Source organism: Alkaliphilus metalliredigens QYMF, assembly GCF_000016985.1.
GTDB classification, from domain to species: domain Bacteria; phylum Bacillota; class Clostridia; order Peptostreptococcales; family Natronincolaceae; genus Alkaliphilus_A; species Alkaliphilus_A metalliredigens.
On the sequence record NC_009633.1, the window covers coordinates 1,153,429 to 1,211,099 of the forward strand.

The window sequence follows — 57,671 nt, forward strand, 5'->3', positions numbered from 1 at the left end:
GTTTACTGATCCTGAGGGAAGTGTATCGGTATCATTAAAGGAAGAAGCAGATAGGATACGCCTAACAGTAGAAGACACTGGTATTGGAATAGAGAGTGAAGACATCCCTTATGTTTTTGAACGATTTTATCGAGGTGATCAATCCAGAAATAGAAGCACTGGTGGGGCTGGAATTGGATTAACCATTACAAGATCCCTAGTAGAGGCACATCAAGGGACGATATTTGTTGAAAGTGAAAAAAAGAAAGGGACAAAGTTTACAGTTATTTTGCCTCGATAAGTAGTTGGAGAAAGGAAATCCATAGAAATTTACTCCCTTCAGCACCAAGTGCTATTCTTTACAGATGATGGGTTTAATGATATGGAAGAAGTTTGATAGATACAAATAAATAAGTTATGATAGTATAGATATAGTTCCTCAATTTTTTTATTCTTTCTAGTATTTTAGTTCTAGAGAGAAACCAAAGATTATTTTACGGATGAGTTGACAGTAAGGGGGTTTTAACATATGAAAAAAATTGCATGGACTTTGATAATGATCTTGTTGTTAGTTACAATGGGTGGGACATTTTCATTTGCAGCAGAATTTGTCGAAGACCCAATCATTGAAAGAGCAAAAATTTTAGAGGTAGAAGAGCTTGAAGAAGGCTATGGAGAAGCGGGCCTTTTCTTCGAAAATATGATTGTGAGGTTAGAAATTACATCAGGGGACTATAAGGGACAAGAATTTGAAATTGTTCATAGTTTGTCTGGAAACTTATCCTATGACATTGATGTGAGCCCCGGCGACCGTGTGCTGATTACAATTGATGAAATAGATGGAGACGTAGCGGTTTATATTTCTGAATATGCAAGAGATACCTATATCTATATCGTGCTTGCTATTTTTATTGTACTACTGCTGCTACTTGGAGGCGTTAAGGGATTAAAAACAATCATCACTTTAATCATAACCATTGGGCTAATCATGAAAGTACTACTTCCTGGCTTATTAGCAGGATATAGTCCAATCTTATTAACAATCCTTATATCCTTTGTTGTAACAGTCCTTACAATTCTAATTGTAGGGGGAAATAATCGAAAAAGCTACGCTGCTATCATAGGGGTGCTTGGAGGCGTCTTCGCCGCTGGCATCATCGCTTATTTCGTAGGCACAAAGGTAAGGCTAACGGGATTATCCTCAGAGGAAGCCATGATGTTAATGTACATTCCCCAAGGAATTGATTTTGACTTTAGTGGGTTATTATTTGCTGGGATCATTATGGGAGCATTGGGAGCAGTAATGGATGTGGGTATGACAATTGCCTCTTCAATGGAAGAAATTAGATTAGCTAATCCTAGTTTATCCACAAAAAAATTGATTGTGGCAGGAATGAATGTAGGAAAGGATGTTATGGGAACCATGGCCAATACACTGATTTTGGCATATACCGGTAGCATGATCCCACTACTTCTATTGTTTACTGCATATGAAGATCCCTTCACAAGGATTATTAATTTAGACTTAATTGCCACAGAAGTGATCAGAGCCTTGGCTGGAAGTATCGGTTTGATCCTATGTATTCCATTGACAGCCCTAGTGGCAGGATTATTAAGGGAAAAGTTTGGTGATGATCAAGTAAAGGATCAAGGAAAGTAGTATATTGTGAAAAAATAGAAGTTGTTAATTGTAAGTAAAATAAAAAAGAAAACTCCCTAAGGAAAGATTAGGGAGTTTTGTTTTTTATTACCTTAATGATATTATCTAATTTTGCTTTTCGTTCCTTGTGTCACATTCCCTCTTTGGGTAGGATCTTGCATTTGACTTTGTTGCATTTCTTGTTGGACATTTTGAAGCTCTTGTTGTCCTACGGATTGAGAGTTTTGTAAATTTGTACTTGTATTAGGAGTTGTGTTTGTCATTCCTTGATTTGTTGTAGATTGCATTGATTGACCATTATTCATTCTTTGTTTGGCTGCTTGAATTTCAGTTTGGTCAATAGACTGAGAGTTATTTAAATTAAATTGATTACCATTGGTTGTTGACATAATGATATCCCTCCAAATTATTATATTATGAGTATTCGACTCATAATATTAGTATGAGCAGAAGTAGTCAGAATATTGCTTGTTATATAAATACTTATATGTAAAAATAAGTTAAAAATAAGTTAAAAAGAGATTTATTACACGAAATATTGTTCTTTGATAACACAGAATATGGATAAGTGCTTATTGAGCCTATATTGCCCAAGGCTTTCCAGTATCCTGTGTTCCAAATATATATTAAGAGTAAAGTGAATCGTAATCATTCTAAGGAAAATTTTTCATCGTATCATTATACGAAAATAATAGTGAGTATTACTGGATATTGGGTATTATTTAAATATATCCAGTTTTTTTCTACAAAAAAAAGAATGATATATGAAACATTATTTGAATTAAAAAATATAAGGAGGTATTATTATGTCAGAAAAAATTATACCAAGATGGGAATGGAGAACTTTTGCAAATGAATTTGGTGAAGCAGAGGAAAGAATAAAGAAACATGAAAGAGGAAATCTCAAATTTAGTGAAGAGAAGTACATCCTATCAAAGGGGAGTAATGAGAATACCAAGTTTAGAGATGATTTAATGGATATTAAATCGCTACAGGAAGTCAATCAGGACTCATTAGAGCAATGGTATCCCACAATGAAAGACACATTTCCAATGACAAAAGAAAAAATAGCAGTATTGTTTACAGATTACTTTAAAGCACCAGTTCCACAGTTTAAAAAAGAAGCCTATACTTTCGAAGCGTTTTTAGAAGAATTGATAAAACCTTGTGATGAATTAGAGGTAGTTGATGTTAAGAAAGAAAGACACATTTATGTGATTAATATGGCAGTTGTTGAAATTGCTGAAGCTCAATTTAATGGGATTCCAATGAGAACCATTTGTGTTGAACATGCTGATCCAGATAATGTAATGAAAATCGTTCGAGAATTAGGTCTAGAAGGTTTTGAAAATATAAACTATATTACAGCAATGAAAAAAGCCGTTGGTCTAGAATAAGAAGATTAAGGAGGATATCATGAATATAAAAGCGATAATTGATGTCGGAACCAATTCAATTAAGTTCCATATAGCAGAACTTACTTCAAATGGGAAAATAAAAACAATTTTAGATGAAAATAACATTGCTAGAATAGGAGAAGGACTGAGAGAAACTGGTGTGTTAAGCCCAGAGGCAATGAAAAGAAATACTGAGGCAATAACAGAATTTGTGAATAAAGCCAAAGAATTAAATGTCGATGAGTTCATAGGCGTAGGAACCATGGCCCTACGTACAGCGAAAAATAGTGATGAATTTGTAAAAATGGTTAAGGATGCTAATGGGGTTGAGATTAAAGTCATAACTGGAGACGAAGAAGCGCGCCTTTCTTATTTGGCAGTTCTATCGGGATTAGATTTACAAGAGGGAGAGTTAGCCATTTTTGACACTGGTGGAGGAAGTACGGAGTTTATATTTGGAAGTGGAAAAGAAATTAGCAAGAAATTTAGTGTTAATTTAGGATCTCTTACCATTAGTGAAAACGTTCTCAAAACAGATCCAGCAACAGAAGAAGAAATAAGTAAAGCTCTTGAAGAAATTCATAAGACATTTGAGGCACATGGTGCCAGTGGTAAAGTGACTCAATTGGTAGGTATGGGTGGTACAGTTACCAGTATTGGAGCTGTAAAACATAAAATGTCTAAGTATGATCCTGATATTATTCAAGGGTCAAAACTTGAATTAAGTGAAGTTGAAGAACAAATTAAAATGTATGGATCTAAAACAAACGAAGAGCGTCAGCAAATTGTAGGATTACAGCCAAAACGAGCAGAAGTTATTTTAGCAGGTGCTTGTATATTAAAAGTAATAATGGAAAGAATGTCCATGGATCATCTGACGATAAGTGATAGAGGGTTAAGGCATGGATTGGCATATGATTTGTTTAAATAACTAAACTCATAAGTACTTTGAGGACAAGATAGCCCTATTCTCTGTTCAGGCATATGAGGTGGCAAAGCATTTAATAAACCACAATATAAAACCTGTAATTTAATTAACTCTACTAAATTATAAGGAGGCGTTAATATGAAAAAGCGTAAACTTATTTGGTTTATAGCCATAGCTCTTGTACTCACTGTGACACTAGTTGCATGTACAGGAAATAATGGAGAAGCCCCAACTGTAAGTGACACATTTCCAGACAAACCAATCACAATCGTTAACTACGTAGCTCCAGGAGGAGCCATGGACGTAACGACAAGGAAATTTGTAGAAATAGCTGGTAAATATACTGATGCAACCTTTGTTGTAGAAAATAGAACCGGTGCAGGTGGCTTGATTGCACAGGATTATGTATTAGGGCAGGCAGCAGATGGATATAGAATTTTTGCTGCTACGACTTCAAATATATCGACAGTTATCTCTGGAGGACATGATGTAGATCGATATATTTGGGGATTTGATTGGATTTCCATGATCATGAGAGATCCAGAAAGCGTTATTACCAACTCACAAAATCCGTTAAATGACTTTATGGATATTGTAGAAGATGCCATTGCTAAAGATGGAGAACAAATTTGGGTAGGGCCATCTGCTGGTGGATTTGACCATGTTATGGCTATGAAGGTATGGGATGCCTTTGGTATCGAGGCTGTTTGGATTCCCTTTGAATCAGGGCCATTAGCTATGAATGCTTTGCTAGGCGGTCAGGGTGTAGCCTATGTAGGAAATCCTAGAGATGTAATGGGTAGACCAGACTTAATCAACGCTGTCATCGCTAGTGATGAAAGGTTACCGCAGCATCCTGATGTAACAACATTTGGAGAGCTTGGACATCCTGAACTAGATGATGAGATTATGTGGAGAGGATTTGCTGTTAAAAAAGGAACCCCCCAAGAGGCTATAGACTGGTTTAGTGATATTGCACAACAAGTTACAGAAGATGAAGAGTGGATACAGTTTTTCTATGAATCATCTATAGAAGCAACCAACTATGGACAAGAACAATTTGAAGAAATCATTCAAAGAGACATTGATGATCATATCTACTATTTAACAAAATTTGGGATACTATAACAATTCTTATTTAACTCTTAAGTGGAGTCTTATCTGAAGTGTAATTGGATTATCATATAGGCTCCACTTAAGATTAATATGAAGGGGGGAGAAGAAATTGCAAAATACCTCATTCTTTGGCAATATGCAATGGTATCATTTTATTATCTTATTGGTTTTAGTTCAGATCATTATTGGTTTGATAACAGCCAAATCTAAGTATCGCAATTATGTTGGACAAATATTGGTTACAACAACTGTTGCAACGATGTCTGTGATTTACTATTTACTATCAACCCAGTTTCCGACTAGGGGTGCCACGTCAAGAGGATCAACAGCAGCTACAGTGCCAAGACTATGGATTATGTTAATTATACCCACATGTATCATTTTTTTAATAGGTATATTTAGAAGAAAAGAAGAACCAGATGAACCATTTGGACGTATGGATATTGTCTTTGGGACTGTTGCCCTACTGGTGATAAGTATATTATCATTTGAGTATATCGGATATTATCTAGCTTCAGCTCTTTTCTTAGGGTTTTGTATGTACTTGTTAGGATATCGAAAATTAAAAGTGGTAGGTATTATTTCTGTCACCTGGGTTATTTTCACTTATTTTGTTTTTCATAGAATTTTGTATGTACCCTTACCAGTTGGAAAATTATTTGAGCTATTTATTTAGTAAGTCAGAGGGGAGTGATTGCATATGGAACTTATTACTAATTTGCTTGAAGGGACTAGGCCACTTATCGCATTACAACCACTGCTTCTGATTGCATTAGGAGTTGTAAGTGGTATTTTAGCAGGCGCAACACCAGGAATCTCACCATCTATGGCTGTTGCATTATTTTTACCATTTACATTCACAATGTCACCTTCACTGGCGCTTATATTGTTAACCTCAATCTATGTTTCTTCAAATTTTGGAGGATCGATTACAGCAATAACAATTAACACCCCAGGAACACCTTCTGCAGTTGTGACAGCCTTTGATGGTTATCCATTGACTCAAAAAGGAGAAGCAGGGAAAGCTTTAGGTGTATCTCTGGTCTCATCAACTGTTGGGGGATTAATCGGAACCGTTATTTTAATTCTTTTCGCTGTTCCATTATCTAGAGTTGCCCTTAACTTCTGGCCATCAGAATATTTTGCTTTAGCCATATTAGGCCTGGCTACAGTAGCTACATTAGGAGGCTCTAACTGGAAAAAGGCTTTGGTTGCTGTTTTATTTGGTCTACTACTCAATACAATAGGACTAGACCCCATAACAGGAGTCAATCGATATACATTTGGTATTGTACGTCTTTTTGATGGATTTACTTTTATTCCAGTATTAATTGGACTATTTGCACTAAGTGAGGTTTTCCATAAGATAGAAGAATATAAATTTGGTAAGGTAAATAACAAGAAAGTTGAGTTTATTTGGCCATCAATTTTAGATTATTGGAAGTTGAAGTATAATATTATCAGATCCTCTTTACTTGGAACAATTATTGGCATTTTTCCAGGGGCAGGGGGTACGATTGCTTCATTCATTGCATACGATGTTGAAAAGCGCCTCAGCAAAAATCCAGAGTTGTTTGGAAAAGGTAGCACTGAAGGTGTTGCTGCAGCGGAAGCTTCTAATAGTAGTTCTGTAGGTGGAGCCCTTGTTCCATTGCTTACATTGGGTATTCCAGGTAGTGCAACTGCTGCTGTGTTAATCAGTGCACTGATGATCCATGATTTACAGCCAGGACCCGAACTTTTCACAAGAAATCCTGAAGTTGTTTACGGTCTTTTCGGAAGTTTATTTATCACTAATTTGTTTATGCTTGTGATCGGTTTAGCTGGAAGCAGACTATGGATTAAGGTAACTTTAATCCCCAAAAATATTCTTTTTCCTATGATATTTGCTTTTTCAATTGTTGGTAGTTATTCAGTCAAGTATTCAACCTTCGATGTTTGGACTTGTATCGCATTTGGCTTGATTGGTTGGGCTTTTAAGAGATATGGATTTCCACTATCTCCTGTTGTATTGGGACTCGTACTTGGAAGAATGGCAGAAATGAACTTCAGACAAGCAGTGATGTATGGGGGCTACTCCATGTTCTTTGTTAGACCTGTTTCTCTAATTATGTTAATAATAGCAGCTCTTTCAGTTTTGATTCCAATTCTTCAAGGGAAGAAAAGGAAACCCCAAAAACCAGAGCCGCTTGAATAAGCTATTTTGACTTAATCAGTGTAGAAATGTAGAAGAAAGTTGTCTCTTGATTTCGTCTTAAGAGAAGAAGGAAAGCTTTCTGTAGGCAATAAAAGTGAATTAAAACAAAGACACGAATATGATATTCATCATTTACGTGTCTTTTTGTTATGCAGAGGTAAGTAACAATGGCATATCCACTGTGAATCTAAAAATAAAATGAACAAAGCTTAATCACCTTATAACAGCTCCTGCATAATATATAGTGCACCTAAGGAAAGGAGGGTCAATAATGATCAGAGTAGCAAAGCAGGGAGTTAGAAGAGAAAGCATCGAAGCTGAAGGGACATGTAGACCACCAGTACCACCCCAAAGACCTTGTCCGCAATTACCAGGGACTTTACTCAGAATTTTTATTCCAGCGGGAGCTGTAATCAATCTATTGAATCTAATCGAAATCACTTCACCCAGTGGCATTTGTCTAATTGTCAGATTGCCGTTTCTAGGAGGTTTATTAGGTGGTAAAAAGCATACTTTAGATAGTTTTGTAAGTGCCATAGAAACAGCTGGAGGAACAGTAGAAGTTGTAGAAGAATAAATAAAACCTGACTTCGGAACATCATTCATAATAAAAAGTGCTGAAGCCATCTGTTTACAGAGGTTTCAGTACTTTTTATTTTTGTTTTGCACTCACTACATCTTTTTAATTATATTGGAGATTTCATTACTCAGTAGAACATTCTTTTCAATTTTAAATATGTCTTGGTTTATTTTGCTCTTAAATAATTTGTCTGAGATCATATATAATTTGTCTACTTTGTAATCAATCTCATCTATAACAAACCCTTCTAGACCATTGATTATTTCATGGGTAGATATTTCAACGTTTTTCTCTTCTAATTTATACTCTAATACTCTCTGGATGACTAAGGCCAAATAACAAATTAAAAAATGTGACCGGATTCTTCGTTCTTTAAAGTGATACACAGGTCTTGCTTTTAAATTTGTTTTTAATATTCTGAAGGACTCTTCAATTTTATACAGGGATTTATAAGCCACCATTATATCTGCTGGATTCATCTCTACTTTATTGGTAACGATGTAAAAATATCCGAAATTCTCTTGTTCTTGTTTAATTTTTTCTTCATCGATCTCAATGTTTATTTTCTCTTTAGGATTATCAACAGCTTTGTAATACTTGCTTTTAGATTTAGTTGTTGAATTAATTGTAAAATCTTTTATATTTTTTTTCGCTCTTTCAAGCATTTTATCTTGTTTAAACATCTCCCGTTCTTTGTAGACATCTGAATATTTTTTTATGATTAATTCATCATAGGTTTCATCATTGTGACTCACTTTTCTTTTACTGGTGATATAGCCGCTTTTATATTTAGCCTCGGCTTTAGAAGTGATGTTCCAAGATGAATTGAATTTCTTCTCTTTTAGATCTTTAGGCACTGCACTGCCCTTAGAACCTACAATGTAGTTAAGCCCTTTGCCACGGATCATTTCTAAGTTAGCCCTTGAATTTAAGCCTCTGTCAGCAACGATAATAATTTCTTTTATGGTGTAATTATTTAATATATCGTCAATGACCTCTTCCATGGTATGTAATTCATGTTTGTTGCCTTTGAAAAGCCTATAGGAAATAGGGATGCCATTTGTGTCTATTAATAAACCCATAACCACTTGTGTTTCATTTCTTTTATTATCCTTACTCATGCCTCTTTCTCTAAAACCGTCTTCATCAAAAGACTCAAAGTAATAGGTTGTGCAGTCATAAAAGGCTAAAGATATATTTCTTTCTGGAACAATCTTTTCCATATGTTTATTGAGATGTTTGAAAAGTTTGTTTTCATTCATTTCAAAATTACTATCATAAGACGTTATTAGTTCTTCTAATTCGTGAGAGGTATTGTTTATGTTAGTTTCTAATATTTTTTTAGCCTCTGAATCAACGGTATCTAAGAGAATCTCCATATCGTTTATGACTTGAATGCCATCTTGTAACGCTTTAGATTTATGTTTATTAAATCCAGAAAAAACATCCAAAGAGGAATAAATATTATCGTTATTTACAAAATTAAAATCATACAGGAAATCATCCTTTCTAGTAGCTACTTCAAGCTTACTAGAAGGATTGAATAATCTACCAAGTACTTGATAGAACATCATATCGCTAAAAGAATAATCAAGTTTAGAGTCTTTGACCATCTTAGAAAAGAAACTTTGTAATTTCAATTGGTTAAAGATTTCTAAGTATGGTAGATAGCCAATATTTTTATGCTTAAGAGAAAGCTTATCTTTTGACATGGATACAATAAAATCTTCAAAGTTTTCAAATCCTCGAGAAGCTTCATCTAGTCTAATCATTTCTTTTAGCTCAGCTTCAGCTTGCACAAGAGCTTTCTTACCTGATTTAGAATCCAAATCATGAGTACCAAAACCTTTAATCTGAATTTTTTTTGATTTCTTAGTTTCAGGATCTCTAATCCCCTTAGCAATTGATATGAAATACTTACCATTTGGTCTTTTAGATTTACTAATATACATGCACAATCCCTCCATAAAATCCCTCTAACTACATTATACATCATATTATTCACCACGACAAGTCGTGGGCGTAAATAAACAAAAAAATAATGAGAAATGTTCAAATTTAAACATTTACTCATCATTTGTTCTGAATTTATGTTCTGAAGTCAGGTTTATTAGGTGGTAAAAAGCATACTTTAGATAGTTTTGTAAGTGCCATAGAAACAGCTGGAGGAACAGTAGAAGTTGTAGAAGAATAAATAAAAGGTGGTTCTTTTTGAACCACCTTTTTAAACGTGTATGGATAATTCTTACTGATTACTCTGAATCAATTTTTGAAATCATTTGATTCACCACTTCTAAAGCATTCCATAGCTCTTTTAAGTCATCTTCATCAAAGATGGTAAGCTTCTGTTTCAATTCTGCTGCAAGCAATTTCTTATACTGATCAAAAAATAACTTCCCCTCTTCCGTTAGCACAATATAGACTACCCTACGATCTTCATGAGAACGGATACGTGTCACCATTTGTTTTATGATTAGGTGATCGATCAAGGTTGTCACATTAGGCTTTGAAATGGACAATCTCTTGCTAATGTCAGACATGGTTAATCTTTTGGCTTCATTTAACATAACAATGACATGAAAGTGAGATGGGGTTAAATCTGTATGTTCCAGATTTAGATTAGGTCGAAATAACTTTTTTCGAAACAATGGAAATAGAGTAAGAAGCTGGTCAACAACATATTCTAGATTGTTCTTGTTCATGGTATTTCACTCCCGTTTAATAAATGGTTTACTCATAAAGACACATCATTGTCAATAAAAAAACTGGGATCAGAGAGGATTTTAGTAATGAATTAAAGACAACATGTAATGAAATGATAAAAAACCATAAATGAATTGACTTTTATTATTAAGGTGCTATAATAGTTATGTTAATATAACTATTATGTTGTTTATTAAACCATAAATTAAACTATGTGTCAATGTGTGTATTGATAGGAATTGGAGGATATTGTAATGAATCAAACAAAACAATTAGGAGAAGGAAGCGTTCTGAAGCTACTATTAAAGTTTTCCATTCCAGCCATCGTTGGTATGTTAGTGAATGCATTATATAATGTAGTTGATAGAATATTTATTGGAAATGCCGTTGGTTCATTAGGACTAGCTGGGCTGACAGTTACTTTTCCCATTATGCTAATGATGATGGCCTTTGGGGTTTTAGTTGCAATGGGTGGAAATGCACTAATGTCAATTAAATTAGGTGAGGATAAAAAAGAGGACGCAGAACAAATTTTGGGAAATGCAACTACCTTATTAATTGGGATGGCTTTAGTGATTACAGTTGTTGGATTGATTTTTATTGATCCCATTTTACAATTTTTAGGGGCAAGTGTAGATGTATTTCCCTACGCAAAGGCGTATATTACAATTATATTATACGGAACTGTCTTCCAAGCGATTGGTTTTGGGTTGAATAACTTTATTAGAGGAGAAGGAAACCCTAAAATAGCCATGCTAACGATGCTAATAGGTGCAATTACAAATATTATTTTGGATTATATTTTTATTATAAGGTTCGGATGGGGTGTAGAGGGTGCGGCCTGGGCAACACTCATCGCAAAACTAGTATCTGCTATTTGGGTATTATACTACTTCTTAGGAGGCACAAGTGTTGTCAAGATTAAAAAGAAAAACCTTAAGCTAGAATTGAATATTGTGAAGGGGATTTTCGCTATTGGATTGGCTCCCTTTGCAATGCAATTTGCTGCTACTTTCTTAAATATTATTTTAAATAATAGTTTGAACTATTATGGAGGAGATTTAGCGATTTCTGGTATGGGAATTATTTATAGTATAATGACATTACTTTTAATGCCTGTTATTGGAATCAGCCAAGGTGTGCAACCAATTATCGGATTTAATTATGGTGCTAAGAAATTTAACCGTGTTAAAGAAGCACTACTATGGGCAATTTTAATGGCTACAATTATTGTAGTTACTGGATTTATTAGTATTAGAGCTTTCCCACATCAGCTGGTTTCTTTGTTTAATCCAGAGGATCTGGAACTCATAGAATTTGCAAGTCATGCATTGAAGATATTCTTATTCTTTCTTCCTATCATTGGATTCCAAATAATAGGAGCCAATTATTTTCAGGCGGTAGGAAAGCCAAAGCAAGCGATGATATTGAGCTTGTCTAGGCAAGTGTTAATTCTAATCCCAGCCCTATTAATTTTACCAAGATTTTATGGGTTGAATGGTGTATTTATGGCAGCCCCGTTGGCTGATTTAGTCGCCTCAATTATAACAGGGCTATGGCTAATGAAGGAACTCCAAGGGTTAGACGCAGCACACTTTCATAATCCGTTAATGGAGAGTTAATGAAGAATGAAATATAGATGAGCAACTCAAAATTACTTATCTATAATAAAATCATATAGATCATTACAAAAGGGTGTCTTCAATTATAGACACCCTTTTGTAATGGTCTTCACTCCTTAAGGATACACTTCATATAATAGTAATAAAGGAGTCTTAACTTGTAGGGAAGTAGGAGGAGGATCATGGGAAAAAAAGCTGGAGTTGGCCTAGATGCAACGACAATTGCTCTTTTTGTGTTTATTATTTCAATATTTGGTGCTAAACTAACGGGACCTAATAAGACTGCATTGATAGGTGCGTGGATTGCGGTTTTAGGAGACGTGCTACAAGCTCTGGGAGAAACAGAGGAATTTTTTGAAGAAAAATCAAAATGCAAAAAAAAGGAAGTTGAGTCAATTAAACAACACATGAATCTTTTGCAAAGACGATTAGATGAGCTTGAATAATATGCCAATAAAATGATGTTGACCGTAAGAAACAGACGGCTAAATTGAGTGGTTTCTATATAAATTCATTCTTTATGGTCACTCACTTAAATATTTTGGTCAGACTCCAGAGAGCAAGCTATTTTAAGCAATAGAGTTGGGTTATTCCTAGCTCTATTTTTATTGGAATAAATATTGCTAATTTCACAAATAATAAACTTGATGTTCATAGTAAATTGTGAGGAGGTGCGATGTATGAAGATTAATAATAGCATAGGATGTACAGTTGATGAATGTAGGTTTCATGCCAAAAAAGAATCATTTTGTAGTTTGGATCATATTAATGTTGTTAAACATGAGAAGAGTGCCAGAAACCAAGAGGCGACTGACTGTGGAAGCTTTAAACTAGAAGGATAAGGATGAGAAAATAACTAGTTGTTAAAAACTTAAAGTGAGCTTACGAAAGGACATCTAAATTATAGATGTCCTTTTCAGTTAAGAAGTTGTTAAAAAATTATTGACAGTTTTAGGAGAGATATGATAATATTTAATTATTGATAACGGTTATCAATCTACTTATTTGATTATTTTTATCCTACATAATAATAGATCATGAAATGGCTTGAATTATATCGTCTAGATTATCAAAGGGGGAGGAACATGATAAACCATTGTTATTGCCAACTTCAGAACAAGGATCAGTTTGTTAAATGGGTAATTCAGCAGCTCGGACCTGTTCTACTGGGAGTGAAACCTGCAGAAATCCTCAGCTTTCCTACAAACATATATGAAACAAATAATCATGTGGAATCAATTAAGCATTTATTTGAGTCTAGCCATAAAATAAGCTGTAAAGAATTTTATACACCCAATGGGTGCATGAAAATCTTTTTTTACAATATCAAGAGTTTGGATAATACATTAATGGAATTAAGGAACCTAAAGTTTTTAAAAGGTCTAGGATATTCACATGACTATCAAATGGATCTATATTTAGATTTAATAATAGAAAAGCTACAAAAGGGAGAAATGCCCCATGAAATTGGCATATTTTTAGGATATCCACTAAAGGATGTACTGGGGTTTATTGGGCATCCGTCATTGAAGCTGACAAAAGTTAATGGATGGCGAATCTATGGGAATCCCCAAGTATCTGATCTAAAATGCCAACAAATATTGGCGGCGAAACAGCAAATTAAGAGGCAACTGGAAACCCTAGAAATAGAAAATGTTGTTGCAGCTGTTTCCTAAAGGGGCTTTGTTAGCCATTAATTGATAATGAGAATCAATTTCATATACAACGAGAAGGGGGATGGGATATAGGATGAAGGAGATCACGGATTCTTTTCAAAAGAATGACGAAGAAAAGACAGAGAAAAGCTGTAGTTGTTCAGAATGCAACTGTTATAAAACAGGGGCTTGTGGTTGTGCAAAAAATTAAATTAGAGGGGGGTTATTAAAATGAAAAAAATCACAGTAATTTATTGGAGTGGAACGGGGAATACAGAAATGATGGCTGAAGCTATTGCAGAAGGAGCAAAAAGTAATGGTGCAGAGGTCAATTTACTTAATGTAGCTAATGCGACCAAGGAAGATGTATTTAATGCTGACGCAGTGGCATTGGGTTGTTCATCTATGGGAGCTGAAGTATTAGAGGAAGAGGAAATGGAACCATTTGTTGAATCTTTAATGGATGAAAGGTTAAAAGGAAAGCCCGTAGCTCTATTTGGCTCCTACGATTGGGGTGATGGAGAGTGGATGAGAGACTGGGATGGCAGAATGAAGGAATATGGAGCAGACTTAGTAAGAGAAGGTCTTATTATTCAGTTAACACCAGAGGACGAAGGGCTTGAAGAATGCAGACAATTGGGAAAAAAATTAGTAGAAGGATAAAACGTAATTTAATATAGATAATTTGAAGGAACAGAGAACGAGCAAATCACTGTTCCTTTTTCTTTTAAGAATAAAAAAATTAATCTTCAGAGCTGAATAGATAAAATATGGATTGACAATTAAAATTGACGCTGATATAATCAAATCAAAATTGAATACTAAATCTATTGGTACAATCGTATGTATAAGATTGCTTAAAAAGGAAGTTCGGTGTAATTCCGACATGGTCCCGCCACTGTAATGGATAAAATTTTGCGAATACCACTGTGTTATAAACATGGGAAGGTGTAAAATTTGTTATTCCTAAGTCAGGAGACTTGCCAATGAAAACAACGCTGTTTATAACTCACGAGGATGAGGAGGTGTTATTTGGAAGTAGAATATAATGTGTTCTACTATACTTAATAATACGCTTTCTATGATTAGAAAGTTTTTTTATTGTGGAGAACTCATGATATAATAACTCAGCAAATTTTTGCTGAGTTATTTTTTATTGCATCCTTTATATTGAGTTTGTGAAATATTTGTTTACATGTTTCTATATAATGGTTATAATATATACAGCAAAAGTAAAAGCAAATGACATGCATTATCAACGAGATTGTTGAACAAATGGATTTAGAGTAAGCTATTATAGATTTTAAAAGGTAAAAGGTGCTGAATTGATAAAGAGGTATGAAATGGATAAGAATTAATCGTTTTGAGATTTTGAAGATTTCAAAGCGTATATAGGAGGTACATGAGGTTGCTTAATTACATAGTAAAACGCTTGTTACAATTAATTCCCATTATGCTGGGGGTAAGCTTTTTAACCTTTGGATTAATGCATATATCTCCTAGTGATCCAGCTACCATGAAGTTATCGGCACAGGGGATCGCTGTTTCACAGGAAATAATAGAAAAAACAAGAATAGATATGGGATTAGATAAACCATTTATTGTACAGTACTTGATTTGGCTCAAAAATTTTTTGTTAGGGGATATGGGAAAATCTTATGTCGATCATTTACCAGTCATAGAAAAATTGATGAAGGCTATGCCATCAACGATTCTTCTATCAGCTAGTGCTATGACTGTTACCTTGGCAATTTCTATTCCTCTGGGGATCATTGCCGCAGCTAGACAGAATAAGCTATCGGACTATATCATACGGTGTATTACTTTTATTGGCATATCGACACCCAATTTTTTGCTATCATTATTCTTAATTTATTTTTTTGCTTTGCGTTTAAACTGGATTTCAGTCTTGCCTCAAGAAACCATGACAGGGTTGATTCTTCCGACTGCTACCCTGTCCATAGCCATGGCATCTAAATATATTCGACAGGTTAGGGCAGTTGTATTGGAGGAATTAAAAAAAGATTACGTGATGGGGGCTCAATCTAGAGGCGTTAAAGGTACGGTTATTTTATATAAAAATGTGTTACATAACTCCATGATTACAATCGTAACATTAATAGGATTATCAATTGGTTCCTTACTTGGTGGAACGGTTGTAGTAGAAACCATATTTCAGTTGCCAGGGCTGGGAAAATTGGCAATAGATGCAATTGGAGTTAGAGATTATCCAGTTGTGCAGGGTTTTGTTGTTTGGATGGCACTGATTTATGTGATGGTGAATTTAATCACAGATATATCATACTGGCTATTAGATCCCAGGACCTATAGCAGTTAGGAGGGAATAGATGCATATAACAGAAAATATGAATGCCTTATGGCTGAGGAAGAGGAAAGCCAAGCTAAATCCAGTGGCTATCAGGTTTTATATATTATTAGGGCTTGCTATCATTATGGTTTTAATCAGTTTGCTGGCACCCTATATTACACCTAATGATCCATATGCAACAGATATAAAGTTTAGGAGACTTCCTCCCTCGGAGCATTTTCTCTTTGGAACAGATGGTCATGGCAGGTGTATTCTTTCTAGGGTTTTGGTAGGAGCTAGAACCTCTATTTTTGCAGCTTTGTCATTGGTGGTCGGTACCTTTGTAGTGGGGACGATGATTGGGTGTTTTTCTGGATACTATGGCGGTGTCATTGATACTATTTTTATGAGATTGGCGGATATTTTGCTAGCCTTTCCAGATATTATTTTGGCCATTGCTGTGGCTGGGATTTTGGGTGGAGGATTAACAAACGCCATGCTGGCTTTAGCTCTGACTGGGTGGACTCAATATGCACGACTAGCAAGAAGCAATGTATTAGCCATTCGAGAAGAGACCTTTGTACAAGCCTCAAGGCTAGGTGGAAATAGTAACATGAGAATTATATTTCGACATATACTGCCAAACATAATGGGCCCCCTAGTGGTAACGGCTTCTTTGCAAATTGGGGGTATGATGATGGGGATTGCTGGCCTTTCATTTTTGGGATTAGGTGTTCAGGTACCCCAAGCAGAGTGGGGGTCAATGATAAGCGAAGGAAGAAGTTATTTGCAAATCGCCCCATGGACAGTCCTTTACCCAGGTGTGGTGATGATGATGACCATTATATTGTTTAATCTTTTGGGAGATGCCCTACGGGATTTATTAGACCCAAAAGGACAAGGAGAAATATTTAATAAAAATCAAGATAGATGAGGAGAATGAAAATGAAGAAGAAATTAGTCGTGTTATTGGTATGTATGTTTTTAGCCTCTCTGCTGACAGCCTGCATAGGAGGAAATGAAACCCAGGGAACAACTACAGATGGCAACAATGGACAAGAATCTTCAACTGAAGAAAAGATTTTGACTTTTGGTAGTACAGAATCAACAACATCCCTAGATCCCCATATGGATTGGAATGGTTGGTATGGTGTTAGGTATGGTATAACTGAAACCTTATTTAAATTAAATGACTCCTTAGTACCTGAACCATGGTTAGCGGAAAGCTATGAGAATATTGACGGGCTAACATGGAAGATCATCTTAAAGGACAATGTTTTTTTCACAAATGGCGAAGCTGTCACTGCCCATAAAGTAGTGGAAAATATGCAACGTTTTGGTGAGGTCAACTATCGTGCTGCTGTTTTTGCAACAGCAAGCTATACAGTAGAAGATGATTTAACAATACTGATTAAAACAGAAGCACCCTATGCTACTTTAATCAACGATCTTTCTGATCCCTATGCATCCATTATTGATTTGGCCACAACAGAGGATAGAGAAACACATCCTATTGGAACAGGACCCTATATATCTGTTGAATTTTTGCCTGACGAATCTGTTACTTTGGAAAAAAATCAAAGTTATTGGGATGGAACACCTAAGTTGGACAAAGTATATGTGAAAAAGATTTCTGACATGGATACATTAGCCATGGCATTACAATCTGGTGAAATTGACGTTGCTCATAATATTACATCGGATACCGTAGAATTATTTAAAGACACATCAAAATATACAGTGTCCCAGGTGGAGACTTCTCGTGCGTACATGCTCTATTACAATTTAGAGACACTTCCAGATGAAGCGGTTCGAAAAGCGATTTCAATGGCAATTGATAAAGAGTCTATCTGCACATATTTATTAAATAATTCAGCAACCCCTGCGGTAGGCGCCTTCCCTGATCGTATGGTCTATGGTGGAAGTAATCTTAAGGGTGTGGCATATGACTCTGAAGGTGCAAAAGCAATATTAGAACAAGCTGGTTATAGAGATTTAAATGGAGATGGGATCAGGGAAAAGGATGGAGAACCTCTTTCAATTAATCTAGTTCTCTATAGAAGATTATCACAAGAGGATATTGCTACTGAAATGCAATCTGCATTAAAGCAAATAGGGATAGATGTTAATGTGACGGTATTTGATAATACAGAGTATTTCAAAACAGGAGAATTTGATATTGGAATGTATTGTATCGTAACGAGTCCAACAGGTGATTCGGATGCATTTTTAAATATGACAATGAGAACTGGAATGGATAATAATTTTGGAGGATATAGTCATTCCAAAGTAGATGATTTACTGGAACAATTACAACAAGAATACGATCCAGATAAACGGGCAGAATTGACTATTGAAATTCAACAGCTGGTTTTAGATGATTACGCTTATGATTTTATTGGATTTAATAATATGACGATGATTATGAAAAAGAATGTAACGGGATTTAAAGCACATCCTACAGATTATTACCAATTAAACGTAAATTCCGATATTCAATAATAGCTTGTATGTTTTATTGAAAATCCTTCAGGGGGAAATGGCATTGGAAAGTTTATTGCAAATTAAGGATTTAACTGTGGGTTATGGAAACATAGAGATTGTAAAGGATATAAATTTTACCCTTAAGAGGGGAGAAATATTAGGAATCGTTGGAGAAAGCGGATGTGGTAAAAGTACCCTTCTTAAAGCGATCATGCAGCTTTCTGGCACGGGTGTGGTGACGAAAAAAGGAAGTATACTATTCGAGGGAACAGACATGTTATCCATTTCAAAGGAAGAATTAAGACGAATTAGAGGAAATAGACTAGGAGTTGTTTTTCAAAATCCTGGTGGATCATTGAATCCTTTACGTAAAATAAAGCATCAGTTTATAGAGACAATGCAAAGTCATCGAAAGATCAATAAGAAGGAGGCATATAAAAGTATATTAAATATACTTAGTAGGCTGGATTTGGAGGATGGAGAACGGATTTTAAATAGTTTTCCATTTGAATTGAGTGGGGGGATGAATCAGAGGGTGGCCATTGCTTTGGCCATGATTATGGAACCGGAATTGATTTTGGCAGATGAACCCACCAGTGCATTGGATGTTACGGTACAGGTACAAGTAGTAGAGGAATTACTAAAACTGCGGGAACGGTTCTTTACTTCAATCATAATGATTACCCACAATATGGGTGTTGTTGCAAAAATAGCAGACAAAATCGGTGTCATGTATGCAGGAGAGATGGTGGAATATGGAGAGAAAAATCAAATTTTGGAGACTCCAATACACCCCTATACCAAGGCATTGCTTGCTGCCATTCCCAAAATTGATGGGAAGATGCCTCAAGGACTTCCAGGAAGACCTTTTGTTTTTGGAGAATCACATAAAGGCTGTCGTTTTCTATCAAGATGCAATTGTTTTTCGAAGGAATGTCAAGAAAAAACAAATCATGTAAGCTTTGTTGAAAAAGAGCACTGGTCAACCTGTATAAAACTAGATGGAGTGAAGTCATATGGATATTCCAGTATTAGAAGTTCGTAATATAAAGAAAACATTCAAAAAAGGGAAATATACAGTAACTGCAGTAGATGGTATTAGTTTTAAAATGATGCCAGGTGAGGTACTTGGTCTTGTTGGGGAAAGTGGCAGTGGCAAAAGCACAATAGCAAAGTTAATCACCCATTTACAGTCTATAGATGAGGGGCAAATCATTTTCAATGGAGAAGATATTTCCCATGTAAGCAGAAAGAAAATGATAAGTATTTATAAAGAGATGCAGATGGTTTTTCAAGATCCAGTGGGTTCCTTTGATCCTCGTATGAAAATTGGAGATTCCATAAGGGAAGTATTATGTCGTCTCTGCTATAGTCAGGGAAAACTTGATAAAATAAAAGTAGAAGAAGTTGTGGAAACCCTATTAAATCAAGTGGGTCTTAAGCCTGAATATGCAGAAAGATATCCCTATGAATTAAGTGGAGGCCAATGTCAAAGAGCTGCCATAGCCAGGGCAATTGCAGTACACCCTAAATTACTCATCTGTGATGAAGTCACCAGTGCATTGGATGTTTCAGCACAGGCACAGATCGTGGAACTCCTTATTTCTTTAGGAAAACAGCTGGATATGGCAATTTTATTTATATCCCATGATTTATCACTTGTCAGCTGTATTTGTGACAAAGTCTGTGTACTATATAAAGGAGAACAAGTTGAATATCGAGAGACAAAGAAAGTAATCAGAACCCCAGATCATCCCTACACAAAAAAACTATTATCCTCTGCTTTGTATATGGATAAGATGAATGTATGAATCCATGATAAATAAAATCAAATATTTCTTAAGAGTAAAACATTTAATAGGAGATGAAGAGATACAGGGGACACTACCATCTAGTAAGTTTGCATATCAATTGTATAACTCATTTGCTTGGCCTGCTGCTGTAGAGGGGTGGTTTATCTATCTGATTTCTTCAATCGATTTGATTATGATAGGTTCATTAGGGGCTGATGCAATTGCTGCCACAGGTATTATCGGTCAGCCGCGTATGATTTTTTTGTCCGCAAGTCGATCACTTGGCGTATCGGTGACTGCTTTGGTAGCTCGAAGAAAAGGAGAAGGCAATATCATTGATTTAAATAAATGTTTAAAGCAATCCCTATTGTTCATTTTTCTATTTTCAATTGTTTCCCTGCTTCTTTCTTTTAAATATATTGAAGATATTCTTTACTTTGCAGGAGCACAGATGGAGTATATAGCTATGGCTACAGACTATGCAAGAATTGTTGTTATAGCTGCTTGTTTTACAGCTATGGCGGTAGTTGTAAATTCTGCGCATATTGGCGTGGGAAATACAAAAATTGTCCTGTGGTCTAACATAACAGGCAACTTGGTGAATATCCTTTTCAATTTTTTCTTAATCTATGGTATTGGATTTTTTCCTAGATTAGGAATTGTAGGAGCTGGTATTTCAACATTATTTGGGAGTATAACCACTTTTCTGATTACAATCATATCTGTATGTAATAGAAGAAATGAATTATCAATTTTGGGAAAAAAAGGGTGGATTTTTGAAAAAAAGACAATGGAACCATTGACAATAATTGGAAGTAATGTTTTTGCAGAAAATATTTTTGAGCGGATCGGTATGTTCTTATATTCAAAAATGGTAGCGGAACTTGGAACAATTGCCTTTGCAACCCATCATATCTGTATGAATCTTTGTGATATGTTTTATTGTTTTGGACAAGGTATGAGCAAAGCTAGCTCTGCTTTGGCAGGACAAAAGCTTGGAGAAAAGCGAAAGGATCTAGCAATCATATATGGGAAAATAGGTCAAAGGCTAGGGCTAATGGCATCATCTATTGCATTTTTAATATTTTTCATGGGCAGGAAATGGTTAATGATGCTGTACTCTAGGGATCCCCAAGTGATTGCCTTAGGTGCCAATATCCTTATCATTATAGCGATATGCAGTTTTGTTCAGACACAGGGATTAATTTATTCTGGTGTATTAAGGGGGGCTGGAGATACCCGTTATGTTGCCATATATTCATTAATTATCATAGCAATTCTTAGACCCATTCAAACTTGGATTCTATGCTTTCCTTTAGGCCTGGGACTATATGGAGCATGGATTGCATTAATTACTGATCAGACACTACGTATGTTTTTCGCTTCAAAGCGTTTTTATAGTAAAAAATGGATGGGTGTTAATCTATAGAAGATGGTGTCAGGAAATGATGACTTAAGTTAATACCTAGGATTAAAAATGATAATAAAATAAAGGGAGTTGAAGGATATGACATTAAAAGTGGGGGCGCTAAGTGCTGAAAAGGGAGAGAAAACACAGGGTTTTGTAAGGGTAATGGATACAAATACAATGATTCCAGTAACACTAATAAATGGCAGTGAAGAAGGAAAAACAATCTTGATTACTGGAGGGGTTCATAGTTGTGAATATCCAGGTATTCAAACGGCAATAGAACTGGCAAAGGAAATTCAACCACAAGATATTAAGGGTCGTTTAATGATATGCCATCCATTGAATAAAAGTGGATTTGAAGCTAGAAGGCCAGGTATTGTTCCAGAAGATGAAAAAAATCTAAATAGAGTATTCCCTGGAGATCAGGAGGGCACATTGACCGATAAAATTGCCTACACCTTGGTTACTGAATTCCAAAAACAGGCGGATTTTTATATTGATATGCATGGTGGTGAAATGTATGAACAGTTAACACCCTATGTATACTATGTAGGCAATTCTACACCAGAAGCATGCGAAAGAGCCAGAAATGCTGCAAGTGTAATTGATTGTAAATACATGGTGAGATCTCAGGCTACAACAGGAGCCTATAACTATGCTGGACTACAGGGAATCCCTAGCATATTGATGGAGCGGGGTTGTAATGGTATATGGGATCAAGAGACAGTAAATCTCTATAAAAAAGATGTTTATAATATTTTGATACACTTAGGTTTAATGAAGGGTACGATGACAGAAACCCAATACAAACCAGAGGATTTAGTGGATTTAATCTACCTAAATTCTAAGGTTGCAGGGTGCTGGTATCCAAGTGTTAATGCAGGGGATGCAGTGAAAAAAGGGGAAAAGCTAGGAGAAGTCAGGGACTATTTTAGTAATCCACTTGCTACATATTATGCAGAATACGATGGCATTATTTTATATAGAACCAGTACTTTGTGGGTAGATAAAGATGGTGGAATTGTTTGCTACGGGAAGTTTTAAAGTTTAGGTATTTCTTCAAATCATATAGCAACGATTAAAAAGCTGCAAGAGATTCAAATAGACCAAATAAATGTAGTCAAAGTCATCCTTTAAATCTTCCAAAGGATGACTTTTTTATTCACTGAGAGAGATGCTTGTGACAGTAGTCACATATTAAAAAACATAAAAATGGTATGTTATAGATAGCAAAATGATGAGAATAACCATAGTAGATAATATTTAATCATTAATTATATAAGTTAAGTTCCGTTTTAATATGGAAGGGAGGTCAAAATGAAAATTGCTATTTTAGTAAATGAATCCACAATGGATCGTTGCACTGGGAAGGGTTGTTTTAATGCTTTTTATCAGCAGATTGATGCCTTCAAAAGTTACAGTCCTGAAGTGGAACTCCTGGGATTTACCCATGTCGGTGGAGATTTGGAGCACAAAATTGAAAAAATGATCAATAACGGGGTGGATGTGGTACATCTTTCTTCCTGCCTCAGAGCAAAGTATCCAGAATACCAGCACTTGGCCCATAGGCTTGCTGAGCATTTCAAAGTTGTGGGCTACACACATGGTTCAGAAAAAGGTAAGAGTCGGGATTCAATTTCTTTGGATAAAAAACAACGAAAAGTAATCTAGGATACAGAAGCGGTATAAAGAAAATGATAGTATGATGATGAAATTAATTAAAATAATGAGGAGGATTTACAATGGAGCAATTCATCAAAAACATAGAACTTTCAAAAGTATTAGATCTGGAGTCATTGGTTACATATCAAGAAGGACAAGTCATTAGTAGAACTTTAGCACAAGGAAAAAACTTGAGCTTAACCTTATTTGCATTTGATAAGGGAGAAGAGATCAGTTCCCACTCTTCTAGCGGAGATGCAATGGTCTATTTACTTGATGGTGAGGCGGATATAACAATAGGAGAAGATGTTTTTAATGTAAAGAAAGGTGAAACGATTGTGATGCCCGCAGGTATATCACATGCATTATTGGCTAAAGAACAATTTAAAATGCTTTTAGTAGTGGTATTTAAGCCATAGAGCTGTTAATAAGAGTAAAATTAAATAATATGTAAAAAAAACAGTCGCAATGATTTTAAATCAAATTGCGACTGTTTTTTATTTGCACTGTTTTTTATTTAAACCGAACAAAGTTCCACAAGTCTTTCTAAGCTATGTATTGTGATGGTTCGATTTTGAAAAGAAATGAGTCCTGCTGTTTGCATGTTTTTAAGTTCCCTTGATAGGGTTGGTCTAGATACGTTGAGATGCTCAGCCAAGGACTTTTTAGAAAATTGTAGTCTAATTGTAAAGCTATTTTGTTTCTTCTGTTCCATTAATAAAAAAGAAGCAATTTTTGCAGAGACAGAACTTAAGGACAAGATCTCGATGGTTTTGTTGAGTGCCAAAACCCGATTGGACACAGATTTCAAAAACTTTGACATAATGATTTCATCCTGAGCGAACAATTTCAAAAGATCATTTTTGTTGATGAAAAAAATAATGCTATTTTCACAGGTAGAGATGGTGGAAGGATAGTACTGGATATTAGCAAATAAAGCTGCATCGGCAATTAGATCGTATTGAAATCTTCTGTTGACTGTGATGGCTTTACCTGATGCAAATATCTTTTGAACATCTACGCTTCCCTCTAAAATAATGCCTAAATGGTGTATGGAGTGATGAGGGGAAAACACCACTTCATTTTTTTGATAACATTTTACATGATAAGTGATGGTAGAGAATAGAGGTTCTATCTCGTCAGTGGAAAGATGGTCAAATAGGATGCATTTATTCAAATATTTTAAACGACTATCCATCATCTTAACCCCCATAAAAATATAATAAAAAATTGTTAATATAAAAAAGTGTATCCTGAGATACTTCTTTCTTTGAAGCTTAACGTTATAATCTCTTTATAGTATAGCTGAAAATGATTATCAAAGTCAATAAATTCAAATAGGTATGATTTTCTATCAAGTTTTTTCACTGAATAAGAACTAGAAAAGGGAGGTTTCATTTTGTATAGCTTAGGAATTGATGTAGGCTATTCTGCCATTAAATTTGTATTAATCAATAAGGAACTTCAAATAATTGATCGCACCTACATTTTACACAAAGGGAGAATAAAGGAAGAAATAGGACAATACTTTACAAAAATAATCAGTCAATATGGATCTGAAAATATAAACTATGGGGCCGCCACAGGTCAGGGAAGTAAATTCATCTCAGAAAAGCAAGGAATCACATGGATTAATGAAGTCACTTCATTGGTAGAGGGTAGCTGGCGTGTCCACCCTGATGTGAATACTGTTATTGAAATTGGAGGACAAAGTTCAAAATATATTACAAACATGAATCAATCAGACAAATCCAATATGAAAATTTCCATCAATTCAAATTGTTCAGCTGGTACCGGCTCCTTTATTGAGGAACAGGTATCCAGGTTAGATATTAAGTTAGAAGACTATTCAAAGTATACTGAAGAGGCTACCTTTATACCCAGGATAGCCGGTAGATGTAGCGTGTTTGCTAAAACCGATATCATACACCATCAGCAAGAGGGAACAGATGCAAAGGATATATTACTTGGTCTGGCATATGCCTTGGTAAAAAACTATCGAGCCAATGTCATTAAGAGAAGTTCAATTCAAAAACCAATATTGTTTACGGGAGGAGTTGCTTATAACAAAGCAATTATAGAAGCCCTAAGAGAGACCCTTAAGCTTAATGAGGAAGATGTGGTTGTACCAGAGGACTGTGGAAATGTTGCGGCATTAGGAGCGGCGATTATTGCAATGCGAGACAAAATATCTATTGATTTATCCAAAGTACAAATAATCATTGAAAACACTGAAAGTAAATTGAGTTTTATTGAGGATACTGTTACTTTTCCTCCCTTAAATCAATATGGTAAAAATGATAGTCTAAATAAACATGACTGTAAGAATGTGGGCTTAGAATCTGAGATTAGTGGTTATATTGGACTTGATATAGGTTCTACCAGTACCAATGTTCTTCTGATGGACCAAGCGAATCATGTGATTGCATTTAAGTACTTAAGGACCTTAGGAGATCCCATTGAAGCAGTTAGAAAAGGACTTTTGGAAATTAAAAAGGACATGGGAAAAGAAATTAAGGTTTTGGGAGTAGGAGCAACGGGCTCGGGGAGATATATGGCAGGTGATTTTGTAGGGGCCGATGTCATCATAGATGAAATCACTGCCCAAGCAAAGGCTGCCTATAGCATAGATAAAGAAGTGGATACAATAATCGAAATCGGAGGACAGGACTCTAAGTTTATTAAGCTAGAGAATGGAATTGTTTCAGATTTTGAGATGAATAAAATTTGTGCTGCTGGAACTGGATCATTTATTGAAGAACAAGCAAAAAAACTCAATATTCCCATTAGCGAGTTCGGAGCCTTAGCCCTCAGCTCACAAAATCCTGTGGACTTAGGGGACCGATGTACAGTGTTTATTGAAACAAATGTCGCTGCCAGTATGAGTCAAGAAGCAAAAATTGAAGACATTGCAGCGGGATTATCCTACTCAATTGTAAAAAATTATTTAAATAAAGTAGTGGGTAAAAAAGAGATTGGTAAAAAGGTGTTTTTCCAGGGAGGGGTAGCCCATAATCAAGCTGTTGTGAATGCCTTTAGATCCATATTAGGTAAACAAGTAGAAGTACCGGATTTTTTTAGTGTGACAGGAGCCTATGGGGTTGCTATTTTAGCTAAGGAGCACATGGGAAATTCGGTTTCAGTCTTTAAGGGATTTGAATTAGAAGATGGGTTGACCTTTAAAAGAACAGAAAAGAAACAGATTACCACAGAAAGCAAAATAACAAAGGTATTTGAAGAAATTGAAAAGCATTATTTGGAGGGATATGAAACCATACTAGATCCCGCAAAGAGAACAGTTGGAATACCAAGGGTACTTTTCTTACACAAATTGTTTCCTCTATTCAATACTTTTTTTAAGGAATTAGGATTCAATGTCATTTTATCAGATAATAGTAATGAAGAAACCGTAGAATTAAGTCAAGAATTTTCAATGGAGGAAACCTGCTATCCGATCAAGCTGATTAATGGCCATGTGGCACAGTTACTTGAGAAGAAGGTTGACTATGTATTTTTACCTAGCCTCTATACCATGTCCCATCCAGTATCAACAACAAGGCAAAACTATGGATGTGTGTACATGCAGTGTTTTCCCAAGTTAATCAACCAAACCATGGAATTAGAAAGTAGGGGAGTTGAATTATTATCTCCGGCATTATCTTTTGAATTTGGTAAAAAGTATATGATGAAAACCCTTATGGAGCTTGGGAAAAAATTAAAAAAGAATTCAGTTCAGACAGCTCTAGCCCTAACAAAGGGGATGAAGCGGTTGAAGGAGTTTGAAATGAAGGTTGAAAAATTAGGTGAGAAAACGATACAAAGCTTAGGAAAAGATGAAAAAGCTTTTGTAATTATCACAAGAGCCTATGGGATTGCTGATCCTATCTTAAACATGGGTATTCCAGAGAAATTAGAAAAATTAGGCTATAAAGTGTTAAGTTTGTCGAATTTACCTGCCCATGACCAAGATACTTCAAAGGAACATCCGAATCTATATTGGCCCTTTGGTCAACACATATTGTCTGGAGCACAAATGATTAAACAGCATCCTAATTTATACCCAATCTATATCACAAATCATGGTTGTGGTCCCGATACGGCATTAGCCCATTATTTCAAAGAAGAAATGAAAGGAAAGCCCTATTTAAACATAGAGGTGGATGAGCACTTTTCCAGTGTGGGTGTGTTAACTCGGGTTGAAGCCTTTGTCAATAGTTTGAAATCCGAACCAGTTCTAGAGGGTGAAGTCCTAGAGATTAAGCAATATGCTGATATGGTCGTTCATAAGCCTACAAACATTAAATCAAAATTGCATGAGATAGATAAAAAAACAGTACTGTATTTGCCACATCTATATCCATACGCTCAAATGCTAGCCACTTACTTGCAGGCCAAAGGACATGAGGCTTACGTGCTACCAATGACGAATAAGAAGACCTTAGATTTAGGACGAAAGCACACATTGTCTAAGGAATACCTTTCCTTTACAGGCCTTGTTGGAGATGTGTTAAGACAGGCATTAAAGTGTGAGGAATCAAGTGAAAACTACGGATTTATCATTCCTACATCCGAGGGTTCAGAGGTGGGAGGGCAATACCATAGATTGCTTCGAGATAAATTAGATGGAGAAAAAAGACAAAAGGCAGAGATCATGGCTCCATTTATTGAAGATGTCATAAAAGACAGCACAATTTCCCGGGATATATTCTTGATGCTCTTAGGAGGAGATTTAATCAATACTGTATCAAGAAATAAAAGAGAAAAATATCTTGATAAAATTCAGAGTTTGATCCAAAAGAATGAATTGACTATTGATCACTTGAAAATCATGGCAAAAGAAATCTATAGCGGAATCAAAAGACCAGACCACTCAAAGAAAATTTTCGTTGTGGGGGAGGTAAATGTTTTATTCAATGATTTCATGAACAACAATACATTCAAAACCATGGAGGAGCAAGGGGTACAATTATTGTACGCTCCCCTCAGTGAATATATGTGGTTTGTCTGGAGAGATTATTTATCCCAACAAAACAATGGAAAAGAACTTGAAGCTCACAAAGAGCTAATTCGATTGTCGGGTTATATTCAAACGATATCCCGAATATTGATGGATGAAAGCACCTTTGAAAGGGATCTGGAAAGCCTTGTGCAAAGAGCAGATCAGCATTTAGGTCTTTATTCCGGTGGAAATGGGAGATATAGACATGCTAAAGTCATGGGAGATTTAAATGATATAAAGGGAATCATAACCGTTTCTTCGATGTATGAAAATACCAATACCATTTTAAATATATTATCCGAAGATAAAAACAACATTTCTAAAATACCGGTATTAAACATGACATTTGATGGAAATGAGAATGAAATAGATAAGTCTAAAATAGATTCCTTTACCTATTATGTACTGCAAGAGAATAATAGTGAGGAAGCAAGTAATGAAAGGGGGGCTTAAATTGAAACTGGAGGGGGTCTATAAAAATTTTGATGAAATAAAAGTATTACACAATTTTAATCTAGCAGTAGACGATAAGGAAATAACCTGTATTTTAGGACCCTCTGGATGCGGCAAATCGACTTTGTTGAATATCATGGCGGGAATTATAAAGCCCGATGTAGGTAGTGTAAAAGACAATAAAAAGAAAGTGGGATATGTGTTTCAAGAGGATCGATTACTTCCTTGGAAAACCGTATACGAAAACATAAAAATAGTCAATAAAAAAGCTTCGGATTTAAAGTTAAAGAATTTAATTAATCTTGTGGGGCTGACTGACTTTGAAAATAAATATCCGGGCCAATTAAGCGGTGGTATGAGGCAACGTTGTGCCATCGCAAGGGCCTTTAATTTTCAATCGGAACTGTTATTAATGGATGAGCCATTTAAATCACTAGACTATGATCTTCGGATCAATATGGTAAAAAGCCTAATTGATATATGGCATAAATGGAATAATGCGATTGTGTTTGTCACCCATGAAATCGATGAAGCCATATTACTGGGCAATAAAATTGTGGTCCTTTCTAAAAACCCCTGTACTGTAGAAACAATCATAAATGTAAATACACCTCAAAACCTGAGAAACCTTGAGGACAGAGAATTAGTAGCTGTAAGGACTAAGCTGATTAAGATTCTTTCAAATCAAAAGGATGCTAGTACCTATAAAAGTGCTTAGTCGGTGGCAAGAAAGAATATCGTAATTTAATGTGATCAAAAGTAACAATGAAGCTTTGAAAAATAGTAAACGAGGAGTGTTATGTATGAAAAAAGTAATGAGTTTGATTTTGATTTTAAGTTTAGCCCTAGCCATATTATCTGGATGCACGTCAAATGTTGACAATCAATCTGATGCAGCAGAGGTAGATGCATCAGAAGTGAATACAGAAGAGGTGGAAAAAGTAAGTATCAAGGTAGCTGCTCCTGCAGGTGCCCCAACCTTGAGTATGATCAAAATGTTTAAGGAAAATCCATCCTTTGGAGAACATGTAGAGGTAAGCTATGAATCTGTTAAATCTCCGGATTTAATGGCTTCTAGAATTATTTCAGGAGAAGTTGATATCGCAGTGGTACCGACTAATCTAGCAGCGACACTTTATAACCGAGGCGTGGACTATAAGCTGGCGGCATCAAGTGTATGGGGAATTCTTTATGTTGTTGGAAATGAAGAAATGACTAGCTGGGAAGACTTAAGAGGAAAAGAAATCTATACCATGGGAAGGGGAATGACTCCAGACATTGTTTTCAGATATCTTCTTTCTAATAATGGAATCGATCCAGATAATGATGTCACATTAACCTACATGGGAGAAGCCACTGAGCTTGCTTCAGCATTTATTGCTGGCAAAAGTGCCATATCAATTATGCCAGAGCCTGTACTTTCTAATGTCATGATGAAAAAGCAAGATACTAAAATAGTATTAGATTTACAAGAAGAATGGAGTAAATTAAATAATGGTGATTCAAGTTATCCTCAAGCCTCTCTGATGGTGAGAAATGATGTGGTTGAAAATAATCCAGAGCTTATCGAAATGTTTTTACAAGAATATGAAAGCAGTATTAGTTGGTTAGTCACAAATGCTGAAAAAGCAGGAGAATACAGTGAAGCGTTAGAAACTGGTCTATCTAAAGGCGTTGTTGTGGCAGGACTCCAAAGGTCTAATATTGAATACCGTAGCTCAAAAACTGCGAGGGAAGCCATCGAAAAATATTTAAACGTGCTATTTGAATATTCACCAGAAGTAATTGGAGGGAAGCTTCCAGATGAAGGCTTCTATCTTGAAAACTAAAAACAGTAAAGAACTATTATACACGGCACTATCCATCATAACCCTGCTAATCCTTTGGAAAGTCGTGTCTGTCATAGTGGATAAAGAAATATTGATTCCTTCACCTGAAAAGACTTTTATTGAAATTATAAGCATTATAAGAGCACCCTATTTTATTGTAGCAGTAATGAATACATTAAAAAGAGCCCTAATCGGTTTTGTCATCGCATTGGGAGCAGGCATTGGTTTAGGTCTGATGGGAGGCTTTTTCAAGCCAATGTATTATTTACTAAGACCAATTGTATTAATTAATAAAGCAGTACCTACCATGGCTATGATCTTACTTGCTCTCATCTGGTTAGAGTCAGAAAAAGCCCCTATATTAGTTGGATTTGTGGTTATTTTTCCAATCATATATGAAAATGTTGTCCAAGGAATCAGAAACGTTGATGTGAAATTGGTTGAAATGATGGACATGTACGATATTAATAAACTAGATAAGTTGAAAGATTTATACATGCCATCCATCAAATCTTATCTACATGGAGCCATGTCAGCAGCCATGGGCCTTAATCTTAAAATAATCATAGCAGCAGAAGTGCTGAGTCAACCAAGATTATCAATGGGAACAAGTTTTCAAATCGAAAAAGCAAATTTGAATACTGCAGGGGTATTTGCATGGTCCCTGATAGCCATATGTATCGCAGGTATTTTAGAGCAGACACTTAAAGTGATGAAAAATAGGTAGCGGAAATCTTAGTAATACTGGAAAATAAACTGTTTTAGAGCATCTGTTATAAAAATACAGTAAATAAAATAGAAGAATGATTAATGGTCCCCTAGACGAGTGTTTAGGGGATTTTGCTTTGGAAAGAGCATTTTTTTCTTAAAAATACTAAAAAGTACAAAAAAAAACTTGATTGTGCATGGACCTTCATTATAAAGTTTTATATAATTGTAAAAGATGAAGATGATTATTGTTATCATTTGAAAAGTTTTACTGGTAATATCCTTTGTAGGGATATACTACATAATACAAGGAGGGATTATTTTACATGTTAATTAAAAACAAAATCATGAAATTATTTATTATGAGTATTTTACTCATAACTTTGCTGGCGGGTTGTTCTTCAGGCGGGGCATCAAACACGACTTCTCAAGATAGTAACTCTAATGAAGGTAATACCACAGAGGAGGTTAACACGGATGAATTGCTCTATGTTAATTATAGAGACATAAGAGATTTAAATCCTCATCTTTATAGTGGAGAGCTTTTTGCACAAAATTTATTATTTGAAGGGTTAGTAATGATTACAGATGAAGGGATTCAGCCATGGCTTGCAAAAGACTGGGATATATCTGAAGATGGACTGACATATACCTTTCACATAAGGCAGGGGGTCACTTTTTCCGATGGATATCAATTTGATGCCCATGCGGTAGAAGCTAATATTCAGGCTATTTATGATAACTATGATAGACATGGTTGGCTAGAAAGCATTAGATTATTAGACGGGTTTGGTGCTATTGATGAGTATACCTTTGAGATGAAATTAAAGGAACCTTATTATCCCCTACTTACAGAGTTGGCGGTAACTAGACCCTTTAGATTCCTATCCCCTAATAGCTTCATCGATGGAACCACTAAAGATGGCGTGGAGGGACTTATTGGTACAGGGAAATATGTCCTTACAGAAAATCATATTGATGAATATGCTATATTCGATGTAAATTCAAGTTATTGGGGCGAAAAGCCAGAAATTAATAGAATTACTGCAAAGGTTATTCCTGATAATCAAATCAGAACACTTGCTCTAGAAAAGGGTGAGATTGACATCATATTTGGAACAAATATGATTGATGCAGAAACCTATCTTAGGTTTTCGGAAATGGAAGGCTTTGGGGCGAGTTTATCAGATCCTTTGGCTACGAGAATGCTTATTGTGAATTCAACTGATGAAATTCTATCTGATGTCAATGTAAGGCAGGCTGTTAATGCAGCGGTGAATAGAGAAGAAATATCTGATGGAATTTTTTATGGGTTAGAGGCTCCTGCTGATAGGATGTTGGCTAGTACCGTCCCCTATTGTGATGTTGACCTAGAGGGATATGTTTATTCCCTAGATAAAGCAAATGGTCTTCTTGATGAATCAGGTTGGAAGATGAATGAAACTACAGGTGTACGTGAAAAAGATGGCATGTCTTTAGAGGTTGAAATGCATTATAATGCTGATAGTGTAACAGAGAAAACAATTGCTGAATACTTGCAAGGTGAAATGACAGGAATTGGTCTTAGGCTTAATATTATTGGAGAAGAGGAACAAGCCTATAGAGACAGAATGAAGGCTGGAGACTTTGCTATTACTTTCAATATGTCATGGGGAACTCCCTATGATCCACATTCTTTCCTTGGTGGCATGAGAATGCCTGCTGTTTATGGTGATTATGCAGCCCAGCAGGGTCTTGTGGAAGTTGACAAGCTTCATGATACAATCCTAAAGGCTTTTACAAGCACAGATGAAATTCAAAGACAAGCGTATTATGATTATATTCTTACCTATTTACATGAAGAAGCCATCTATGTTCCATTGACCTTTGAAAGAAACAGAGCAATATATAAAGACAAGGTGAAAAACGTAACATTTAATCCTTCTCAATTTGAAGTACCCCTTGAACGAATGTATATTAAATAAAATAATTGATGCAGATGGGTCATAGTAAATATACCTATGACTCATCTGCATCTTTATAAAACAATTAAGGAGGTAAAGATGAAAAGATATATCATAAAAAGAATGCTGATAGCACTGCCTATGATGTTGGCAGTATCCTTTATCGCCTTTGTTCTTATCAATCTCATTCCAGCTGATCCTGCTGAAGTAGCCCTAAGGGTGAATGATATCATACCTACTGAGGAAGCAATAGAAGGTATGAGGGAAGAATTGGGATTAAATAAATCCTACTTGCAACGGTATATTGATTGGCTACGGGATGTTCTCCGTCTTGATTTTGGGAATTCCTATGTCAATAAAAACAGAACGGTTATAGGGGAGATTTCTAGGAGCTTACCCGCTACTTTAGAGCTGGCAGGGGCTTCTTTGTTTATTGTCATTTTTGTCAGTATACCTATTGGGGTGCTTTGTGCTACATTTAAAGACAGTGTTTTTGATAGAATCGTAAGATTATTTATATTTATCGGTACGGCGATGCCCAACTATTGGATTGGCATTTTGTTGATATGGTTATTTGGAGTCAAATTAGATCTGCTACCAACGGGAGGAAATAAAGAAGAAGGTGCAATTATTCTGCCTGCCATTGCATTGAGCCTTACCTATATTTCCACCTATGTTAGATTGATAAGAACCAGCATGCTAGAAAATATGACAGAGAATTATGTTTTTTATGCAAAGGTTAGAGGACTTAATGACAAAACAATCATATTAAAACATGTTTTGAAAAATTCGCTTCAATCCTCTATCACTGCTTTAGGAATGAGTATTGTTAAGCTGATTTCTGGAACTGTTGTGATCGAAAATATCTTTTCCTGGCCGGGGATAGGTAGACTATGTATTTCTTCAATTTTTAATAGGGATTATCCAGTGATTCAGGCTTATATTCTTATGATGGGTATACTCTTTGTTTTATGTAATCTTATTGTGGATCTTGTACATTATAAATTGGATCCAAGACTACAAGAGGTGATGTAATGATGATAAAGAAATTACTGAGGGACAAAATCGCGCTGATCACTTTAATCATTATATTATCTACGATGCTGATAGGGATTTTAGCCGAGGAGATTGCACCCAACGATCCAAATAAAACAAATATTACAAATAAATATACCCAGATTAGTGAGGAATTTCCACTAGGGACAGATCATCTTGGACGCTGTATACTATCAAGATTAATCTATGGTATAAGACCTACCATATTTTTATCCATGATTACAATGTTCTGCACAATTATCCTTGGGACAATTGTTGGTATGATATCAGGATACGCTAGAGGGATGATTGATGAAGCGATTATGCGGATGGTGGATGTCATGTTATCCTTTCCTAGCGAAGTTATGATACTTGCAGTGGTTGGTATGATGGGGGTTGGGATACGAAATATCATTATAGCAAGCATCGCCATCAAGTGGGCTTGGTATGCTAGAATGATTAGGTCCAGTGTGATTAAATACAACAATAAAAATTATATTTTATATTCCAAAACCATCGGTACAAGTAAAGGTTTTATTATCACCAGACATTTACTTCCCAATATTCTATCGGAGATCATTGTGCTGGCTACATTGGATATGGGCTGGGTCATTCTTAGTATTTCTACGCTTTCATTCCTTGGACTTGGAATTCAAGCACCAACTGCAGAATGGGGAGCCATGCTCAGTGAAGCAAAGAATGTGATTACCTCTCATCCAACACAAATGCTTGCTCCAGGCTTTGCTATATTAATCCTTGTGTCGGCTTTTAATATGTTGGGAGATAGTTTAAGGGATGTGCTAGATCCAAAGGAGGTATAAGCTAGTGGAAGAAATATTAAAGGTCAATCATTTAAAAGTGAGTCATAGGGACCATAAAGTGTTTAAGAATATCATTTGGGATATTTCCTTTACTTTGAAAAAAAATCGTTGTCTTGGTATTGTTGGAGAAAGTGGCAGTGGCAAGAGTATTACCTGCAAAGCTATATTAGATCTGCTGGATAAAAGTTTTGATGTAAAGGGAGAAGTGATTTTAAATGATATACATCTGTTGAAGGCAGACAAAAGGAAGATTAGACAGATAAGGGGAAAGGAAATCTCCATGATATTACAAAATCCTATGACTGCCTTCGATCCGCTGTACCCTATACAAGAACAAATGATGGAAACTTTTATTGAAAATCTTGATATTAGTAAAAAAGAAGCTTTGGTTCTTTCATTAAAGGCACTAGAGGATATGAATATCCTTTGTCCTAAAGATGTACTTAAAAAATATCCATATCAACTGAGTGGGGGGATGCTCCAGAGGATTATGATAGGTATCACACTTACACTAAAGCCCAGTATTATTATTGCCGATGAACCAACTACTGCTGTGGACGCCATCAATGTAGGGAAGGTGATGGAGGAGTTTGAAAGGATTAAAGAAACCTATGATACATCTATGATCTTTATATCCCATGATCTAGGGGCGGTTGCTAGGATATCTGATGATATCCTAGTAATGAAGGAGGGTGAAGTTGTGGAAGAGGGTGAAACACAGTGCGTGCTAAGGACACCTAAAAGTGAGCATACAAAATATTTAATCAATACCAGAAAGGCATTGACGGATAAGTTCCATCGGGTTATAGGATAGGAGGGGAGTTTAATGTTACTTGAAATACAGAATGTCTATAAAAGCTATAAAAAATCTATTGGTATGATAAAAAAAGAAAGTGTTGAAATTGTAAAAGGTGTATCCCTGAGGCTTAAGGAGGGAGAATGCCTTGGCATCATTGGTGAAAGTGGCAGTGGGAAAAGTACTTTAGGACGACTCATAATTGGTCTTGAAAAGGTAGATCGTGGTAATATACAGATTGAAGGTATCGACATCAGTAAGCTAAATAGTACGTTTCTAAAAAAGAAGGCAAGTGTTGTATTCCAAGACTATAGTTCTTCTGTTAACCCACGCTTTAGGGTTATAGATATTCTATCGGAACCCATAAAAACCTTTGAAAAATTAACAAAAAAACATACAATCAAAAAGGCAATCAATCTATTAGAAAAAGTAGGTTTAGCTGAGGAATATTTATATCGTTATCCCCACCAGCTGAGTGGAGGACAATTACAAAGGGTGTGTATTGCTAGAGCGATTGCCACCAATCCTAAATTTATTGTTCTTGATGAAGCCATAAGTTCTTTAGATGTATCAGTTCAGGTTCAGGTGTTGGATTTACTTATTGAGTTAAAAAAGCAAATGGCTATATCCTACATCTTTATCACCCATGATTTAACAGCCATTACCTATATATGCGATCGGGTTTTATTTTTTAAGGATGGCCTTGTCATCGAAGAGGTTAACGCTATGAGTGATTTAAGAAATGTAAAAGAGGAATATTCTAGGACATTATTACATGCCGCCATGATGATGAATGAGAGGGAGGAGACCTATGAAATACAAAGAATATCTTAAACTTGCTATACCCTTTACCATATCAACAATAACACAGCCTTTACTAGGAGCAGTGGATACCGCCGTTATAGGTAGACTTGGAGATCCTGCCTACATGGGTGGTGTAGCAGTAGGCACAGTGATTTTTAGTACCCTATATTGGCTATTTGGTTTTTTGAGGGTAAGCACATCGGGGTATTCTGCCCAAGCACTGGGAACAAATGATGAAAAGGATGGATTGTTTGCATTATATAGACCAAGTATAATTGCCATCATAATTAGTTTTATTTTTGTGGCGCTACAGGTTCCAATTTTTCATACTGCTATGAACCTTATTAATCCTGATATAGAGGTATACCGTCAAGCATCCACTTATTTTCATATTTTGATTTGGGGTGCACCCTTTGTTTTGCTGAACTATGTAAACCTTGGATGGCTTATGGGTAGGAAGAAGGTAAAGGCTTCTATGTTTTTACAGATTTTTACCAATGTGTTGAATATTGTTTTAGACATTGTTTTTGTCATGTATTTCAAGATGGGTGTAGCTGGGGTTGCCTATGCTACCTTGATCGCACAAATAACAGCCTTTGCTATTGGATTCTACCTGATCAGTGTGAATCTCAACCTATCAGCAATAAAAAAGTATCTTTCTCAGTTGTTTGATCAAAGAGCCTTCAAGAAAATTATGGGTGTCAATAGAGACCTGATGATTAGAACGGTATGCTTACTTATCGTAACTAATATGTTTGTAGCAAAAGGGGCTTCTCTTGGGACGGAAATGTTGGCAGCCAATGCAGTTTTATTCCAAATACAGTATATTATTGCATACTTTTTTGATGGCTTTGCCAATGCCTCCAGTGTCTTTGTAGGTACTGCTGTTGGAGAAAAGAATGCAAAGCTGTACAATGAAGTTTTGACTGTTTCTACCAAAACCACATTTATATTAGCGGCTATTATGTCACTTGTGATATACTTTTTTAGAGGTGAAATAATCAGTATTTTTACCGTTATTGAAGGCATAATTAACCTAAGTTTAGCCTACTCTATGTGGTTGGTTATTTACCCATTTGTTATAGGAATTGGCTTAGTCTATTATGGCATTTTTACCGGTGCCACCTATACCGCTCCCATCAGAAATTCAATGATTTTATCCCTTGGGGTATTCCTGATCACTTATTTTGTGATGGTTCCTCTGTGGGGTAACCATGGTTTATGGCTTTCTTTTATTGTTTTTAGTTTAGGAAGAAGTGTTTTTCTTGCACCCTATATTACAACCTTTAAGAAAGAAGTCTTTATACTTGAGACTAGCCAAGTGATTGCTCATAGTGTCTAAAGAATATTTGTAAGATTTTCATAGAAGAAGGAGGTATTATGAGAACATCCATTAAAGTAAAAATGATTGTAGCTATATGCATAACTTTTTTTATATTATTTGCCATATTTATTTATACGATGGATGGTAAAGTAAAAGAAAGCGTTAATCTCCTTAATGTAAATCTTACAAACCAACTAATTGATGCCAGGGGAAATCAAATGTCCTACTGGTTGGAACAGAGGAAAATAGAACTAGAAATGATGTCATCTTTTATTATAAACTTTGAGAAGGATGAAATAGAGGCCAGAGAGTATATTGAATCGATACATAAACAAAAAAGTGATAGTTATCTTGACATGGGGATTGTAAAGTTTGGTGGATATAAGGTTAGCTGTGATGGCACTGGCTACTATATTAATCAAGAAAAATATTATAAGAATGCACTAAAGGAAAATGCTAGTTTTAAACTAAGTGAGCCTATGGAAAAGAACGGAGAAAAGATTGCTGTCATGCTTTACAAAGTTGGGGGAGTAAATAGAGAGATTGAGTTTATTTATGCAGAGATCTCCTTAGAGGGTTTAATGAGAATCGCCTCTAGAATTAATGTATATGGAGGCACTGGAGAGATATTAGTAAAAAATAATAGTATCCATAGGGATGGAAAGTTTTTTGATGCTAATTTCATACAAGAAAATCCAGTGGTTTTTGAAACAGACATAAAATCTGCCAGGGGCTGGTCTCTTAATTATTATATTCCTGAAGGGAATATAAATGAGATTAATCAAGAGGTGCGTAAGTTCATTATAATTTTTCAAGTGATACTGCTGCTAACTGTCATTATGCTGTTAACAGTTAGCTTTACTTCAATTATCAGACCTATTGATCAGTTAAAAGGACTGATGAAAAAAGTCGAAGATGGGGATTTGTCAGTAAGGCTTAAAACCAATAGAAAGGACGAAATCGGTAGCCTGATTACTGGCTTCAATAATATGACAGAGAAACTTGAAAGACTTAGCTATCAAGAAAAGGAAATGAAGCTTAAAATCATGCAGGAGCAAATCAAACCGCATTTTCTTTATAATACGTTAGACACCATCAAATGGGTAGCTATGGAGGATAATACAGAAGAAGTGATAAGCCTGATCGATTCCTTAAGTACGTACTTTAGAATTGGTCTCAGTAGCGGAAAAACCTTTATTAGTCTTGATGAAGAACTGGAACATATTGATAGTTATCTGAGGATTCAAAAAGCAAGGTACGAGGAACGACTAACTTATAGCATTCATTATGATGAGAGTCTGATGGAATATATGGTAATGAGGGTCCTATTACAACCTATTGTAGAAAACGCTGTGGTACATGGGGTGAGCAAAATGGAAGGTGGAGGTAAAATTTCTATTTATATTACCCATAAAGATGAAACTATCCTTATAAAAATAATGAATAATTCAGAAATAGCTCTAAATACCCTGGAGGAAATAAATCATGCTTTAAAGGCAAATAGAAAAACCGAGGTTTTGAAAGGTTATGGACTATATAGTGTAAATCATAGGATAAAGCTAGAGTATGGTGAAAAGTATGGTTTAGAGCTTCAAGCCAAAAGCGGGTGGACTACTGCCATCATTACAATACCAAAGATAAGAAGGGAGAATGACTATGTTTAAAGTTCTTATTGCAGATGATGAGCCCAAAATTAGAAAAGGACTTAAACAGTGGATAGAGGAAAGTTCCTATAAATTTCAGGTGGTTGCTGAGGCGAAGAATGGCAAAGAAGCTTTAGAATATACGATAAAGGCTTCACCAGAATTGTTTTTAGTAGACATTAATATGCCAATGATGAATGGACTTGATTTTATTAGTCAGATGAAAAAAATCTCTCCCAATAGTATTGTAGTGATTATTACTGGTTATGACGATTTTCAGTATGCCCATAAAGCCATAAAATTTAACGTTTTTGATTATTTATTAAAACCTGTTTCTAAAAACGAGTTTAACAACCTTTTGAGAAAAGTGACGGAGACTCTTGGTAATCGTGCTGATGAAGCTGAGGTGATGGAAGTCACCACAGAAAAAAATGCTGCGTATTCAAGCATGATTAGATCTGTCAAAGACTATATAGATGATCATTTTGATGATAGCCAACTGGATTTATCTCATATAGCTCAATTGTTTGATACAAGTAAATCTTATATTAGTAAACGAATGAAACAGGAGCTAGGAAAGTCTTTTGTAGAGTATCTAACGGATATAAGATTAGAGAAGGCAAAAAAAATTTTAGAAAACCATCATGCTAGAATGACTATGTATCATGTCTCCACAAGGGTAGGCTATACGTCACAGCATTATTTTAGTAGAGTTTTTAAAAAGACCTATGGAATATCGCCTATGGAATATAGGAATAAGTTTAATAAGCTTTAAAGTATTGAGATATCTATAAAAGTACTCCTTTCTGACTTAGAATTATTTTTTAATTCTCCACAGAAAGGAGTTTTTATTTATATCTTAATTACGCGTCAACATGAGAGAACGCTGGTTTATATGAATCTAATGTTGAATCGTCTGTATTACTTTTAAAATTTAGTAGAAATGCAGAATTTATAATAACGACAACAGATCCCACATTGTGTACTAAGGCACCAAGCACTGGTCCTAAAACACCTATCATTGCTAGTATAATAGCGATAAAGTTGAGAAGCAGAGATAGCACTATGTTTAGTTTTATTGTTGTCATTGTTTTTTGTGATAGACTTAATAGGTGAGGAATGGATTTGATGTCATCACTTATAAGGACAATATCTGCTGCATCAACAGCAATGTCACTACCTATACCACCCATTGCAACGCCTACATAAGCTTTCTTAAGGGCAGGTGCATCATTAATACCATCACCAACCATGCACACCATCTCATTTTTATTCTGATAATGTTCAATTGCAGACATTTTATCTTCTGGCAAGCATTCAGAGTGAACAGTAAGAATGCCAACATTTCTTCCAATATGAGAAGCTGCTTGTCGGTTATCTCCAGTTAACAATATACTTTCTACATTAAGGGCATTAAGGTTTCTAATCATTTTTGGAGAATCTTTACGTAATGTATCAGACAAGGCTAAAAAACCAGCCTTACAGCCATTAATGGCGACATAGATAATTGTGCAACCGTCGTTTCTGTATGTAGATGCTTTATCCATCATATCTTTAGGGATGACGATACCGTTTTCAAGAAGTAGTTCAGCATTTCCTGCAAAAATGATATCATCTTCGATCGTTGTTTTGACGCCGCGGCCTGCAATCATTGTGAATTCTTGTGGCTCAACTAAAGCTTTGTTTGAGGTGTTTTTAAAATGAGAAACAATGGCCTTACCCAACGGGTGCTCGGAACGTAGTTCAGCAGAAACTGTCAGTGTCAATAATTTTTCTGAACTTATATCAGAATTGAAGCTATGCACTGCTACAACAGCAGGTTTACCATAAGTAAGGGTACCAGTTTTATCAAATGCAATTTTAGTTACCTTTGATAGTCTTTCTAGGGCATCTCCTTCACGAACAAGGATGCCAAACTTGGTAGCATTACCAATACCAGCCATTATGGCAGTGGGAGTAGCAAGTACTAAGGCACAAGGACAGAACACAACAAGAATCGTAACCGCTCGAATCATTTCCCCTGTGATAATCCATGTACCAACTGCAGATACAAGCGCAATGACAACTATCCAAGTAGCCCATCTATCCGCCATGCCAACAATTTTAGCCTTGCTTGAATCAGCAGATTCTACGAGTTTAATCATTCTCTGTAGTGAGCTGTTTTCACCAACCTTAGTAGCCTTCATATCAAAGGCACCAAACTGATTTACAGTTCCACTGGAAACTTCATTGCCTACAGCTTTATCAACAGGCAGTGATTCACCTGTCATTACGGATTGATTAATGGAGGTTTGGCCAGAAATAATCACGCCATCAACGGCAATGGTTTCTCCTGGAAGTACACGGAGCACATCATCTATTTGAACCTTTTCAGCAGGTACTATGTTTTCCACTCCATCACGAAGGACTCGAGCAGTGCGAGGGGTAAGATGTATCAAACTTTCAATACCGGCACGTGCTTTTGCAACGGTACGTTCCTCTAATAGAGCACCCAGTGCCATAATTAGTGCGACTTCACCTGCAGCAAAATTTTCACCAATGAAAACAGCTGCAACAAGTGCGATTGAAACTAAAACATCTGCCTTAATGTCAAAGTTTTGTATAAGTCCTTCCACTGCACCTTTTATAATAGGAAAACCGCAGAGAATAATCGCTATCCATGCTGCATTAATCTTGAAATTCCCAATATCAAAAAAACTAATCAACAATGATATAGCAGATAGTATTAGAAATAATATGGTACGCTTTTCTTCATTTTTTAAAAAATCTATGGCCACTTTCATTTTATCACCTACCCCATCCTAGAAAAATGCTCTACAGCTTTGGCAAATTGAGCAATGGTTCTGTCAGCATCACCATGCTCTATACCATCACGTACGCAATGATGTAAATGACCTTCTAAAACGGCCTGTCCGACTTTGTGAAGTGCACTTTTTGCTGCATTAATTTGTATTAAGATATCTTCGCAAGGAACATCCTTATCTACCATTCCAGAAATAGCTCTAAGCTGACCTTCGATTTTTTTAATCCTTGATTGAACTTTAGTAACATCCATGCATTGACGCATATTTGTATCCTCCTTATAACTGTATTGTATACCTATAGGGGTATGGGTATACAATAGCACGCCATATATATTTTGTCAATCAGATGTTAAAGGCAACGGATTTAATGAACTGAACCTACGTCAAAGAGCAGAAACTCTAACAAAGCCCTAGCTTTGATTAGTAAATTGTTAATTCAGATTAGAAAAAAGTAATTTAATGATATAATAGGGTATGATTACTACTTTTGATACTATGAAACAGTCGATACAATAAAGATGTACTTCTTGATTTTATAAAAATTAAATGTGTAGAAAGTGAAGTGTTTAGATGAGTAAGTCATTATATATTGCTGAAAAGCCAAGTGTTGCGCTAGAATTTGCAAAAACATTAAATATCAAGGGAAACAAAAAAGATGGATTTATCGAATCAAATGAGGCTGTTGTGACATGGTGTATCGGACATTTAGTAACCATGAGCTATCCTGATAAATATGACGACAAATATAAAAAATGGGTACTTAAGGACCTGCCATTTTTGCCAAACAAGTATAAATATGAAGTAATTAAAAATGTAAAAAAACAGTTTGATATAATCAAGACACTGATGAAGAGAACGGACATATCAACGATCTATGTATGTACAGACTCAGGACGTGAAGGTGAATATATCTATAGACTGGTAGATGAGATGGTTAATGTTAAGGGTAAAACGAAAAAGAGAGTTTGGATTGACTCACAAACAGAAGAAGAAATAAAAAAGGGTGTTAAGAATGCAAAGCCATTAGATGAATATGATAATTTAGCAAATGCAGCCTATCTACGAGCTAAGGAAGATTATTTAATGGGAATAAACTTTTCAAGACTGTTGACGCTTAGTTATGGAAGTGCACTCAGTAAACGTTTAGGAAAAAAATATGTTGTCATCGCAGTTGGAAGAGTTATGACATGTGTTTTAGGAATGGTCGTTCAAAGAGAAAGAGAAATTAGAGAGTTTGTGAAAACACCATATTATAAAATTATATCCAATTTTCAATTGGATCAATCCATGGATTATGACGGAGAATGGAAGGCCATTGAAAGTTCTAATTATTACATGTCTGATTTGCTTTATAAAGATATCGGATTTAAGGAAGTGAAGTCTGCTGAAAAATTCATTAGGGAATTAAAAGAAGACAATACAGAGTTAACAGCAGTTGTGGAGACCATTAAAAAGAAAAAAGAAACCAAGAATCCCCCATTACTATATAACTTAGCTGAATTACAAAATGAGCTTTCAAAAAAATTGAAAATAAATCCAGATGAAACATTGAAGGTCGCACAAAAGTTGTATGAGAAGAAGATGATCACCTATCCAAGAACTGATGCCAGGGTTTTGTCCAATGCTGTGGCCAAAGAGATACATTCAAATTTAAAGGGTCTTTTACGTGTTAAACAATCCTGTCAGTTAGAGCCTGGTGATGAAGGGATTAATGATTTTATTCAAAAAATAGTAAATGAAGGCTTATACAAAGAGTTGCAGAAAACAAAGTATGTAAATGATAAGGCAATTACGGATCACTATGCAATCATTCCAACAGGAGAAGGGTTAGGCAGCTTTAATAGATTAACAGATTATGAAAAAGAGACGTTTTTATTGATTGTACGACGCTTTTTAGCTATCTTTTATCCGCCTGCCATTTTTAGTCAGTTATCGATTACGACGAAAATTAAGACGGAGAGCTTTTTCACCACCTCAAAGGTATGTATACAGGAAGGATACCTAGAGATATTAAATGATGGTAAAAAGGATGGTGCTTCAAGTCTAGATAAAGAAGAAACATTGAAAAAGTTAAAAAAAGGACAGACGGTGAAAATTAATAAATTAGAAATCAAGGAATCGGAGACCACACCACCTAAAAGATATAGTTCTGGTTCTATTATTTTGGCAATGGAGAGTGCGGGAAAATTAATTGAAGATGAGGAATTAAGAGAAAAAATCAAAGGCAGTGGTATTGGCACCAGTGCCACCAGATCTGGGATACTCAATAAATTACAGCAAATCAGTTATATTGCGTTAAATAAAAAGACACAAATATTAACCCCTACGTCATTGGGAGAATCAATTTATGATGTGGTTGATGAGTCTATTCCATCGCTTTTGAAGCCAGAGCTTACTGCTAGCTGGGAAAAGGGTCTGGGTATGATTGCCAACGGAGAGATCCAGTGTGATGAATATATGATAAAGCTAGAAGCATATATAAGAAAGAATACGCAAAAGGTGCTCAAATTAAGCAATCAACCTAATTTACTAAATTCGCGCTCAATTAAGTCCACTACCAATAAAGGAAATCAGGACACAAAGGGAAAAAGAGTAGGAAGGCTTGCACTTGGGAAGTGTATCGCATGTGAAACCGGGGAAGTTTTAGAGAATAGCAAAGCATTCTATTGTAGTAATTGGAAGCAAAACTGTAAATTTACTGTATGGAAGGATAGTCTGAAGCGTTATGAACAAGAAATCGATGAAGAGATGATAAAAGCATTACTTGAAAAAGGGCAAATTGACAAAGTAAGTATCGTATTGCCACAGACAAATGAAAAATGTACAGCATCCTTAGAGTTTAAAGATAACAAAAAAGGTGAACTTCAGCTTAAAAATGTTACCCCAACTACCGAATAACAAGGACTTACTGGTTGTTTTAAATTCAGATAAAGTTATTATAGTTTAACAGCAGGAGAAATAGTAGCTCTTGAAGCAGATGTCAATTATGGTATTGAAGCTTTAGATGACACCAAATACCTCAACATTCTCGTGAAAAATTAGCAAAAAAAGATAACATCAATTGCTTATAAAGTTATACTCAATTAAAAATATAAAAAGAGAGAATCAAAATTAGAAACACTATTTGATTCTCTCTTTTTTATTTGGTGTTTTAGAATACAATGAATCATCAAGAAGCTTTGCTATGGTTACTAACACTCATCATTATACAATGATTGAGTAAAGCATAAGATATAATGGACAAAAAGAGTTCAATTAGTTAGAATATTATGGTAATATAGAGGTAATCTATCGACGGAGTTTGTTTTGTATACAAAGTACTGTATTAAGTTGGAAAGGATAGGAAAATTCAGGATAGAAGGAAGGTGTATCGGTAATGGGAAAAAATATTTCCCCAACATCTTGCATTACCAAGATCATAAAAAAGGTTAAACATTATTTTGTGATTATCCTATTTTCGTCAACTATATGGGTCATATTGAGTGAAGATCTATCGATCAAAAGCATATTGTTGGGCTGTATATTGGGATTAGGTTCAATTTTTTCTACGGAGCAATTTCTTATACAAGAGGAGCATAAAGTTCACTGGAGATTAAACCCTATTCTATTGGTAAAGTATTTATTTTACTTAATTATTCAGGTATATACTGCTGGTTTTATCACTATTGGTAAAATAATCTCAGGAAAGATTAATCCAGATATTGTAGAAATCAGTACAGAATTGGAGGATGACTTATTAATCTGTGTCCTGGCTAATTCCATCACCTTAACACCAGGAACCATCACTGTAGATAAGGAAGGGCAAAACCTTAAAGTCCTATGGTTGGATTGTATTACGAAGGATTGTGACAAAGTAGGGGACATCATCAAGGGAGGTTTTGAGAAAATCCTCAAGAATAATAAATAGTAGAACCATGGGAAAAGTGGCATAGGAGGGGGTGGATAGGTTAAATGTTTATCAAACATGTAATGTTTATCTTAATTTTGCTAGGACTGATAACTTCAATCAGAAGCATTTTAGGTCCTACCATATGGGATCGACTTTTAGGCCTAAGCCTTATTTCCTCAAAAATTACGATGCTTATTGTGTTATATGCAATCATAACGGAACAGAAATATATTATCGACACTGCCATCGTATATGTTCTGTTAGGGTTTATAGGGATGATTTACACATCAAAATTTATTCAGGAGAAGGGCAGGGTGTAGTCTATGATGATTATTGGATACATTTTTATGGGCCTAGGTATTGTATGTATCGCCTTCGGTGTCTATGGCATATTTAGATTTAATGATTTTTATTCTAGGATATTGGTTGCATCAAAGGTAGATACCGTCGGTCTTGTTACACTACTGATTGGTGCGATGCTGGTAAATGGCAATATTTATTTCTCATTAAAAATAATGCTTATTATAGTAATAGCTATTATGACGAATCCATTAATTTCCCATTCCATTGCCCGTTCAGCTTACTTAAGTGGTTATAGGATAAAGAAGGGGGAGGAGGGATGATTTATGTTTTCTACACCCTCATAGTGGTGTTTGCCATATTAGCTGTTCAAACGAGCCAGGTCCGTAGAGCGGTCATCTATGTAGGGATTTTTGCACTGGCGATTTCATTTTGTTATTTATTCTATAGTGCTCCTGATGTTGCTATAGCTCAAGCTGTAATTACCAGTACCCTTGGAACAATACTATATCTTATAGCCCTTCAGAAGAAAAATATGGTTTTGATCTATTATACCCATGGTGATGATGAAATGAGTAACGATGACAATCAATCAAAAGAAGGGGCAGGCATACTAAAGGAGATTAAGGGCTATTGTCTTCTTCATGGTTTAGATTCTCAAGTAATCTATACTGACCAACCTGTAGCGAGTATCGAAAAACAGCATAACTATGATTTAATCATCAGGCAAAAAGGAGCAGAAATTTATATATATGGTCTTGGACAACATGATCTTTTACATAAATGTAGGGTTTTAATGGAAGGGGATAAAGAAAGGAATATTACAATCTATCGATTGGCAGAGGGTGATGTGGAGTGAGGAAGTTACTGATATTTATATATATTTTTTGCCTATTTGTCCTGGTAATGTGGATACATCTTCAACATAATGAAGTACTGTCTGATGGATTAATGCAATATTATGTAGGGAATTTCTACGAAGATACAAAGGCACAAAATGCTGTAGCTGGAATTGTTCTAAATTATCGAGTCTATGATACCCTTTTTGAAGCACTCACCCTTTTAATTAGTGTGGTGGCAGTCAGCCATTTCTATCATGGTAAGGAGGATGAGGCTTAGGGAAGGATTAAGTCCCTTACAAGGAGGATATAACTTTTTACTATATTCCTTGATAAATAGGGCAAAAGGAAAGGGTGTTACTTATGAAGGAAAATTCTGAAATTATAGCTAGAGTGATCGGTATCATGCATCCATTTATTCTCCTCTTTGGTTTTTATATTATACTTAACGGACACAAGACACCCGGGGGAGGATTCCAAGGAGGTGCTATTTTATCGGCTGTATTTATGAGTCGATATCTTGGATTATCTATACAGGATATCAGGATGAATATTCTACAGGTGTTAGAAAAAGCCTTTTTTATTCTCATCATGATTGTTCCTATCGTATTCGTTCTGTGGGAATTTAAAACAAGGTTCCCTTTTCTAAATGAATTTTATCTCATTACAATGAATGTATTAATTGGACTCAAGGTAGGCTGTGGATTAAGTATTATATTTTTTACATTTGTTTTTGATGGAGGTAGGTGATGGCTTATCCAACTAGTAAATGGTGAGAGTATAAGTGTATTATTATTTTTTATAGGTCTTTATGGTTTATGTACACAACGTAGTATGATTAAGGCAATTATATCTATTGAGATCATGCAAAGTGCTATTGTATTATTCTTTGTTACCATTAATTTTCAAGTCGGAGCCCAACCTCCAATTGGTGTAGGGCACCAAACCAATGTTTCCGACCCATTACCTCAGGCGCTGATGCTGACGGCCATTGTCATAGGTGTGGCGGTTACGGCTGTAAGTCTAGCTATGTTAATAGCCATCCAGCATAAATATGGCACAACAGATTGGCAGGAGTTAATTAAAAAAAGGAGAGAGCTAGGATCATGATAAAACTACATGTACTTGTGTTATTGCCTATATTTGTGGCGATACTTATGTATCTGTTTCCAAATAAACGTATGCGTATGCTTGCTATCTTTATTCAAACATTTTTTCTGCTGGGGGCAGTTTTAAACTTTGTAGCTATAAGACAACATGGTCCAATGACGGAGAACCTTGGAGGTTGGAGTAATTATGCTGGGATAATTTTGAAATGTGACCTTCTTTCTGCCGCCCTTATCATGCTTACAGCTATTTTGTTTTTATCCATGATGATCTTTAGTTACAGTAGTTCCTACTCTAATAAACATTTTCTGTTCTTATTCATGACGCTCCAGGGGTTAATCAATGGAATTTTTTTATCAAGTGATTTATTTAATATTTATGTCTTAATTGAAGTTGCTACCATTATTGTCAGTGTATTGATTATGTTTAAAAAAGATACCCGCTCTATCTATGATGGCATTGTATATTTACTGATGAACTTCGTAGCCATGACGATGTTTTTATTTGGTGTGGGATTTATCTATAAAACCTTTGGGGTCTTAGATTTTCAGGGTATTCAAGAAAATATAGGGCTTGTTACACAGCCCCGATCTCTTGTCATAGGATATGCATTAATCATCACCGCTGTAGGATTAAAATCAGCTTTAATACCGTTATTTAGTTGGTTACCTAAGGCCCATGGCACCCCAAGTGCCCCATCGATTATATCGGCAATATTATCGGGGCTTTATGTTAAAATTGGTGTATATTTATTTATTAGGGTACAGCAGTTATTTGGAGGGGCTATTGATACATCCCAATATTTCTTGCTATTAGGTTTTTTAACAGGAGTAATAGGTTTCATCCTGGCATTATCCCAGAGTGATTTGAAGTTAATACTTGCTTATCATACGGTTTCCCAAATTGGTCTTATTATGATAGCACTTAACTATCCCAGTAGCTACGCCTATTGGGGTGGGAAATACCACATTATCAATCACGCATTCTTTAAATCTACCCTCTTCCTAACGGCAGGCATGATTATGAAGGAATATAAAACAAGGAATATATGGGAAATCAAAGGGGTTTTTAAAAGAATGCCTGTAGTGGCCATTGCAACCATCATGGCAATCCTGGGGATTACCGGTGCACCCCTTTTTAACGGGAGTATTTCTAAATATCTGATCCAAAGCGCTGTGACAGGTAATATAACAGAGTATGGTATTCTGATTGTGAATTTGGGGACCATCATCTCCTTTGTGAAATACGCTTCAATATTATATGGTGATAGTAAAGTTGAACCAGTTCCCATAGATAAATATGAGGGGGGCATCGTTCTTTTCCTAGGATTTATTTGCCTGATAGGAGGTATTTATGGTGAGAAGTTTATTTATCTGTTATTCCAACAACAAGTAGCCATCGATTCAATAGCCTATTGGGAAAAAGCAGCCCTTTATGTTGTATCTCTAGGAATAGGCGGTCTGATTTATAAGCAGGTTATATTAAAATCTCAACTATTATATCGTGTTAAGGAATTGGAGCTAAGTTTTAATGATATATGTATTTGTATAACAACTTTCTTTAGCATGACAGTGCTGTATATGATGTTAAAAATATAGCTTTTTAATCTTTTTTTAACATAAACTTTACCACTACATAACAAAGTAATTAATAGAAGGTGATATCCTGTAATAGGCAATGAATTTAAAATTATTTACAAAATGACTCTATGACGATTACTATTTAGTTTTGTACAAGCTAAAATGTAGCAGGTGTTGTGGAATCGGGAATCTATTGGTATTATGCTGTCTATTCTTGTGATTATCGTAACTATTATAGATTATATTGGTAGAAATATCAGAAAAGGCACTAGTTAAGTTAAAAAAGAGTATCTTTCCTCCCCCTTTAGATGCTCTTTTTTAGTGTCTTTAATTATATATAGTTGTTATTTTAATGAGAAATTAACAGTAATTTAATACCCTATTAACCTAGACAAAGTACACTCATATCATATAGTTCATCTTGATATAAATTTGATTGGAGGAAGCCTTATGGGAAGTGATATTGAATCAATTATTGTAGATCAACTGATGAATGATATATATGATGGAAAGTATTTGGCTAAAGAAAAGCTTCCATCGGAATATGAATTGTCTAGTGCCTACAAAGTATCAAGAATGATCGTCAGAAAAGCCTATATAAAGTTACAGGAAATGGGATATATTTACTCGGTACAGGGTAAGGGAAGATATTTGAAGAATCGCAGTCAGTTAATAGAGTTGACTTTAAATGGGAGTGAGAGCTTTACAAAAAAGATGCTAGATAAAGGCTATAACCTAGAAACCAAGAATATTTTTTGCACTAAAATCAAGTATGAGGAGACGATTCATAAGGAATTAGGAGTAAAAAAAGAAGCTGAGGTTTATAAAATAGGAAGGTTAAGAATAGTAGACAGTAGGCCTATTGCCCTGCATGTATCTTATGTAGCTAAATCTCTGTTTAAGGATATTGAAGAAAGCGGAAAAGCAATTCAATCAATGTTTGATTATTATAGAGGACAAGGATATGAGAAATTTGAGTCTAATAAAAGTATATTAAGTATTCAATTTGCAACTTTAAAGGAGAGAGAATTACTATGTTGCCCTGACTTAGTCCCTTTATTAATTGTTGAAACCAACTGTATAGATAGCATTGATAATAGGATGTTGGAATATACAAGGATCCTTTACCGAGGAGATTCCTTTAAGTATATTGTTGAATAAGGTTACTGAGAGGATTTAGGTACAATCGAAAGTATAGAAAATGACAAGGAGGAATAAGTGATGAAGCGATTAAGCCTATGCATTGATATTGATGGAACTATCACAGAAGCCTATGACTGGATTCCAAGGGCTAATGACTGTTTTAATACCAAAATTACACCTAAGGAAGTAAAGGTTTATGATATTCATGAGGTACTAGGCGTTGAGATGGAAGCTTATTATAAGTTTTATGATTTATACAAAGAGACGTTCTGTGAAGAGGCAAGAGCAAGACTAGGTGTAAAGAAAGTTCTGGATAAGCTATATGAAAAACACCAAATTCACTTTGTGACAGCTCGAGAGGAAAAGCTGAAAAATATTACTGAAAAATGGTTATTCCATCATGAAATACCATTCGATACTTTATCACTATTAGGGACACATAATAAGGTTGTTAAGGCTCAAGAACTGGCCTGTGATATTTTTATTGAGGATCGATACGAAAATGCAGTGCAGCTTACATCATATGGATTCAATGTACTACTTATTGACTGTTATTATAATCAAGGTCCCTTATCTACAGGGATGACTCGGGTGAGGAATTGGATGGAAATAAAGAATTTTATAGAAAGTTATGAACAAAAGACATATCAATACGCCAAGATCGCCACATCGGGATAGGTTTAAGTACCCCATAGAAAATAATCAATTAAATAGATCGGCATATTGACCAGTTATTTTCTTGGAGATGCCTAGAGGAAAAGCATATATTTTGGTATATTCTGCTTTTTCTCTATTTTTTTGATTAAATTATTAAAATTTTTTAATGGGGAAGTAAGATTTTCAAAATCAATAAAAAATAATTTGTTAACAGAAGCTTTACAGACAGTAACTTGTTAACAAGATACACTTAAAAATAAGAGGAGGTGTTCAGTTTTGAACAGAAGAAAGAGAACGGAAATTCTAATTAAAAGTCCAATTGAAGTAGCGAGAAGCTTTGCAAAGGAAATAGAGAATCATTATGACATGACAATTATTGAAAAGCCTCATCAAACCTTGACCATGATAAAAATAAAAGAAGAGGCTAGAAAGTCGCAATTTTTTATTGGGGAGGTTTTGGTTACAGAGGCAAAGGTGAAAGTAAAAGATCAGCTCGGGTTAGGTATCGTTACAGGCATCAATGAAAGCTTAGCTCTTACATTAGCAATTATAGATGCAGCATACAACCTAGAGTTAATTGAAACAAAGAAATGGAATGAAAAATTATTTTATGAAGAAAAAAAGCTTCAAAAGCAAAGAGCACTAGAAGTTGAAAGAATATTAAAAACCAAGGTCAGTTTTGAAACTATGCAAGAATATTGAAAAAAGAAAATATAACAAGGGAGGAAAAAAGGATGGGATTTGACCGTATACATGATGTGCAGATGATTTATAGAAAAGTATTAGATGCCATGTCAAGGCCAGGAAAAATAAATAACATCAAAAAAGAAACCGAGGCATTAGATCAGTATCAAGATTTATATCTAGGAACCTTTGGGATTCTCCATTTACTATTAGATACAGAAGTTACCTATAACGTAATCTCTAATAATGAAAAAGTAGTTTCACAGCTGATTAATTTGCATACCTACTCAAAGAGAGCAGATATAAAAAAAGCAGATTACATTTTTATTTTAAAAAATGCAAATAAAGAAGAAGTAGAAGTGTCTTTAAATGATTCTAAAATTGGAGATTTAAGAGATCCTCAGAAATCAGCCACCGTTATTTTAGAAGTAGAAGAAATTTCAAATGAAAAAGGTTTGATCTTAAGAGGTCCAGGAATAAAAAAAGAATCTTATTTAAAAATAAACACACCTTTTTCATGGATTGAAAATAGAAATCAAAAGAATATCGAGTTTCCCTTGGGGATTGATATGATTTTTATTGATAAAGATGCCAATATTACGTGCTTGCCTAGGACCACAGAGATCCATAAAAAGGATGTGAGTTAAGATGGCGTATGTTGCAGTTAAAGGAGGGACAAAAGCCATTGAAGCCTCCATTGAGGCCTTAACCTATGAAAGACTAAAAAACCAAGACACCATAGAAATTCAAAGTATATTATCTGGTATGAGGGTCTTTATTGATCAGGTCATGTCCGAGAGTAGTATTTACTCAAAAGAGCTTGCAGCAATTGCAATAAAACAAACCGAGGGTAATTTAGAAGAAGCGGTTTTTCTACTTCGAGCCTATCGGTCCACACTTTCTAGAACACACTATACAAAGGCAGTAGAGTCAAAGGATATGTTGATAGAGAGAAGGATTTCAGCAAGTTTTAAAGATATACCAGGGGGACAAATATTAGGAGCCACCTGTGACTATACACATCGTTTACTTGACTTTAACTTAATGAATGAATCAAGAGAGGATACCAAAGCCTGGTTAGTAGAATATGCTAAAAAATTAAAAAAACAAAAAGAATCTGTCCCAGATATTAAAGAAGAAAGGAACCAGGGACATATACCCATTAAAATCAATGAAAAACCTTTAGAATTTAAAGATCCATTAAGGGATATGTCAAAAGTCATTTCGATTTTAAGAAAAGAGAATCTACTAAGAGATTTTAAAGAATCAATGGAAGAACCAAAGGATATTACAAAGGAAAATATTGAGTTCCCAACTAAAAGATCGGAAAGACTCCAAATTTTAACCCGAGGGCAGACTGGTGCAGTTACTTCATTAGGTTATGCAGCAATCAGAGGATATGGTGCTACACACCCCACCGTGGGAGAATTAAGAGTAGGAAAGCTACCTCTTTATATTGGAAACCCTATTGAAAATGGAGAAAATCAAGTGATAGAAGATGATTTTTATATCGGAGAGATTAAAGTAACGGAAGTTGAGAGTTTATTCCCTAGAAACATTAAAAGACCCAATGGGAAAAATGAAATTGAATTTGATGTAGGCTATGGAATCTGCTATGGACAAAATGAAAGCAAGGCCATTGCCATGAGCGTATTAGATAATTGTTTAGAAATGAAAAATAAAGAGTTTCCAACCTATGACGAAGAATTTGTTCTTTATCATATCGATTCCGTAGAATCCACTGGATTTATTTCTCATCTTAAGCTACCTCATTATGTAACGTTTCAATCAAAGTTAGAGCAAGCAAGAAAAACTAGGAAAAAGGATGTGAAAAATCATGATAACCTCTTATAATTTTGCTTTCTTAGATGAAAATTCTAAAAAGGAAATTCGAAGAAAGACATTAAAGGCAGTTGCGATTCCAGGATATCAAGTCCCTTTTGCATCAAGAGAAATGCCAATTGGAAGAGGATGGGGAACGGGAGGATTACAGCTCACTTTATCCCTAATCGGAAAAAAAGATATCTTAAAAGTCATTGACCAAGGTTCAGATGAATCCGTCAATGCTGTTAATATAAAAAAGCTCATTCAAAGGACAACTGGAATTTCATCTACAGATGAAACGAAAAATGCAAGTATTATTCAATCAAGACACAGAATACCAGAGGTGAAATTGAAAGAAGATCAGATTTTGGTCTTACAAGTGCCCATACCAGAGCCCCTTCGTTTTGTAGAGCCTAGTGAATTTAAAACAAAGGGACTACATGCAGATGAAGAATACACAGGAGCTTGGTTAGGATTGTTTGAACAAATTGTAAAATACAATAATGTGACAACGGGTGCAAATTATCCAGTCCTTGTAAATGACCGTTATGTGATGTCACCAAGCCCCATTCCAAGATGGGATAACCCTAAAATGGACTCAGCTGATGCACTTATATTATTAGGGGCAGGTAGAGAAAAAAAGATTTATGCTGTACCACCCTATACAACGGTTCGGTCTTTAGCCTTTACGGATTATCCATTTAAAGTAGAAGACTTTACAGGGAAATTCTGTGGTTTATGTGGTGAAAATCATGCCTTTTTAGATGAAATGATTGATGAAAAAACAGAAAAAACCACTTATCAATGTAATGATTCTAGCTATTGCTTAGAAAATATGAATCAAAAAATAAATGATGAGGATGAGGTGAGAAAGGTTGAATAATTTTGAAAAACCAATGATTAAAATTGATCATTTAACAAAGCAATATGGAAATGGGTGTGAGTTTTGTAGGGATTTTAAAAATACAAGTTTACAAAAAAACTATTGTCCAAAATGTGAAACGGTTTATGCCTGTCAAGATATTTCTTTAGAAGTTTTTGAAGGAGAGATTTTAGGGGTGGTGGGGGAGAGTGGAAGTGGTAAGTCTACATTATTATCTTGTTTATATTTTGATCAAGAGGTTTCAAGGGGGGAAGCTTATATTAACCACTATGAAAATGGAAATATAAATATACTGGCGTTATCCTCTCAAAAGAAAAGATTTGTTAGAAATCATGTTTTAGGCATGGTTTATCAAAATCCAACGAAAGGACTTAAAATGAAGGTATCATCTATCGGTAATATTGCAGAAAAGTTGATCGCAGCAGGAAACCGAAGGGTAGATACCATGGAAAAAAGAGGTTACGAGCTCCTAGAGCATGTCAATATTCCTTTAGTCAGAATAAAAGAGTTTCCTGAAAATTTTTCCGGGGGAATGCAGCAAAGAGTCCAAATTGCAAAAGCACTATCAAATAATCCGCCAATACTTCTTTTGGATGAAGTCACTACTGGACTAGATTTATCAGTTCAGGCCAATGTATTGGATTTGATTAAAAAAATTCAAAGAGAGTTAAAAATTACAATGATTGTGGTATCTCATGATTTAGCAGTCATTAGAATGTTAGCTGATAGAAGTATTGTGATGTTAAATGGAAAAATCATTGAAAGTGGGATCACAGATCAAATATTAGAAGATCCACAGCACCAATACACGCAAGAGCTGGTTCATTCTTTATTATAAAAAGGATAAAGAACTATAAATCAAAATCAAAGGGAGGTTTTCTTATGATCGTCATTAAAAATGGAAAAATTATAACGGAAAACGAAATTTTACAAGGGTATGATTTGTATATTAAAAATGATCGAATCGAAAAAATTCAACAGAGCAATCTGCCACCCCTAGTGGGGGTTAGTGAAACAGTGGATGCCCAAGGTGCTTTTATTACACCAGGATTTGTAGATATCCATGCAGACTATATAGAACATATGACGTCACCAAGACCAACCAGCTTGATGGACTTTACTATGAGTATTAGAGAAACGGAAAAGGTTTTAATCAATAATGGCATTACAACGATGTTTCATTCGCTGTCTCTTAACAAGAAAGATGATCGTCTTAGCATTAAGCCTGTTAGATATTTAGAAAATGTAAAAAAGTTTGTTGAGACCATTCATAAAACCCATTTAAGTGAGCATTTAATCCGTCATCGCTTTCATGCAAGATTAGAGATTGATAATTTCGATGCAGTGGAAGATTTGAAAAAATATATTCATGAAAAAAAAGTGCATTTAATTTCTTTTATGGACCATTCGCCAGGACAAGGACAGTATCGTGATTTAGAGATGTATAGAAATCATTTAAAGGGATATAGAGATTTTTCAGAGGAAGAATTAGATAATAGAATTGAAAAAAGCATAAAAAATGAAAAACTTACGATTGATATGATTAAAGAAATTGCGGAGATAGGACTTAAAAATAAGATTACAATAGCCTCCCATGACGATGATTCTTTAGACAAATTAGATTTAGTAAGAAGTTTTGGCACTCAAATTAGCGAATTTCCTATTGATTTGCAAGTGGCAAAGTATGCAAAGAAATTAGGTATGGATGTTTTAGTAGGAGCTCCAAATATCTTGTTAGGGGGTTCTCATTCAGGTAATTTGTCTGCAGTAGAAGCAATTTTAAATAATTGTGTTAACATTTTATGTAGCGACTATTATCCTGCTGCAATCCTGCATGCAATTTTTATATTAGAAGAAAAGCACAATCAAGATATTGTTGAAATGTTTAAACTTGCTACCATCAATCCTGCAAAAGCAGTCAATATGGACAATGAAATTGGTTCGATAAAAGAGAATAAAAAAGCAGACTTGCTCTTGATCGAAAAATTAAATAATGAATTCCCAAAAATTACAAAAGTATTTGTAGATGGAGAAATGGTATCTACTGTTCATTATAGAAATGTTGTGAATAAATAAAGGTGCAGTTTATTAAAAAAAAAGGATGTGTGATG

57 protein-coding genes and 1 riboswitch (1 of these 58 running past the window's edge) are annotated in these 57,671 nt (G+C 35.2%); of the genes, 51 read left to right on the top strand and 6 right to left on the bottom strand.

The annotated features are described in order from the left end of the window. Positions 1-280, top strand: partial view of a sensor histidine kinase gene (locus AMET_RS05425; RefSeq protein ID WP_012062353.1) — the final stretch only. The gene continues 1,124 nt to the left of window position 1, outside the view; only the last 280 of its 1,404 coding nucleotides appear in the window; the start codon falls outside the window, past its left edge; the stop codon is at positions 278-280. 228 nt (positions 281-508) lie between these two features. Next, complete coding sequence (locus AMET_RS05430) at positions 509-1,639, top strand: YibE/F family protein (RefSeq protein WP_012062354.1); 1,131 nt, start codon at positions 509-511, stop codon at positions 1,637-1,639. A 101-nt stretch (positions 1,640-1,740) separates the two neighbouring features. Here the strand turns inward: AMET_RS05430 and AMET_RS05435 are convergent, their stop codons facing one another. Further along, positions 1,741-2,028: a hypothetical protein gene (locus AMET_RS05435; protein ID WP_012062355.1), complete on the bottom strand. Its 288-nt coding sequence runs from the start codon at positions 2,026-2,028 to the stop codon at positions 1,741-1,743. Positions 2,029-2,445: 417 nt separating this feature from the next. Between AMET_RS05435 and AMET_RS05440 the strand changes: the two genes are divergently transcribed. From AMET_RS05440 to AMET_RS05465, 6 genes are all read left to right on the top strand, one after another. Continuing rightward, a complete protein-coding gene (locus tag AMET_RS05440; RefSeq protein WP_012062356.1) occupies positions 2,446-3,036 on the top strand; it encodes a hypothetical protein in 591 nt (196 codons plus the stop codon). A 19-nt stretch (positions 3,037-3,055) separates the two neighbouring features. Beyond that, a complete protein-coding gene (locus AMET_RS05445; protein ID WP_012062357.1) occupies positions 3,056-3,967 on the top strand; it encodes a Ppx/GppA phosphatase family protein in 912 nt (303 codons plus the stop codon). Positions 3,968-4,102: 135 nt separating this feature from the next. Next, a complete protein-coding gene (locus AMET_RS05450) occupies positions 4,103-5,092 on the top strand; it encodes a tripartite tricarboxylate transporter substrate binding protein (RefSeq protein ID WP_012062358.1) in 990 nt (329 codons plus the stop codon). 97 nt (positions 5,093-5,189) lie between these two features. Then, positions 5,190-5,756 (top strand): tripartite tricarboxylate transporter TctB family protein, encoded by a 567-nt coding sequence (locus AMET_RS24160; protein WP_012062359.1) that lies wholly within the window; start codon positions 5,190-5,192, stop codon positions 5,754-5,756. A gap of 24 nt (positions 5,757-5,780) precedes the next feature. Then, positions 5,781-7,277 carry a tripartite tricarboxylate transporter permease gene (locus AMET_RS05460; RefSeq protein ID WP_012062360.1) on the top strand — a complete coding sequence of 499 codons (1,497 nt, stop codon included), beginning with the start codon at positions 5,781-5,783 and terminating at the stop codon, positions 7,275-7,277. A 271-nt stretch (positions 7,278-7,548) separates the two neighbouring features. Further along, entirely contained in the window at positions 7,549-7,854 is a 306-nt protein-coding gene (locus AMET_RS05465; RefSeq protein ID WP_012062361.1) for a hypothetical protein, read from the top strand. 95 nt (positions 7,855-7,949) lie between these two features. On the opposite strand, the gene AMET_RS05470 is transcribed toward AMET_RS05465, so the two are convergent. Both AMET_RS05470 and AMET_RS05475 read right to left on the bottom strand, forming a co-directional pair. Further along, entirely contained in the window at positions 7,950-9,809 is a 1,860-nt protein-coding gene (locus tag AMET_RS05470; RefSeq protein WP_041720256.1) for an IS1634 family transposase, read from the bottom strand. A 300-nt stretch (positions 9,810-10,109) separates the two neighbouring features. Next, positions 10,110-10,559: a MarR family winged helix-turn-helix transcriptional regulator gene (locus tag AMET_RS05475; protein ID WP_012062362.1), complete on the bottom strand. Its 450-nt coding sequence runs from the start codon at positions 10,557-10,559 to the stop codon at positions 10,110-10,112. A gap of 255 nt (positions 10,560-10,814) precedes the next feature. Between AMET_RS05475 and AMET_RS05480 the strand changes: the two genes are divergently transcribed. The 14 genes from AMET_RS05480 to AMET_RS05540 all read left to right on the top strand — a co-directional run bounded on the left by AMET_RS05480 (position 10,815) and on the right by AMET_RS05540 (position 23,914). Beyond that, positions 10,815-12,182: an MATE family efflux transporter gene (locus AMET_RS05480; protein ID WP_012062363.1), complete on the top strand. Its 1,368-nt coding sequence runs from the start codon at positions 10,815-10,817 to the stop codon at positions 12,180-12,182. A 182-nt stretch (positions 12,183-12,364) separates the two neighbouring features. Then, a complete protein-coding gene (locus AMET_RS05485; RefSeq protein ID WP_012062364.1) occupies positions 12,365-12,628 on the top strand; it encodes a hypothetical protein in 264 nt (87 codons plus the stop codon). Between the two features lie 234 nt (positions 12,629-12,862). Continuing rightward, positions 12,863-13,024: a DUF1540 domain-containing protein gene (locus AMET_RS24875; RefSeq protein ID WP_012062365.1), complete on the top strand. Its 162-nt coding sequence runs from the start codon at positions 12,863-12,865 to the stop codon at positions 13,022-13,024. A gap of 243 nt (positions 13,025-13,267) precedes the next feature. Next, complete coding sequence (locus AMET_RS05490; protein WP_012062366.1) at positions 13,268-13,858, top strand: DUF3793 family protein; 591 nt, start codon at positions 13,268-13,270, stop codon at positions 13,856-13,858. A gap of 210 nt (positions 13,859-14,068) precedes the next feature. Then, on the top strand, positions 14,069-14,500 hold the full coding sequence (locus tag AMET_RS05495) for a flavodoxin (RefSeq protein WP_012062368.1): 432 nt from the start codon (positions 14,069-14,071) through the stop codon (positions 14,498-14,500). 151 nt (positions 14,501-14,651) lie between these two features. Beyond that, positions 14,652-14,839, top strand: a riboswitch (cobalamin riboswitch). Positions 14,840-15,239: 400 nt separating this feature from the next. After that, positions 15,240-16,175 (top strand): nickel ABC transporter permease, encoded by a 936-nt coding sequence (nikB, locus tag AMET_RS05500; RefSeq protein ID WP_041720400.1) that lies wholly within the window; start codon positions 15,240-15,242, stop codon positions 16,173-16,175. Between the two features lie 10 nt (positions 16,176-16,185). Continuing rightward, on the top strand, positions 16,186-17,079 hold the full coding sequence (gene nikC, locus AMET_RS05505; protein WP_012062370.1) for a nickel transporter permease: 894 nt from the start codon (positions 16,186-16,188) through the stop codon (positions 17,077-17,079). 11 nt (positions 17,080-17,090) lie between these two features. After that, entirely contained in the window at positions 17,091-18,647 is a 1,557-nt protein-coding gene (locus AMET_RS05510; protein ID WP_012062371.1) for an ABC transporter substrate-binding protein, read from the top strand. Positions 18,648-18,684: 37 nt separating this feature from the next. Beyond that, positions 18,685-19,674, top strand: a complete 990-nt coding sequence (locus AMET_RS05515; RefSeq protein WP_198135393.1) for an ABC transporter ATP-binding protein — start codon at positions 18,685-18,687, stop codon at positions 19,672-19,674. Then, the gene (locus tag AMET_RS05520) at positions 19,646-20,440 is read left to right on the top strand and encodes an ABC transporter ATP-binding protein (protein ID WP_012062373.1); all 795 of its coding nucleotides are present in this window, start codon (positions 19,646-19,648) and stop codon (positions 20,438-20,440) included. Before AMET_RS05515 ends, AMET_RS05520 begins: the two co-directional genes overlap by 29 nt. Before the next feature lie 4 nt (positions 20,441-20,444). Beyond that, positions 20,445-21,851: an MATE family efflux transporter gene (locus AMET_RS05525; RefSeq protein WP_041721417.1), complete on the top strand. Its 1,407-nt coding sequence runs from the start codon at positions 20,445-20,447 to the stop codon at positions 21,849-21,851. Positions 21,852-21,929: 78 nt separating this feature from the next. Beyond that, positions 21,930-22,877 carry a M14 family metallopeptidase gene (locus tag AMET_RS05530; protein ID WP_012062375.1) on the top strand — a complete coding sequence of 316 codons (948 nt, stop codon included), beginning with the start codon at positions 21,930-21,932 and terminating at the stop codon, positions 22,875-22,877. 273 nt (positions 22,878-23,150) lie between these two features. Then, the gene (locus tag AMET_RS05535; protein WP_012062376.1) at positions 23,151-23,504 is read left to right on the top strand and encodes a CGGC domain-containing protein; all 354 of its coding nucleotides are present in this window, start codon (positions 23,151-23,153) and stop codon (positions 23,502-23,504) included. A 71-nt stretch (positions 23,505-23,575) separates the two neighbouring features. Then, the gene (locus AMET_RS05540; protein WP_012062377.1) at positions 23,576-23,914 is read left to right on the top strand and encodes a cupin domain-containing protein; all 339 of its coding nucleotides are present in this window, start codon (positions 23,576-23,578) and stop codon (positions 23,912-23,914) included. A 98-nt stretch (positions 23,915-24,012) separates the two neighbouring features. Here the strand turns inward: AMET_RS05540 and AMET_RS05545 are convergent, their stop codons facing one another. After that, entirely contained in the window at positions 24,013-24,696 is a 684-nt protein-coding gene (locus AMET_RS05545; protein WP_012062378.1) for a Crp/Fnr family transcriptional regulator, read from the bottom strand. 198 nt (positions 24,697-24,894) lie between these two features. Here AMET_RS05545 and AMET_RS05550 point away from each other — a divergent pair, with 198 nt between their 5' ends. The 12 genes from AMET_RS05550 (at position 24,895) to AMET_RS05610 (ending at position 40,625) form a co-directional block, all read left to right on the top strand. Next, positions 24,895-28,947, top strand: coding sequence for an acyl-CoA dehydratase activase (locus tag AMET_RS05550; RefSeq protein WP_012062379.1), 4,053 nt, complete (start codon positions 24,895-24,897; stop codon positions 28,945-28,947). Between the two features lies 1 nt (position 28,948). Beyond that, a complete protein-coding gene (locus AMET_RS05555) occupies positions 28,949-29,665 on the top strand; it encodes an ABC transporter ATP-binding protein (RefSeq protein WP_198135394.1) in 717 nt (238 codons plus the stop codon). An 85-nt stretch (positions 29,666-29,750) separates the two neighbouring features. Next, entirely contained in the window at positions 29,751-30,776 is a 1,026-nt protein-coding gene (locus tag AMET_RS05560) for an ABC transporter substrate-binding protein (RefSeq protein WP_012062381.1), read from the top strand. Continuing rightward, complete coding sequence (locus AMET_RS05565) at positions 30,766-31,503, top strand: ABC transporter permease (protein WP_242661394.1); 738 nt, start codon at positions 30,766-30,768, stop codon at positions 31,501-31,503. Before AMET_RS05560 ends, AMET_RS05565 begins: the two co-directional genes overlap by 11 nt. Positions 31,504-31,831: 328 nt before the next feature. After that, positions 31,832-33,448 carry a nickel ABC transporter substrate-binding protein gene (gene nikA, locus AMET_RS05575; RefSeq protein WP_157047365.1) on the top strand — a complete coding sequence of 539 codons (1,617 nt, stop codon included), beginning with the start codon at positions 31,832-31,834 and terminating at the stop codon, positions 33,446-33,448. Positions 33,449-33,526: 78 nt separating this feature from the next. Further along, a complete protein-coding gene (gene opp1B, locus AMET_RS05580) occupies positions 33,527-34,462 on the top strand; it encodes a nickel/cobalt ABC transporter permease (protein WP_012062384.1) in 936 nt (311 codons plus the stop codon). Continuing rightward, a complete protein-coding gene (opp1C, locus tag AMET_RS05585) occupies positions 34,462-35,283 on the top strand; it encodes a nickel/cobalt ABC transporter permease (RefSeq protein WP_012062385.1) in 822 nt (273 codons plus the stop codon). Before opp1B ends, opp1C begins: the two co-directional genes overlap by 1 nt. A gap of 4 nt (positions 35,284-35,287) precedes the next feature. After that, positions 35,288-36,097, top strand: a complete 810-nt coding sequence (locus AMET_RS05590) for an ABC transporter ATP-binding protein (RefSeq protein WP_012062386.1) — start codon at positions 35,288-35,290, stop codon at positions 36,095-36,097. A 12-nt stretch (positions 36,098-36,109) separates the two neighbouring features. After that, on the top strand, positions 36,110-36,913 hold the full coding sequence (locus AMET_RS05595; protein ID WP_012062387.1) for an ABC transporter ATP-binding protein: 804 nt from the start codon (positions 36,110-36,112) through the stop codon (positions 36,911-36,913). Further along, on the top strand, positions 36,891-38,225 hold the full coding sequence (locus AMET_RS05600) for an MATE family efflux transporter (protein WP_012062388.1): 1,335 nt from the start codon (positions 36,891-36,893) through the stop codon (positions 38,223-38,225). Before AMET_RS05595 ends, AMET_RS05600 begins: the two co-directional genes overlap by 23 nt. Positions 38,226-38,263: 38 nt before the next feature. Beyond that, positions 38,264-39,871, top strand: coding sequence for a sensor histidine kinase (locus AMET_RS24165; protein ID WP_012062389.1), 1,608 nt, complete (start codon positions 38,264-38,266; stop codon positions 39,869-39,871). Then, positions 39,864-40,625: a response regulator transcription factor gene (locus AMET_RS05610; RefSeq protein WP_012062390.1), complete on the top strand. Its 762-nt coding sequence runs from the start codon at positions 39,864-39,866 to the stop codon at positions 40,623-40,625. The genes AMET_RS24165 and AMET_RS05610 overlap by 8 nt, the downstream gene beginning before the upstream one ends. 88 nt (positions 40,626-40,713) lie before the next feature. Here AMET_RS05610 and AMET_RS05615 read toward each other — a convergent pair whose 3' ends face one another. Next, the gene (locus AMET_RS05615; RefSeq protein ID WP_012062391.1) at positions 40,714-42,633 is read right to left on the bottom strand and encodes a heavy metal translocating P-type ATPase; all 1,920 of its coding nucleotides are present in this window, start codon (positions 42,631-42,633) and stop codon (positions 40,714-40,716) included. 8 nt (positions 42,634-42,641) lie between these two features. Further along, positions 42,642-42,917, bottom strand: coding sequence for a metal-sensing transcriptional repressor (locus AMET_RS05620; protein WP_012062392.1), 276 nt, complete (start codon positions 42,915-42,917; stop codon positions 42,642-42,644). A 307-nt stretch (positions 42,918-43,224) separates the two neighbouring features. Between AMET_RS05620 and AMET_RS05625 the strand changes: the two genes are divergently transcribed. From AMET_RS05625 to phnM, 17 genes are all read left to right on the top strand, one after another. Continuing rightward, positions 43,225-45,552, top strand: coding sequence for a DNA topoisomerase (locus AMET_RS05625; protein WP_012062393.1), 2,328 nt, complete (start codon positions 43,225-43,227; stop codon positions 45,550-45,552). Positions 45,553-46,030: 478 nt separating this feature from the next. After that, positions 46,031-46,561 carry a Na+/H+ antiporter subunit E gene (locus tag AMET_RS24170; RefSeq protein WP_012062394.1) on the top strand — a complete coding sequence of 177 codons (531 nt, stop codon included), beginning with the start codon at positions 46,031-46,033 and terminating at the stop codon, positions 46,559-46,561. Positions 46,562-46,623: 62 nt separating this feature from the next. Continuing rightward, positions 46,624-46,863, top strand: a complete 240-nt coding sequence (locus tag AMET_RS05635) for a monovalent cation/H+ antiporter complex subunit F (RefSeq protein ID WP_207636414.1) — start codon at positions 46,624-46,626, stop codon at positions 46,861-46,863. 3 nt (positions 46,864-46,866) lie between these two features. Continuing rightward, the gene (gene mnhG, locus AMET_RS05640) at positions 46,867-47,166 is read left to right on the top strand and encodes a monovalent cation/H(+) antiporter subunit G (protein ID WP_012062396.1); all 300 of its coding nucleotides are present in this window, start codon (positions 46,867-46,869) and stop codon (positions 47,164-47,166) included. Next, positions 47,163-47,702 carry a Na(+)/H(+) antiporter subunit B gene (locus AMET_RS05645; RefSeq protein ID WP_012062397.1) on the top strand — a complete coding sequence of 180 codons (540 nt, stop codon included), beginning with the start codon at positions 47,163-47,165 and terminating at the stop codon, positions 47,700-47,702. The genes mnhG and AMET_RS05645 overlap by 4 nt, the downstream gene beginning before the upstream one ends. Then, complete coding sequence (locus AMET_RS05650; protein WP_012062398.1) at positions 47,699-47,962, top strand: hypothetical protein; 264 nt, start codon at positions 47,699-47,701, stop codon at positions 47,960-47,962. Before AMET_RS05645 ends, AMET_RS05650 begins: the two co-directional genes overlap by 4 nt. 83 nt (positions 47,963-48,045) lie before the next feature. Continuing rightward, the gene (locus AMET_RS05655) at positions 48,046-48,432 is read left to right on the top strand and encodes an MnhB domain-containing protein (protein WP_012062399.1); all 387 of its coding nucleotides are present in this window, start codon (positions 48,046-48,048) and stop codon (positions 48,430-48,432) included. Positions 48,433-48,462: 30 nt separating this feature from the next. Then, complete coding sequence (locus tag AMET_RS05660; protein ID WP_083760846.1) at positions 48,463-48,792, top strand: sodium:proton antiporter; 330 nt, start codon at positions 48,463-48,465, stop codon at positions 48,790-48,792. After that, the gene (locus tag AMET_RS05665; protein ID WP_012062401.1) at positions 48,789-50,387 is read left to right on the top strand and encodes a complex I subunit 5 family protein; all 1,599 of its coding nucleotides are present in this window, start codon (positions 48,789-48,791) and stop codon (positions 50,385-50,387) included. The genes AMET_RS05660 and AMET_RS05665 overlap by 4 nt, the downstream gene beginning before the upstream one ends. A gap of 432 nt (positions 50,388-50,819) precedes the next feature. Next, positions 50,820-51,530, top strand: coding sequence for a GntR family transcriptional regulator (locus AMET_RS05670; RefSeq protein WP_012062402.1), 711 nt, complete (start codon positions 50,820-50,822; stop codon positions 51,528-51,530). Between the two features lie 60 nt (positions 51,531-51,590). After that, entirely contained in the window at positions 51,591-52,190 is a 600-nt protein-coding gene (locus tag AMET_RS05675; protein WP_012062403.1) for a 5' nucleotidase, NT5C type, read from the top strand. A gap of 255 nt (positions 52,191-52,445) precedes the next feature. Continuing rightward, positions 52,446-52,871, top strand: coding sequence for a phosphonate C-P lyase system protein PhnG (gene phnG, locus AMET_RS05680; protein WP_012062404.1), 426 nt, complete (start codon positions 52,446-52,448; stop codon positions 52,869-52,871). A gap of 32 nt (positions 52,872-52,903) precedes the next feature. Then, positions 52,904-53,500 carry a phosphonate C-P lyase system protein PhnH gene (phnH, locus tag AMET_RS05685; RefSeq protein ID WP_012062405.1) on the top strand — a complete coding sequence of 199 codons (597 nt, stop codon included), beginning with the start codon at positions 52,904-52,906 and terminating at the stop codon, positions 53,498-53,500. A 1-nt stretch (position 53,501) separates the two neighbouring features. Further along, positions 53,502-54,707, top strand: coding sequence for a carbon-phosphorus lyase complex subunit PhnI (locus AMET_RS05690; RefSeq protein ID WP_012062406.1), 1,206 nt, complete (start codon positions 53,502-53,504; stop codon positions 54,705-54,707). Beyond that, positions 54,691-55,560 carry an alpha-D-ribose 1-methylphosphonate 5-phosphate C-P-lyase PhnJ gene (locus tag AMET_RS05695; protein WP_012062407.1) on the top strand — a complete coding sequence of 290 codons (870 nt, stop codon included), beginning with the start codon at positions 54,691-54,693 and terminating at the stop codon, positions 55,558-55,560. Before AMET_RS05690 ends, AMET_RS05695 begins: the two co-directional genes overlap by 17 nt. Then, complete coding sequence (locus AMET_RS05700; protein WP_012062408.1) at positions 55,553-56,398, top strand: ATP-binding cassette domain-containing protein; 846 nt, start codon at positions 55,553-55,555, stop codon at positions 56,396-56,398. Before AMET_RS05695 ends, AMET_RS05700 begins: the two co-directional genes overlap by 8 nt. 44 nt (positions 56,399-56,442) lie before the next feature. Next, complete coding sequence (phnM, locus tag AMET_RS05705) at positions 56,443-57,636, top strand: phosphonate metabolism protein PhnM (RefSeq protein ID WP_012062409.1); 1,194 nt, start codon at positions 56,443-56,445, stop codon at positions 57,634-57,636. Positions 57,637-57,671 lie beyond the last annotated feature (35 nt).

Bases quoted from the DNA above. Each gene is read 5' to 3' on its own strand.
- AMET_RS05430 (WP_012062354.1), top strand. From the start codon at position 509: ATGAAAAAAATTGCATGGACTTTGATAATGATCTTGTTGTTAGTTACA.
- AMET_RS05435 (WP_012062355.1), bottom strand. From the start codon at position 2,028: ATGTCAACAACCAATGGTAATCAATTTAATTTAAATAACTCTCAGTCT.
- AMET_RS05440 (WP_012062356.1), top strand. From the start codon at position 2,446: ATGTCAGAAAAAATTATACCAAGATGGGAATGGAGAACTTTTGCAAAT.
- AMET_RS05445 (WP_012062357.1), top strand. From the start codon at position 3,056: ATGAATATAAAAGCGATAATTGATGTCGGAACCAATTCAATTAAGTTC.
- AMET_RS05450 (WP_012062358.1), top strand. From the start codon at position 4,103: ATGAAAAAGCGTAAACTTATTTGGTTTATAGCCATAGCTCTTGTACTC.
- AMET_RS05460 (WP_012062360.1), top strand. From the start codon at position 5,781: ATGGAACTTATTACTAATTTGCTTGAAGGGACTAGGCCACTTATCGCA.
- AMET_RS05465 (WP_012062361.1), top strand. From the start codon at position 7,549: ATGATCAGAGTAGCAAAGCAGGGAGTTAGAAGAGAAAGCATCGAAGCT.
- AMET_RS05470 (WP_041720256.1), bottom strand. From the start codon at position 9,809: ATGTATATTAGTAAATCTAAAAGACCAAATGGTAAGTATTTCATATCA.
- AMET_RS05475 (WP_012062362.1), bottom strand. From the start codon at position 10,559: ATGAACAAGAACAATCTAGAATATGTTGTTGACCAGCTTCTTACTCTA.
- AMET_RS05480 (WP_012062363.1), top strand. From the start codon at position 10,815: ATGAATCAAACAAAACAATTAGGAGAAGGAAGCGTTCTGAAGCTACTA.
- AMET_RS05485 (WP_012062364.1), top strand. From the start codon at position 12,365: ATGGGAAAAAAAGCTGGAGTTGGCCTAGATGCAACGACAATTGCTCTT.
- AMET_RS24875 (WP_012062365.1), top strand. From the start codon at position 12,863: ATGAAGATTAATAATAGCATAGGATGTACAGTTGATGAATGTAGGTTT.
- AMET_RS05490 (WP_012062366.1), top strand. From the start codon at position 13,268: ATGATAAACCATTGTTATTGCCAACTTCAGAACAAGGATCAGTTTGTT.
- AMET_RS05495 (WP_012062368.1), top strand. From the start codon at position 14,069: ATGAAAAAAATCACAGTAATTTATTGGAGTGGAACGGGGAATACAGAA.
- nikB (WP_041720400.1), top strand. From the start codon at position 15,240: ATGAGGTTGCTTAATTACATAGTAAAACGCTTGTTACAATTAATTCCC.
- nikC (WP_012062370.1), top strand. From the start codon at position 16,186: ATGCATATAACAGAAAATATGAATGCCTTATGGCTGAGGAAGAGGAAA.
- AMET_RS05510 (WP_012062371.1), top strand. From the start codon at position 17,091: ATGAAGAAGAAATTAGTCGTGTTATTGGTATGTATGTTTTTAGCCTCT.
- AMET_RS05515 (WP_198135393.1), top strand. From the start codon at position 18,685: ATGGCATTGGAAAGTTTATTGCAAATTAAGGATTTAACTGTGGGTTAT.
- AMET_RS05520 (WP_012062373.1), top strand. From the start codon at position 19,646: ATGGATATTCCAGTATTAGAAGTTCGTAATATAAAGAAAACATTCAAA.
- AMET_RS05525 (WP_041721417.1), top strand. From the start codon at position 20,445: ATGATAAATAAAATCAAATATTTCTTAAGAGTAAAACATTTAATAGGA.
- AMET_RS05530 (WP_012062375.1), top strand. From the start codon at position 21,930: ATGACATTAAAAGTGGGGGCGCTAAGTGCTGAAAAGGGAGAGAAAACA.
- AMET_RS05535 (WP_012062376.1), top strand. From the start codon at position 23,151: ATGAAAATTGCTATTTTAGTAAATGAATCCACAATGGATCGTTGCACT.
- AMET_RS05540 (WP_012062377.1), top strand. From the start codon at position 23,576: ATGGAGCAATTCATCAAAAACATAGAACTTTCAAAAGTATTAGATCTG.
- AMET_RS05545 (WP_012062378.1), bottom strand. From the start codon at position 24,696: ATGATGGATAGTCGTTTAAAATATTTGAATAAATGCATCCTATTTGAC.
- AMET_RS05560 (WP_012062381.1), top strand. From the start codon at position 29,751: ATGAAAAAAGTAATGAGTTTGATTTTGATTTTAAGTTTAGCCCTAGCC.
- nikA (WP_157047365.1), top strand. From the start codon at position 31,832: ATGAAATTATTTATTATGAGTATTTTACTCATAACTTTGCTGGCGGGT.
- opp1B (WP_012062384.1), top strand. From the start codon at position 33,527: ATGAAAAGATATATCATAAAAAGAATGCTGATAGCACTGCCTATGATG.
- opp1C (WP_012062385.1), top strand. From the start codon at position 34,462: ATGATGATAAAGAAATTACTGAGGGACAAAATCGCGCTGATCACTTTA.
- AMET_RS05595 (WP_012062387.1), top strand. From the start codon at position 36,110: ATGTTACTTGAAATACAGAATGTCTATAAAAGCTATAAAAAATCTATT.
- AMET_RS05600 (WP_012062388.1), top strand. From the start codon at position 36,891: ATGAAATACAAAGAATATCTTAAACTTGCTATACCCTTTACCATATCA.
- AMET_RS24165 (WP_012062389.1), top strand. From the start codon at position 38,264: ATGAGAACATCCATTAAAGTAAAAATGATTGTAGCTATATGCATAACT.
- AMET_RS05610 (WP_012062390.1), top strand. From the start codon at position 39,864: ATGTTTAAAGTTCTTATTGCAGATGATGAGCCCAAAATTAGAAAAGGA.
- AMET_RS05615 (WP_012062391.1), bottom strand. From the start codon at position 42,633: ATGAAAGTGGCCATAGATTTTTTAAAAAATGAAGAAAAGCGTACCATA.
- AMET_RS05620 (WP_012062392.1), bottom strand. From the start codon at position 42,917: ATGCGTCAATGCATGGATGTTACTAAAGTTCAATCAAGGATTAAAAAA.
- AMET_RS05625 (WP_012062393.1), top strand. From the start codon at position 43,225: ATGAGTAAGTCATTATATATTGCTGAAAAGCCAAGTGTTGCGCTAGAA.
- AMET_RS24170 (WP_012062394.1), top strand. From the start codon at position 46,031: ATGGGAAAAAATATTTCCCCAACATCTTGCATTACCAAGATCATAAAA.
- AMET_RS05635 (WP_207636414.1), top strand. From the start codon at position 46,624: ATGTTTATCTTAATTTTGCTAGGACTGATAACTTCAATCAGAAGCATT.
- mnhG (WP_012062396.1), top strand. From the start codon at position 46,867: ATGATGATTATTGGATACATTTTTATGGGCCTAGGTATTGTATGTATC.
- AMET_RS05645 (WP_012062397.1), top strand. From the start codon at position 47,163: ATGATTTATGTTTTCTACACCCTCATAGTGGTGTTTGCCATATTAGCT.
- AMET_RS05655 (WP_012062399.1), top strand. From the start codon at position 48,046: ATGAAGGAAAATTCTGAAATTATAGCTAGAGTGATCGGTATCATGCAT.
- AMET_RS05665 (WP_012062401.1), top strand. From the start codon at position 48,789: ATGATAAAACTACATGTACTTGTGTTATTGCCTATATTTGTGGCGATA.
- AMET_RS05670 (WP_012062402.1), top strand. From the start codon at position 50,820: ATGGGAAGTGATATTGAATCAATTATTGTAGATCAACTGATGAATGAT.
- AMET_RS05675 (WP_012062403.1), top strand. From the start codon at position 51,591: ATGAAGCGATTAAGCCTATGCATTGATATTGATGGAACTATCACAGAA.
- phnH (WP_012062405.1), top strand. From the start codon at position 52,904: ATGGGATTTGACCGTATACATGATGTGCAGATGATTTATAGAAAAGTA.
- AMET_RS05690 (WP_012062406.1), top strand. From the start codon at position 53,502: ATGGCGTATGTTGCAGTTAAAGGAGGGACAAAAGCCATTGAAGCCTCC.
- AMET_RS05695 (WP_012062407.1), top strand. From the start codon at position 54,691: ATGATAACCTCTTATAATTTTGCTTTCTTAGATGAAAATTCTAAAAAG.
- phnM (WP_012062409.1), top strand. From the start codon at position 56,443: ATGATCGTCATTAAAAATGGAAAAATTATAACGGAAAACGAAATTTTA.